Origin of the sequence: Streptomyces sp. NPDC059895, assembly GCF_042731035.1 — a bacterium.
Taxonomy (GTDB): domain Bacteria; phylum Actinomycetota; class Actinomycetes; order Streptomycetales; family Streptomycetaceae; genus Streptomyces.
The window spans coordinates 57,325-114,995 of the sequence record NZ_JBHWKO010000020.1 but is presented as its reverse complement, the minus strand read 5'-3'; the positions used below and the strand labels follow the sequence as shown (position 1 = coordinate 114,995).

Sequence of the window (57,671 nt, the reverse complement as noted above, 5' to 3'; positions counted from 1 at the left end):
CGGCCTGCCCGCCGAGCGCGTCGGCGAGCTCGCCTTCACCCACGGCGTGCGGCTGCACGAGCTCAGTCCGCGCTCGGCCTCCCTGGAGGAGGCGTTCATGGAACACACCGCCGACAGCGTCCCGTACGCCGCGGGAACCGGCACCCCCACCCCGGCACGCCCCGCGGGAGCCGCCCGATGACCACCGCCCCGACCGTGCCGCCGGGCACGCCGTACCGGCCCCCGGCCGCCGCCCCCGCCCGCTTCAGGCAGCTGCTCGCCGCCGAGTGGATCAAGTTCTGGTCGCTGCGCTCCACCGCCCCGGTGGTGGCGGCGGGTGCGCTGACCACCCTCGGGATCTGCGTCAACGCCGCCAAGGCCAACGCCGACCGCCTGGCCCACCAGCCGGACCTGCCGTCGGCGCCGGCCGGGAAACAGGACCTGCCGCAGATGCTCTACGACCCGCTGACCGCCGCCTATGTCTTCCCGGCCTGGACCCTGCTGGTGATCCTCGTGGCGGCGCTCGGCGCGAGCACGGTCTTCGGCGAGTACACCAGCGGTCTGATCCGCACGACCTTCACGGCCGTACCCGACCGCCGCGCGGTCGTCACCGCCAAGGCCGGCGTCGTCACCGCGGTGACGCTCGCCCTCGGCGGCGCCGTCTCGGGCACCTCCTTCGGCGTGACCCAGGCGATCCTGCGCGATCACCACGGCATGTCCCTCGGCGACCCGGGGGCGCTGCGCGCCGTCACGGCCTCCGCCCTGCTGCTGCCGCTGTGCGCACTCGTCGGCATGGCGGTCGGAGCGCTGGTCCGGCACGCGGCGGGCGCGGTCGTGTCGGTCGTCGGCCTGCTCCTGCTGGTGCCGCAGCTCCTCACCGGCGAGCGGTACCGCTGGGTGAAGGAGATCGGCAACACCATGCCGCTGACCGCCTGGGAACGGCTGATCCTCCCACCGGGCCGCGACGACGACCTGGGCGCGTACCCGGTGACGGTCACCGAGGCGTGGACCGTCTACGGCGCGTGGACCGCCGCGGCGGTGGCCGTCGCCGTGCTCGTGGTGCGGCACCGGGACGTCTGAGCAGCCGCCCGCCGCCCCGCCTGAGCAGCGGCCCGCCGCCCCGCCGCCCCCGTGGCCCGGCCCCGGTCTCCGCCCGGCCGGGATCTACGTAGGCTTCCCCCGTGAACGACAACTATCTCTACGGTCCCGCCACGGGCATCGGCTCCCTGCCCGGCGGCGACGCCCGGGAGGCCGCCAAGACCGTCACCGGATCGTTCGAGGACTTCCCGTTCCTCGCCGAGCTGCCCGCCCGCGGCCCCGGCGCCGACATGATCGGCCGGACGGCGGGCCTGCTGGTGGAGCTGTACGCGCGCGTGGAGCCCAGCGGCTGGCGCCTCGGGGACCGGCCGGGCCGGGACACCCGGCGGGCCAGGGCCTGGCTGGGGGAGGACCTGGACGCGCTCGAGGAGTTCACCCAGGGCTACGAAGGACCCCTGAAGGTCCAGGCGGTCGGTCCCTGGACCCTCGCCGCCGGTCTGGAGCTGAGGAACGGCGAGGCCGCCCTCTCCGACCCCGGCGCGTGCCGCGACCTGGCCGCGTCCCTCACCGAGGGCCTGCGCCTGCACCTCGCGGAGGTGCGGCGCCGCGTCCCGGGCGCGCAGGTGGTGCTCCAGCTCGACGAGCCCTCCCTCACCGCCGTCCTGCGCGGGCAGGTGCGGACCGCCAGCGGCTACCGCACCCACCGCGCCCCCGACCGCCAGGTCGTCGAGGCCGGCCTCAGGGACGTGGTGGGGGTGCACGGCGACGGTCCGGTCGTCGTCCACTCGTGCGCCCCGGACGTTCCGTTCGCGCTCCTGCGCAGGGCCGGAGTGGCGGGCATCTCGTTCGACTTCTCCCTGCTCACCGAGCGTGACGACGACGCGATCGGCGAGGCGGTGGAAGGGGGTACCCGGCTGTTCGCCGGTGTCGTGCCGGGCACGGACGGCCCATTGTCGGACCCTGCCGGTAGCGTCATGGGTGTCAGGACACTGTGGCGCAGGCTGGGGCTGCGACCGGGGCTGCTCGCGGACGCGGTCACGATCACACCCTCGTGCGGCCTCGCGGGCGCTTCCCCCGCGTACGCACGACAGGCACTCGCGCACTGCGTCCGGGCGGCGAGATCCCTCGCGGACAACCCAGAGTAACGGGAGGACAACACGGTGGCCGGCGACAAGCAAGCGGACACGACGGTGCCCACCGAGGCACGGGAGCGGCATGCGCAGCTCGCTGAGCAGATCGAGGAGCACCGCTTCCGGTACTACGTGAAGGACGCCCCCGTCATCAGCGACGCGGAGTTCGACCGGCTCCTGCGGTCCCTGGAGGCGCTGGAGGAGGAGTACCCGGAGCTGCGCACGCCCGACTCGCCGACCCAGAAGGTGGCGGGCGCGTACGCGACGGAGTTCACGGCCGTCCAGCACCGCGAGCGCATGCTCTCCCTGGACAACGCCTTCGACGATCTGGAACTGGCCGCCTGGGCCGAGCGCGTCCACAAGGACGTGGGCGCCTCCGCGCACCACTTCCTGTGCGAGCTGAAGGTCGACGGCCTCGCCGTCAACCTCACCTACGAGCACGGGCGCCTCACCCGCGCGGCGACCCGCGGCGACGGCCGCACCGGCGAGGACATCACGCCCAACGTGCGCACCATCGCGGAGATCCCGGACCGGCTGTCCGGCGACGGCGTCCCCACGCTGGTGGAGATCCGCGGCGAGGTCTACTTCCCGATGGAGAAGTTCGAGGAGCTCAACGCCCGCCTGGTCGAGGCCGGCGACAAGCCCTTCGCCAACCCGCGCAACGCGGCGGCCGGTTCGCTGCGCCAGAAGGACCCGCGCGTGACGGCGACCCGCCCCCTGCACATGGTCGTCCACGGCATCGGGGCGCTGGAGGGCTACGAGGGCCTCGCCCGGCTCTCCGAGGCCTACGACCTGCTCAGGACGTGGGGCTTGCCGACCTCCACGCACAACCGGGTCGTCGACGGCCTCGACGGCGTACGGGAGTTCATCGCGTACTACGGCGAGAACCGCCACTCGGTGGAGCACGAGATCGACGGCGTCGTCGTCAAGCTCGACGAGATCCCCCTCCAGGGCAGGCTCGGCTCCACCTCGCGGGCGCCGCGCTGGGCGATCGCGTACAAGTACGCGCCGGAGGAGGTCAACACCAAGCTCGTCAACATCCGGGTGGGCGTGGGCCGTACGGGCCGTGTCACGCCCTACGCCCAGGTCGAGCCGGTGACGGTGGCCGGCTCCGAGGTCGAGTTCGCGACCCTGCACAACCAGGACGTCGTCAAGGCCAAGGGCGTCCTCATCGGCGACACGGTGGTGCTGCGCAAGGCCGGTGACGTCATCCCGGAGATCCTCGGACCGGTCGTCGACCTGCGCGACGGCACCGAGCGGGAGTTCGTGATGCCGGCCGAGTGCCCCGAGTGCGGGACGCCGCTGCGGCCGATGAAGGAGGGCGACGTCGACCTGCGCTGCCCCAACGCCCGCACCTGCCCGGCCCAGTTGCGCGAGCGCCTCTTCTACCTCGCCGGCCGCAAGGCCCTGGACATCGAGCACTTCGGGTACGTCGCCGCCGCGGCCCTCACCAAGCCGCTGGAACCGGCGGATCCGCCGCTTGCCGACGAGGGCGACCTGTTCGACCTGACCATCGAGCGGCTCCTGCCCATCAAGGCCTACGTCCTGGACCAGGACAGCGGCCTGCCCAAGCGCGACCCGAAGACGGGCGAGGAGAAGGTCGTCACGGTCTTCGCCAACCAGCAGGGCGAGCCGAAGAAGAACGCGCTGGCCATGCTGGAGAACATCGCCGCCGCCAAGGAGCGACCGCTGGCGCGCGTCCTCACCGGCCTGTCGATCCGGCACGTGGGGCCGGTCGCCGCCGAGGCGCTCGCGCGCGAGTTCCGCTCCATCGACCGGATCGAGCGGGCGAGCGAGGAGGAACTGGCCGGCACGGAAGGCGTCGGCCCCATCATCGCCGCCTCCCTCAAGGAGTGGTTCGCCGAGGAGTGGCACCAGGAGATCCTCCGCAAGTGGAAGGCCGCCGGGGTCCGTACGGAGGAGGAAGGCTCCGCGGAGGACGAGGGCCCGCGCCCGCTGGAGGGCCTGACGGTCGTCGTGACCGGCACGCTCGAGCACTTCACCCGCGACGGCGCCAAGGACGCCCTGCAGAGCCGCGGAGCGAAGGTGACCGGTTCGGTTTCGAAAAAGACGTCATTCGTCGTCGTGGGGGACAGTCCCGGATCGAAGTACGACAAGGCGATGCAGCTCAAGGTGCCTGTCCTGAACGAGGACGGCTTCACCGTCCTGCTCGAACAGGGGCCGGACGCGGCGGCCGAAGCCGCGCTTCCCGCACCGGAGCAGTGACCCGGTAGCGGGCAACGGCGGTTGAAGGCCACCCGATCGGCGCATATCAGATGCATACGGGTGGCCGGGGCGCATTCGGGCAACCGTCGACGACCGCTGCCCGTGGACGCCTTCTGCGGCCTACTGTTGAGATGTGCGCCTGCCGTGCCCAGCTGCGGTCGGGGCATCCTCGTGCTCTGGGTGAGCAGGGGGAGGGGCCGCCCAACGCGGCGCCGCCCGGAGGCTGTCGGGCAACGGGCCGCGTGGCGTGGGCACCGCCGGCTGTGAGAGGGACGGGAATGGAACCGACCGAGAGCGCCGCCACGGAGTCACGGCTGCGCCGACGCCGGGCCGCCGGCACCTGGTGGGGCAGCCGGTGGGTGGTGTGGTCCGAACGCGCGCAGGAGCACGCGGGCGCACCGCACGCCGCCACCACCACCCGGTGCGCCCCCGACGCGCTCGGCACCGGGGCCGTCGCCGCGGTGATGCCCGACGGCGGCGCCGAGCGGCACCCGTCCTGGCCCCCGCTGCCCGCGGCGGTCGTCGCGGCGGCCGGGTTCGTCCTCGGCGCCGGCTTCTACCGCGCCTTCACCGGCCACCACGCGCTCTTCCCGGCCGGCACCGCCGGCTGGTCGCTGGCCGTCCTCGCCGGCGTCATCGTCGGACACCTGGTCATGCTCGGCCGGGCCCGCTGGTGGGGCGGCACCGGCTCCGGCGCCGCCCTCACCCTCGCCGTCCTGCTGCTGTACGGCTGGGTGCCGGCCGGACTGGTCAGCCTCACCGTCGTCGTCCTGGTCGGCGCGGCCCGGCGCCACCGCTGGCGGCAGGGCGTCCTGCACGGCGCGGCGGACATCCTCGGCATCGGCGCCGGCGCGCTGCTGCTGGCCGCCTGCGGCCGGGTGCCGTCCGTCGAGAGACCGTGGACCCCGGACACCTGGACGCTCTACACCGCCCCCCAGGCGGCCCTTGTCGCCGTCGCCTACCTCGCGGTCACCCGCGTCCTGCTCTGGTACCTGCACGCGCCCCGCGCCGGCGGTCTGCCCACCGTCGCCCGCACCGCCCTGGTCCGGCAGGGACTGGTCGCGGTCGCCCTGCTCGGCATAGCCCCGCTGGTGTGCGTGGTCGCCGTGGCCAAGCCCATCCTGCTGCCGCTGTTCGCCATCCCGCTCATCGCCCTCGACTCCACCCTGTGGATGGCCCGCGCCCGCGCCGAGGAGCAACTGCGCGACCCGCTCACCGGACTGCCCAACCGCCAGTGGCTGGGGGAGCGCATCTGGACCGCCCTGGACGACGCCGAACGCATCGGCGCCCGGGCCGCACTCATGCTGATCGACCTCGACCGTTTCCGGTCCGTCAACGACACCCTCGGTCATCTCGCCGGCGACCGGTTGCTGCTCCAGATAGCCGACCGGCTCCGGGTCGCCCTCCCGCGCGGGGCCGAGGTCGCCCGGCTCGGCGGCGACGAGTTCGCGGTCTTACTGCCCGTCGCCGACTCCACGACCTCCGCCGCCCGCGTCGCCCGCGGACTCGTCTCCGCCCTCGGCTCGCCGCTCGACCTCGACGGGCTCACCCTCGTCCTGGAGGCCAGCGCCGGCGTCGCCGTCTTCCCCGACCACGCCCTCGACGCGGAGGGGCTGCTGCGCCGCGCGGACATCGCGATGTACCAGGCCAAACGGGACCGTACGGCCGTCGAGGTCTACGAGTCCAAGCGCGACTCCAACACCCCCGACCGGCTCGGCCTCCTCGGCGATCTGCGGCGCGCCCTCGACGCGCACGAGGTGCAGCTGCACTACCAGCCCAAGGTCCGCTTCGACGGGCAGGTCGCCGGCCTGGAGGCGCTGGTGCGGTGGGTGCACCCCGAACGGGGGAAGGTCCCGCCGGACGAGTTCATAGCGATCGCCGAGTCGTCCGGGCTGATGCCGCACCTCACGGAGTACGTCCTGGAGACCGCGCTCGGCCAGGTCGCCGAGTGGCGGTCCCAGGGGCTGTACGTACCGGTCGCGGTGAACGTCTCCCCGCGCGACGTCCACACCCCCGGCTTCGCCGGCTCCGTCGCCGCGCGCCTCGCCCGGCACGGGGTCCCCGCGGGAGCGCTCCAGCTGGAGATAACCGAACACGTGCTGCTGGAGGACCCGCAGCGGGCCGCCGACACCCTCAACGGGCTGACCGGGCACGGCGTGAAGATGTCCCTGGACGACTTCGGCACCGGCTACTCCTCGCTCGTCCATCTGCGCCGGCTGCCGGTGAGCGAGCTGAAGATCGACCGGTCCTTCGTGGCCCGGCTGGCGGTGGACACCGAGGACGCGGAGATCGTGCGCTGCACGGTCGACCTCGCGCACTCCCTGGGGCTCCTGGTGGTGGCCGAGGGCGTCGAGGACGACGAGACCTGGGAACGCCTGCGCGACCTGGGCTGCGACGCGGTCCAGGGCTGGCTGGTGGCCGCGGCGATGCCCCCCGACGAGACCACGGCGTGGCTGCGGGCCCGCGGCTCCCGGGGCTGGCAGCGCTCCGCGGCGGCCCTCCCGGCAGCGGCCGCCGACGAATAGCCCACCCCTGCGCGGACCGGCCGGACAGCGGGCGCTTCCGCGCGGGGCCGCCCGCTCCCGGCGGGTGTCGGGCCACGCCGGAAGCCTCCCTTGGCGGGCGTTCGGTCGGGCCGGAAGCACCCCCCTGCCGGGTGTCGGGCGAAGCCGGAAGCCCCCCTGGGCGTTCGGTCACGCCGGAGGCACCCCCCTGCCGGGTGTCGGGCCAAGCCGGAAGCCCCGCTCGGCGGATGTCGGTCATGCCGGAGGAACCCCCTGCCGGGTGTCGGGCGAAGCCGGAAGCACCCCCCTGCCGGGTGTCGGGCGAAGCCGGAAGCCCCCCTGGGCGTTCGGTCACGCCGGAGGCACCCCCCTGCCGGGTGCCGGTCATGCCGGAAGCCTCCCTCGGCGGGTGTCGGTCACGCCGGAAGCCCCCTCGGCGGGTGTCGGTCACGCCGGAAGCACCCCCCTGCCGGGTGCCGGTCATGCCGGAAGCCTCCCTCGGCGGGCGTCGGTCACGCCGGAGGCACCCCCGCCGGACGTCGGGCCAGCCGGCCCCCCGGGCGGGCGTCCGGCCAAGCCGGAAGCCCCCGTCGGACGTCCGGCCGCGCCGGACCACCCCCGCGCCCACCCGTTCAGCCCAACGGCAGGGGGCCGCTCCAGGCCGAGGAATCGGACGCACGCGCGCCACCGGCACCGAGCTGCCGGTCTGCGTCGGCTCAGCTCACCCCCGCCGTGAAATGGGCGGTCAGCAGCTCCAGGCGCCTCTCGTGGGCCCCCTCCGGCAGGCGTCCGCTGCGCATCAGCGTGACGAGACCGTGCAGCCCCGCCCAGTACGTCTCCGTCAGCAGTCCGGCGTCGTCGCCCTCCGCCGCGATCGGCTCGACGGCCGCCGCCAGTTCGGCGAAGGAGTCCCACAGCGCGGCCGGCGCCTCAGCGGTCGCGAACGGCAGGTCCACCGCGTGCGTGAACATCGCGTCGTACAGGGCCGGCCGCCGCCGGGCGAACGCCGTGTACGCCTCACCCACCGCCGCCAGTCCCGCCCGGGGGTCTTCCGCTCCCGGGCCCCGGCCGGCCGCTTCCGCGACGGTCCCGGCCCCCGCCGCGCGCGTCCGCGCCGCCCGCAGCTCCGCCGCCAGCTCCGCGAAGCCCTCGACCGCGACCGCCGCCATGATCGCGTCCTTGCCCTTGAAGTGGCTGTAGAGGACGGGCTGGCTGTACTCGATCTCCGCCGCCAGGCGGCGGGTCGTCACCGCGTCCCAGCCCTCGGTCTCCGCCAGTTCGCGCGCGGCCGTGACGATCAGCTTCTCGCGCTCCGCTCGTTCGCGCTCTCGGCGCGTCTGGATCGACATGCCCCGGATTCTAGCAGCGCTAGCCAACCTGTCGTCGCTCTACTAGCTTCGCTCTCGACACTAGCGCCGCTAGAAAAGAGACACGACGTGACCGTCGCCGCGTACACCCTGGCCGTCCTGCTCGATCTGTTCTGCGTGTTCCTCGGCTACCGGTTCCTGTTCCGGCCGGCCGCGGCCGCCGCCGGTTACGGCGTCCCGGCCCGCCCGGACGGCGATGCCGGCGCCTACCTTTCGATCAAGGGCCTGAGGGACGGCACCTTCGGCCTGATGGGCCTGGCCCTGCTGGCCTTCGCCGGCGCCCGTGCCGAGGCCTGGTTCATGCTCACCGTGGCACTCGTGCCGCTGTGCGACACGCTGATCGTGCTGCGCCACGGAGGGACGAAGGCCGTCGCCTTCGGCATCCACTTCGCCACGGCTGTCGTGGTCCTGATCAGCGCCGGTCTGCTCTTCGCCGTCTGAGCGCGGCACCGCCGGCGGCCTTCCGCGGGTGCGGGGGGCCACGGCGACCACTTCCCGCGCGGCGACGGCCGGTCGCGGTACCGGCCGCGAAGCCCTCCCGGCGGCCGACCGTTTCACGGGTTGTCGGCCCGGCCCCCTAGGATTGGGCCCACACCACACATACTCACCCCAGAGGAACGCTGCATGCCTGGCATCACGCGCGAGGAGGTCGCCCACCTCGCCCGGCTGGCGCGTCTGGAGCTGAAGCCCGAAGAGCTCGACCACTTCGCGGGACAGCTGGACGACATCATCGGCGCGGTCGCCCGCGTCAGTGAAGTCTCCGACCAAGACGTACCGCCGACCTCGCATCCCCTCCCGCTGACGAACGTCATGCGCGTGGACGAGGTCCGTCCGTCGCTCACCCCCGAGCAGGCGCTCTCCAGCGCCCCGGCCCAGGAGCAGCAGCGTTTCAAGGTGCCGCAGATCCTGGGGGAGGACTAACCGTCATGACGGACATCATCAAGCTCACCGCGGCCGAGATCGCCGCGAGGATCGCCTCCGGCGAGCTCACGGCCGTCGAGGTCACCGAGGCCCACCTGGCCCGGATCGAGGCCGTCGACGAGAAGGTGCACGCCTTCCTCCACGTCGACCGCGAGGGTGCCCTGGCCCAGGCCCGCGCCGTGGACGAGAAGCGGGAGCGCGGCGAGAAGCTCGGCCCGCTGGCCGGCGTCCCCCTCGCGCTCAAGGACATCTTCACCACCGAGGGCATCCCGACCACCGTCGGCTCCAAGATCCTCGAAGGCTGGATCCCGCCCTACGACGCGACCCTCACCAGGAAGCTGAAGGCCGCCGACGTCGTCATCCTCGGCAAGACCAACATGGACGAGTTCGCCATGGGGTCGTCGACGGAGAACAGCGCCTACGGCCCGACCGGCAACCCCTGGGACCTCACCCGCATCCCCGGCGGCTCCGGCGGTGGCTCGTCCGCGGCCCTCGCCTCCTTCGAGGCCCCGCTCGCCATCGGCACCGACACCGGCGGCTCCATCCGTCAGCCGGCCGCCGTCACCGGCACGGTGGGCGTGAAGCCGACGTACGGAGCCGTCTCCCGCTACGGCATGGTGGCCTTCTCCTCCTCCCTCGACCAGGGCGGGCCCTGCGCCCGTACGGTCCTGGACGCGGCCCTGCTGCACGAGGTCATCGCCGGCCACGACCCGCTCGACTCGACCTCCATCGACGCCCCGGTCCCGCCGGTCGTCGAGGCCGCCCGCAACGGCAGCGTCGCCGGGATGCGCGTCGGCGTGGTCAAGCAGTTCCGCGGCGAGGGCTACCAGGCCGGTGTGATCCAGCGCTTCGACGAGTCCGTCGCCCTCCTCGAGGAGCTGGGTGCCGAGATCGTCGAACTGGACTGCCCGTCCTTCGACCTGGCGCTGTCGGCGTACTACCTGATCGCGCCGTCCGAGTGTTCGTCCAACCTCGCCCGCTTCGACGGCCTGCGCTACGGCCTGCGCGTCGGCGACGACGGCAACCACTCCGCCGAGGAGGTCACCTCCCTCACCCGTGAGGCGGGCTTCGGCCCCGAGGTCAAGCGCCGCATCATGCTCGGCACGTACGCCCTCAGCTCCGGCTACTACGACGCGTACTACGGCTCCGCCCAGAAGGTCCGCACGCTCATCACGCGCGACTTCGAGAAGGCCTTCGAGCGGGTCGACGTGATCGTCTCCCCGACGACCCCGACCACCGCCTTCCCGATCGGCGAGCGCGCCGACGACCCGATGGCGATGTACCTGGCCGACCTGTGCACCATCCCGACCAACCTGGCGGGCAACGCGGCCATGTCGCTGCCCTGCGGTCTCGCCCCGGAGGACAACCTCCCGGTCGGCCTCCAGATCATCGCCCCCGCGCTGAAGGACGACAGGCTGTACAGGGTCGGCGCCGCCGTCGAGGCCGCCTTCGTGGAAAAGTGGGGCCACCCGCTGCTCGAGGAGGCTCCGTCGCTGTGAGTGCACTGACCAAGGCCAAGGGCTTCAAGAAGTCCAAGTCCGGCACGTACCTGACCATGGCCACCACCGCGTTCGGCGCGTTCGGTGTCGCCAAGCGTCTCAAGAAGGCCCGCGTCGACAAGGACACGCTCGTCCTGATCGACGCCACCTTGTCCGCCGCCGCCATCGTCACCGGCCTCGCCATCCTCTACCGCGAGCTGAAGCGGCTGGGCGACGACGACGTCCTGCTGGGCTGAGAGGGAAGTTTCACCGTGACCACCACGACCGAACTGGTGTCGTACGAGGACGCGCTGGCGTCGTACGACCCCGTCATGGGCCTCGAGGTCCATGTCGAACTCGGCACCAAGACCAAGATGTTCTGCGGCTGTTCGACCGAACTCGGTCAGGGCGCCAACACGCAGACCTGCCCGACGTGCCTCGGCCTGCCCGGCTCGCTCCCGGTCGTCAACGCGACCGGCGTCGAGTCCGCGATCAAGATCGGTCTCGCACTGAACTGCGAGATCGCCGAGTGGTGCCGCTTCGCCCGGAAGAACTACTTCTATCCGGACATGCCGAAGAACTTCCAGACCTCCCAGTACGACGAGCCGATCGCCTTCGACGGCTACCTCGACGTGCAGCTGGAGGACGGCGAGACCTTCCGCGTGGAGATCGAGCGCGCGCACATGGAGGAGGACACCGGCAAGTCGACGCACGTCGGCGGCGCCACCGGCCGTATCCACGGCGCCTCGCACTCGCTGCTCGACTACAACCGCGCCGGCATCCCGCTCATCGAGATCGTCACCAAGCCGATCGTCGGCGCCGGCGAGCGCGCCCCCGAGGTCGCGCGGGCGTACGTCCGCGAGCTGCGCGAGGTCATCCGGGCCCTCGGTGTCTCCGAGGCGCGCATGGAGATGGGCCAGATGCGCTGCGACGTGAACCTGTCGCTGATGCCGAAGGGCGCCGAGAAGTTCGGCACGCGCTCCGAGACGAAGAACGTGAACTCCCTGCGGTCCGTGGAGCGCGCGGCCCGTTTCGAGATCCAGCGGCACGCGGCCGTGCTCAACGGCGGCGGCCTGATCGTCCAGGAGACCCGCCACTTCCACGAGGACACCGGGTCGACGACCTCGGGCCGCGTGAAGGAGGAGGCCGAGGACTACCGGTACTTCCCCGAGCCGGACCTGGTGCCGGTCGCCCCCTCGCGCGAGTGGGTCGAGGAGATCCGCGCCGGTCTGCCCGAGCTTCCGCTGGCCCGCCGCAACCGCCTCCTCGCGGAGTGGGGCATCTCGGCCACCGACATGCAGGCGATCATCAACGCCGGCGCGCTGGACCTGATCGTCGCCACGATCGACGCCGGTGCGGACGCGGCCTCCGCCCGCAAGTGGTGGATGGGCGAACTGGCCCGCAGCGCCAACGAGTCGGGCAAGGCCCTGGACGAGCTGGCGATCACCCCGGAGCAGGTCGCCCGCGTCACCGAGCTCGTCTCGAAGGGTGACCTGAACGACAAGCTGGCCCGCCAGGTCATCGAGGGCGTCCTCGCGGGCGAGGGCACCCCGGACGAGGTCGTCGACCAGCGCGGTCTGAAGGTCGTCTCCGACGAGGGCGCGCTCACCGCCGCCGTCGAGGAGGCCATCGCCGGAAACCCGGGCGTTGCGGACAAGATCCGCGGTGGCAAGGTGGCCGCGGCCGGCGCCCTGGTCGGCGCGGTCATGAAGGCCACCCGCGGGCAGGCGGACGCGGCCCGCGTCAAGGAGCTCATCCTGGAGAAGCTGGGCGTCGGCTGACCCCGCCCGACTCCCGAGGGGGACGCGCCGTCGCCGGTGCGTCCCCCTCGCCGCGTCCGCCCGCGCCCGCGCCCGGGGCTCTCAGGCCGAGGCGCTACGCTCGCCCGCCATGAGTGGACGTACCGACTCCGACACCCAGGACGGCATACGGGCCGACACGACGGACGATCAGGAGACCGCGGGGCAGGAGCCCCGGAGCCCGCGCCGGGGAGCCGACCAGGACCGAAACCGGGACCAGGGCCGGGACCAGGCCCAGGGCCGGGATCAGGCCCAGGACCGGGATCGCGGCCCGGACGGGCATGCGGCCCAGGAGTCGGGGCCGGAGCCGGAGCCGGAGGCGGAGGCGGACGAGGAGTACGGCATCGAGGACGCCCGGCGGGCCCGCTGGACGGCGACCGGCACCGGTGCCCTCCTCACCCTCGCCGGTCTGGCCGCGGCGCTGCTGCGCCTCACCGGCACCGTCCCGGCCCTCGTCCCGGCGGCCTACGCCCTCGGCGCCGCCGTCTGCGCCCTCGCCGCGGTGCTGGCGTCCCGGGGCCGCACCCGGCGCGCGCTGTGGCTGCTCATCGGCGGCGTGATGATCATGGCGGTCGGTGACCAGGCCGACTGAACCCGGTGACGAGGGAGTGACGAAGCCCACGAACAGGGCAAACGATCACATTCGCCTGAAAGAGTGGCCCCATATCGCGCATGCGTCATATCGCGCATGCGTCATATCGCGCATGCGTCATATCGCTCATGCGTTCTTTGCGGGCTGATCAGCTCATTGACGGCTGTTCCCGGTCAAAGATCCACATTTCACCTCCGGGAGCGCGTTTCGTGGCAGCCCTTGCACACTGGTGTGTCCGGCACCGCCTCGCCGTGGTCCTGCTCTGGCTCCTGACCCTCGGCGGGACGGCCACCGCGGCCGTCGTCGCCGGCTCCGCGTACTCCAACGACTACGACGTCCCCGGCACCGAGTCCGCCCGCGCCACCCGGCTGCTCGCGGAGGGCTTCCCCGACCTCGGCGGTGACAGCGACACCGTGGTCTGGCACACCGCCTCGGGCACCGTCCGCGCCGCCGACGTCGAGCAGACGATGACCCGCACCCTGGCGAAGATCGCGGACCTGCCGGGCGTCGCGTCCGTGACCGGCCCCTACGGCGACCAGGGCGCCGCCCGGATCAGCGCGGACGGACGGACCGCCTACGCCACCGTCACCTTCGACGACCCGGCCGAGGAGGTCGAGCGGGGCGAGGCCCAGGCCGTCGTCGACACCGCCGAGGCCGCCGCGGGCGACGGGCTCCAGGTGGAGCTGGGCGGCAGCGCCGTCGCCCTGACCGAGTCCTCCGGCACCCACCTCGTCGAGGCCGTCGGCGTGGCCGTCGCCGCGGTCGTGCTGTTCCTCGCCTTCGGCTCGCTCGCCGCCAGTCTGCTGCCCATCGCCACCGCACTGGTCGGCGTCGGCACCGCGTACGCCGGGACCGTGCTGCTCGGGCACGCCATGACCGTCGCCGACTTCGCGCCCATGCTCGGCATGCTCGTAGGCCTCGGCGTCGGCATCGACTACGCCCTGTTCATCGTCACCCGGCACCGGCGCGGCCTGAAGCGCGGGCTGTCGGTCACCGAGGCCGCCACGGACGCCGTGGCCACCACGGGCCGCGCCGTCGTCTTCGCGGGCGCGACCGTGTGCATCGCCCTGCTGGGCATGCTGATCCTGCGCCTGAACTTCCTCAACGGCGTCGCGACGGCCGCCTCCCTGACCGTCGTGCTGACGGTCGTGGCCTCCGTGACCCTGCTGCCCGCCCTGCTGTCCTGGATCGGCCCGCGCGCCCTCAGCCGCCGCGAACGGCGCCGGCTCGCCGAGCACGGGCCCGAGCCGGAACTGCCGACCGGCCTCGCCGCCCGCTGGTCGGCGTTCGTCGAGCGCCACCCCCGGCTGCTCGGTGTGCTCGCCCTCGCCGTCGTCGCCGTCCTCGCCCTGCCCACCCTCTCCCTCCGCCTGGGCACCTCCGACCAGGGCAACGACCCCCGCTCCAGCACCACCCGCCAGGCCTACGACCTCCTGGCCGACGGTCTCGGCCCCGGGGTGAACGGCCCGCTCACCCTCGTCGCGCGGGTCGGCGGGGCCGAGGACCGGCTCGCCCTCGACAACCTCGACGCCACCCTGCGCGCCACCGAGGGCGTGGCCGCGGCCACACCGGTGACGTACAGCGCCGGCGGCGACACCGCGTTCCTCACCGTCGTACCCGACTCCGCCCCGCAGTCGCAGCGCACCAGCGAACTCGTCGACCGGCTGCGCGACGAGGTGCTGCCCCGCGCCGAACGCGGCACCTCGCTCGACGTGCTGGTCGGCGGGGTGACGGCCGGCTACGACGACTTCGCGACGGTCATCGTCGGCAAGCTGCCCCTCTTCGTCGGCGTGGTCGTCGGCCTCGGCTGCCTGCTGCTCCTGCTCGCCTTCCGGTCCGTCGGGATACCCCTGAAGGCCGCCGCGATGAACGTCGCCGCCGTCGCCGCCGCCTTCGGTGTCGTCGTCGCCGTCTTCCAGTGGGGCTGGGGCAGCGAACCGCTGGGCCTCGGCCGGGCCGGCCCGATCGAGCCCTTCCTGCCCGTGATCATGGTGTCGGTCCTCTTCGGGCTCTCGATGGACTACCAGGTCTTCCTCGTCAGCCGGATGTACGAGGAGTGGCTGGAGACCGGCGACAACCGGCGGGCCGTCCGCGTCGGCCTCGCCGAGACCAGCCGGGTGATCAAGTCCGCCGCGGTCATCATGATCTCGGTCTTCCTCGCCTTCGTCCTCAGCGGCGACCGGGTGATCGCCATGTTCGGCATCGCGCTCGCCGCCGCCGTCGCCATCGACGCCTTCGTCCTGCGCACCCTCCTCGTCCCCGCCCTCATGCACCTCCTCGGCGGCGCCAACTGGTGGCTGCCCCGCTGGCTCGACCGGCGGCTGCCGCGCCTCAGCATCGACCCCCCCGAGTGCCGCGCCGCCGCCCGTGAGAGGCTCACGGACGACACGGCGGAGTGGCAGACCGAGCGGAGGCGACAGGATGTACGCGACATCCCTGGGTGACGACGGGGCCGAACTGCGGCCGCTGGAGGTCTGGCACGCCGGGGAACTCCTCGCCTGCATCGACCGGGGGCGGGACTTCATCGGCCGCCACATCGGACTGCCCGACGCGATCCGCGACCTGGACGGGGCCCGCGCCTTCCTGCGCTCCTACGCCGACAAGCGCGCCGCCGACTCCGGCAACCTGCACGGGGTGTGGCTGGACGGGACGCTCGTCGGGGGGCTGCTGTTCCGCGTCTGGGACACCGCCGCCGGGGTCTGCGAGGCGGGCTGCTGGCTGGTGCCGGACGCGGTGGGGCGCGGACTCGTCACGCGCGGCCTGCGGACGATGCTGGACTGGGCGTTCGACGAGCGCGGGATGCACCGTGTGGAGTGGCGCGTGTCGTCGGCCAACGAGCCCAGCGTCAATGTGGCGCGGCGACTGGGCATGACCCGTGACGGTGTCCTGCGTGAGCACTACCCGCACCGGGGAGTGCGCACGGACACCGAGATCTGGTCGGTGCTCGCCCCGGAATGGCGCGCGGCACGCGCGCGTACCGCTCACAACGATCATTAAGACACCTCTCAGAGAGCGTCCGTACGGTGCGAGGTATGGGAACCAAGACTGTTGACGAGGCCGCAGCGGCCGAGACGGAGACCGACCAGGCCGTGGCGGTCACCGACGAGGCCGTGAGGGCCGAGAAGGGCGGCGAGACCGAGAAGTCCGGCGCCACCGAGTCCGGCGCTTCGGAATCCGTGGCTTCGGAGTCCGACGCGCCGGAGTCCGTGGCTTCGGAGAGCGTCGCTCCGGAGGACGGGACCGAGGGGATCGGGACCGAGGAGATCGGGACCGAGGAGATCGGGACCGAGGAGATCGGGAAGGACGACGAGGCCGCCGTCGCGGACGGGCCCTCGGGTGTCGGCCAGGGCGCCGGAGCCGTCGTCTCCGCCGTGCTCGGCCTGGTGTCGCTCAGCGGCGGCTGGATCGGCACCGTCGCCTCCGCCCGCGCGACCCTTATCGGCCAGTTGGAGACCTCCTCGACCGCCAGCGTCGCCCAGCAGATCCAGGCGGTGTACGGCGACGCCTGGCAGACCACCGCCCTGTGGGCCGGCCTGTTCGCGCTGGCCGGGCTGATCACCGGCGTCGTGGTACTGGCCCGGCCCGCCTTCGGGGCGTCCGGCAGGCCGCAGGCGCCCTGGATCAAGTCGGTCGCCTGGGCGGGCGTCACGATCGGCGTCATCGGGTTGCTGCTGGCCGTCCTGAAGTACACCGACGCGCTGCTCGGACTGCCGTCGGCGAGCTGATCCGCCGCGCGTCCCGAGGGCCACGACGGCCCCGACGGGCGCCGTCGCAGAGGGGTCCCGGTCGGGCCGTAAGCACCTTACGGCCCGACCGGGGCCCCTCACGCACGTCTAAGGCCCCGACCGCCCCCGCAGATGCGGAACTCTGCCGATGCGGCGGACCCCCTGGGAGACGAGGGTTGAGCCATCGCGAACAGCGAGGCCACCCGACCGACTCCACCGAGGGGCACATCGTGTACGACGACCGGTACCAGCAGGTGCGGTTCCGCGCCACCGAGCTCATCCGCCGTGCCGAGCACGAGCGGCTCGCCCGCGAGGCCGTCCGCGGCCGGCGCGCCGCCCGCCGCGAGGCCGCCGAGCGCGCCCGGCAGGCCGCTCCGCGGTCCCGGGAGTCCGCCGTGCGGCCCCGCGACCCTGCCGTGCGGCCCCGCGACCCCGCCGCCCGGACCCCCGACGCAGCCTCCGCTCCGGCTCGCGACGCCGCCGCCCGGACCCCCGACGCCGCCTCCCGGACCCCGGACGTCACGCCGGCCCGCGAAGCCGCCGCCCGGACCACGTGAGCGCGGGGAAGCGGGCGGGCGGCACGCGGACGGTGGGAGACGCGGTGGGGGAGGCGGGGGTGGTGGGTGAGGTGGGGACGGTGGGGACGGTGGGGACGGTGGGGACGGTGGGGACGGTGGGTGACGCGGTGGCGGGCCGTACGGTGGCGCCGGTCGTGGGGGCGCCGGTCGTGGGGGAGCCGGCCGTCCCGCCGGGTCCGGTGGGCGGTGTGTGCCGGCCGGTGTCGCCGTGATCGTCCCGTCGATATCCAGTGGGGGGCCGACGGGCCCCTGTGCGATGCTCGCCCCCGTGGAGACCAGGTCCGTGAGCCCCGTCTTCGTCGGCCGTGCCGACGAGTTGGACACCCTGAGCGACGCGCTCTCCCGCGCCGCCGCGGGAGAGCCGCAGGCCCTGCTGATCGGCGGCGAGGCCGGGGTCGGCAAGACCCGCCTCGTCGAGGAGTTCGCCACCGCCGCCGGCCGCCGTGCCGCCGTCGTCACCCTCGGCGGCTGTGTCGAGATCGGCGCCGACGGGCTGCCGTTCGCCCCCTTCTCCACCGCCCTGCGCGCCCTGCGCCGCGCCGTGCCGGACGCCTGGGACGCCGCGGCCGCAGGCCAGGAGGAGGAACTCGCCCGGCTGCTGCCCGAGATGGGCGAGGCGGGCGCGGAACGCCACGACGAGGAGGGCATGGCCCGCCTCTTCGACCTCACCGCCCGCCTCCTGGAACGCCTCGCCGCCGACCGCACCGTCGTCGTCGCCCTGGAGGACCTGCACTGGTCCGACGCCTCCACCCGCCACCTCCTCGCCTACCTCCTGCGCACCCTGCGCACCGGACGCCTGGTCGTCCTCGCCACCTACCGCTCCGACGACATCCACCGCCGCCACCCGCTGCGCCCCCTGCTCGCCGAACTCGACCGGCTGCGCACCGTCCGCCGCCTCGAACTGGCCCGCTTCACCCGCGAGGAGGTCGGCCGCCAGATCGCCGGCATCCTCGCCCACGAACCCGACCCCGCCCAGGTCGACGCCATCTACGAACGTTCCGACGGCAACGCGTTCTTCGTCGAGGAACTCGCCGTCGCCGGCCGCGCGGGCTGCCGCACCGGCCTCCCCGACACCCTGCGCGACCTGCTGCTAGTACGGGTCGAGGCGCTGCCCGAGAGCGCGCAGCATGTCGCCCGGACCGTCGCCGAGGGCGGCTCCACCGTGGAGTACCGGCTGCTGGCCGCCGTCGCCCGGCTCGCCGAGGACGACCTCATCGAGGCGCTGCGGGCCGCCGTCGGCGCCAACATCCTGCTCGCCGCGCCGGCCGGCGACGGCTACCGCTTCCGGCACTCCCTGGTCCGCGAGGCCGTCGGCGACGACCTGCTGCCCGGCGAACGCTCCCGCATCAACCGCCGCTACGCCGAAGCCCTGGAGGCCGATCCGACGCTCGTCCCCGCCGACGAGCGCGTCATGCGTCTGGCCAGCTACTGGTACCACGCCCACGACGCCGCCAAGGCCCTCCCCGCCGTCCTGGACGCCTCCGTCGCCGCCCGCTCGCGCCACGCCTACACCGAGCAGCTACGGCTGCTGGAGCGGGCGATGGAACTGTGGGAGGCCGCCCCCGAGGACGTACGGGCCGGGCTGGGCCGCCTCGACCGCGCCCAGGTTCCCCCGCGGTCCGCACCGCGCGGGGAGCCCCCCGGCGGCCGCGACCCGGCCGCCTCCGCGCCGCTGCGCTACCTCGACCTGATGGCGGAGGCCGCCGTCGCGGGCCGGCTCTGCGGGGATCGCGAACGCGCCCTGAAGATCACCAAGCGGGCGCTGCGCCTGCTGGACGAGGAGGCGGACCCGTTGCGCGCCGCCTGGTTCTGGGTCCAGCGTTCCCGGCTCGTCCAGGCGCAGGCCCGCGGCGACGGCCGGCAGGAACTGGCCACCGCCCAGGACCTGGTCCGCGGCCTGCCCCCGTCCGCGGTGCACGCCGAGGTGCTGTCCAACGTGGCCAACTGGGCCATGCTCCACGAACCAGGCGCCGACGCCTTCTCGTCGGCCGAGCGGGCCGTGGAGTACGCGCGCATGGTCGGCGCCCGTGAGATCGAACTGAACGCCCGCCTCACCCTCGGCTGTCTCATGGTCGACTCCGGCGAGGTCGAGGCCGGCCTGGCGGAGCTGTACGAGGTCAAGGAGCGGGCCGTCGAGGAAGGCGTGACGGTGGTGGCCGGACGCGCCCATGTGAACCTGCCGTCGCAGCTGGAGGGCGTCGGCCGCTCGCGGGAGGCGGTCCCTATCCTGGAGGAAGGGATCGCCTACACCCGCAGGTACGGCCTGTTGGACGCCGAGGCGTGGGTGTGGGGCAACCTGTCCGACTCGCTGTACTCGCTGGGCCGGTGGGACGAGGCCGCGGAGGCCGCGGCGAACGCCCTGCGGGTCGGGCACAGCGCGAAGCCCCGGGGAGCCGGCGCCCTGCGCCTGGCCAACATCGCCCTCGTGCGGGGCGACGCGACCGCGGCCGCCGTCCACCTGGCCACCGCCCAGGCGCACTACGGCACCCACGACTCCATGCCGCAGCAGGCGCTGCCCCTCTCCCGGATCGTGATCGGGGTGGCCGCGGAGGAGGGCCGGCTGCTGGACGTCCGGGCCGAGGTGGACCGGGTCCTCGACGCGGGCTTCCCGCCCGGCACCCAGCGCTACGGCTGGTCGGTGCTGCTGGCCGCCGCCCTGGCGGAGGCCGACGCCCGCGACCTGCCCGCCGCCGGACCAGGCCGGACCGCCGCCCTCGACCGCCTCCTCACCGGCGTCAAGCGGATCGCCACGGGCGCGCCCGTCTGGCTCGCCGTCGAGCAGTGGGTCCGCGCGGAGCTCCGCCGCGCCGAGGGCCGGGACACTCCCGAACTGTGGTCGGAGGTGGTCAGCGCCTTCGAATCGCTGGAACACCCCTACGATCTCGCCCGCGTCCGGTACCGGCTGGCCGAGGCACTCCTCTGCGCGAGCCCCTCCCGCCCGGGCGCGGCAGGCAGCGCAGGAGACGCCGAGGCGGACCGCGACCGGGCCGCGGAACTCCTGCGCCTCACCCACGCCGTCGCCGGCCACCTGGGCGCCCGCTCCCTCGCCGAGTCCGCCGCCGGCCTCGCCCGGCGCGCCCGCCTCACCCTCACCGCCGTCCCGGCCCCCGTCCCGGACGACCCGGCCCGCGCCCTCGGCCTCACCGGCCGGGAACGCGACGTCCTGCGCCTGGTTGCCGCCGGCCGCACCAACCGCCAGATAGCCGAGCGGCTCTTCATCTCCCCGAAGACGGCCAGCGTCCACGTCTCCCGCATCCTGGCCAAGATGGGGGTATCGGGACGGGGCGAGGCGGCGGCGGTGGCGCACCGGCTGGGACTGTTCCCGGCGGGGGCGGACGACCGCGCGCTCCCGGGACAATGACGGCAGGCGACCAGTGAGGAGCCGGCAACCATGTTCAACGCCTTCGAGGAACTGTTCTCCCCGGGCCGGGGGCACACCCGCGACGAGCAGAACCGGCTGGAGCTGACCCGGGAGGACGTCGGCGACGCCGACCCGGGGCGCGGACCGATAGACCTCGCGTCGGGGAAGGTCGTCGTCCGCCCGCCCACGCCGGCGGCCGTGGAGGACACCGGGCCCGGGGCCGAGGGGGACACCGGGGCCGAGGGGGACACCGGGGCCGAGGGGGACACCGGGGCCGAGGGGGACACCGGGCCCGAGGCGGAGGGGGACACGGGGGAGGGCGGCACCCGGGAGTGAGGCCGGATGCCGGGGCCTCAGCTCACCTCCAGCTCCAGGATCCTGTCGTCCCCTTCCTTCGGCGTGCCCCGCCCGTCCGTGTTGCTGGTGGTCACCCACAACTTGTCGCCGCCGGCCGCGACCACCGTGCGCAGCCGGCCGTAGTCGCCCTCCAGGAACGCCTGCGGGTCCGCCGACGCCTCCGTGCCCTTCAACGGGACGCGCCACAGGCGTTCCCCCTTCAGGCCGGCCATCCATACCGAGCCCTCGGCGTAGGCGATGCCGCTCGGGGAGGCGTCGTCCGTGCCCCACTGGGCCAGCGGGTCGTGGTACGCCGCGTCGTCCGACGTCCCTTCGGCCTCCGGCCAGCCGTAGTCGTCGCCCGGCTCGATCGCGTTCAGCTCGTCCCAGGTGTCCTGGCCGAACTCCGCCGCGAACAGGCGCTGCTTTCCGTCCCAGGCCAGCCCCTGCACGTTGCGGTGGCCGTACGTGTACACCGGGGAGTCCGGGAACGGGTTGCCCGGGGCCGGTTCGCCCTCCGGGGTCAGGCGCAGGATCTTGCCGCCCAGGGACTCCTTGTCCTGGGACAGGCCTCGGTCGCCGCTCTCGCCCGTGCCGACGTAGAGCATCCTGTCCGGGCCGAAGGCGATCCGGCCGCCGTTGTGGATCACGCCCTTCGGGATGCCCTTGAAGACCGTGTCGGGCGCCCCCAGCTGGTCGCCGGCGGGCCGCTGCGGGTCGTACAGCATGCGGACGACGCGGTTGTCCGAGACCGAGGTGAAGTAGGCGTAGACCATGTGGTCCGAGGCGTAGTCGGGGGAGAGGGCGATACCGAGCAGACCGCCCTCGCCGGACGCGGAGACGCCCGGCACCTCGCCGATCTCCGTCTTCGCGCCGCTCTCCTCGTCGACGCGCACGATCGTCCCCTCGTCGCGGGAGGAGACCAGCAGACCGCCGTCGGGCAGCGGGGCCAGGCCCCAGGGGCTGTTCAGGCCCTCGGCGACCGTCCGCACCACCTTGACCGTGCCCTTCGCGGGCGGGGTCTCCTCGGCCGTCGGCGAGGGGGAGCTCCGGGCGGCCGTCGGGCTCGGGGACGGGCTCGCGGCACTGCCGGGGGTTCCTCCGCCGTCGGAGGAGCAGCCGGCCGCCAGCAGGAGCACACTCGCGGCCAGTACGGACGTCACCGCTCGACGTTGCACGATCTCGGTCCCTTCGACATGACGGGTCGCCCCGTGGGTTCCCGGCGACGGGCGCGCCCCGCCGGATCCGCCGGATCCCACCGGCAGCCTCTCCCTGTCATACACCGCCGACGCCCCAGGGGTTCCCGATCACCGCAACCCGATGCGCGAACGGCCACCCCGCCACGGCCCTCCGGCCCCTGGCCCTGCGTCTCGGGTGTCCTGGCCATCGGCCCTGCGCCTCGGGTCTTCCGGTTGTCGGCCTTGCGCCTCGGGTCTTCCGGTTGTCGGCCCCTGCGTCCTGGGCCTTCCGGCCGTCGGCCCCGCGCTGTCGGCCTCGGGCCTTCCGGCCCCGGCCCTGTTCCCGGGCTACCCCCAGCCTTGTTCCCGGGCTACCCCCAGCCTTGTTCCCGGGCTACCCCCAGCCTTGTTCCCGGGCTACCCCCGGCCCTGTTCCCGGGCTACCCCAGGCCCTACTCCCGAACTCCCGCCCCACCCTGCTCCCGACGCCCCCGACCCGTCCCGCCCCGACCCGTCCCGCCCCGTCCCGTCCCGCCCCGACCCGTCCCGCCCCGCCTCACTCCCAAGACCCCTGAGCCGCCGGCAGCCCCGCCACCTCCGCGAGATCCCGGGCCGTCAGCCGCAGGCCGGCCGCCGCCGCGTTCTCGGTGACCCACCGCTGTTGTTTGGCGCCGGGCACCGGCACCACGTGCCGGCCCTGGGCCAGCACCCACGCCAGTGCCACCTGCGCCGGTGTCACGTCCTCGCCGTGCCGGGCGGCCACCCGGCGCAGCCCGGCGACGATCGGCTGGTTCGCGGCCATCATCTCGGCGGTGAAGCGGGGGTGGCGGGCCCGCATGTCGTCCGGCTCGAACCCCTCGCCGGGGGTCAGCGTGCCGGTGAGGAAGCCGTTGCCGAGGGGCATCGCCGCGAGGAATCCGATGCCGCGCGTCTCGCACCACGGCAGCAGGGCGTCCAGCGCCTCCGGCGACCACACCGACAGCTCCGCCTCCACCGCGCTCACCGGGAACACCTGCTGCACGCGGTTCAGTTGCCGGATCGTCGCGTCGTACAGCCGCTTCGTCGCGTCGTAGGGCCGCCCGCCCGCCCGGCGGCCGCCCCGCGCCCCGACCGCGCACAGCCCCAACGCCCGTACCTTGCCCGCCCGTACGAGCTCCGCCATGGCGCCCCAGGTCTCCTCGACGGGCACCTCGGGGTCGGCGCGGTGCAGCTGGTAGAGGTCGATGACGTCCGTCTGGAGGCGGCGGAGGGAGGCGTCGCAGGCCCGTCTCACGTATCCCGGGCGGCCGTTGGCGACGATGTGCTGGTCGCCCACCAGCAGCCCGACCTTCGTCGACACGAACGCGTCCTCGCGCCGCTCCCTCAACGCCCGCCCCACGAGCAGCTCGTTGGTGAACGGGCCGTACATGTCGGCCGTGTCCAGCAGGGAGGCACCGAGGTCCAGCGCCCGGTGCAGGGCCCTCAGCGACTCGTCGCCCCGCTGCCGCGACCCGCTGTACCCCCAGCTCATCGGCATGCACCCGAGTCCGACGGCCCCCACCGCGAGCGCCGCCGCGCCGATCGTCCTGCGCTCCACCTGCTCGTGACCCTCCCTTTCCCGGCCCCCAACCTAACCTCTGCACGCGCGCGTGCCTGACGTAGCCTCCGGATCATGACTGCTGACGACCCGCACCGCGATGTGTGGCTGCCCATTCCGCCCGACGAGATCGAGGGTCTTCCCGAAGGGCCCCGGTACCTGTTCTGGGACGGCGGCGAGGACGGGGACCAGCCGTTCCCCGGGGATCCCGCGGACTGCGCCGTCTACGTGGTGCCGTACATGAAGCCGCAGTCGGTGCGGGTGCGGCCGCTGCGGGAGATGCGTCACCTCCAGCTGGTCCAGACGCTCACCGCGGGCGTCGACGACATCACCGCGCGCCTGTCGGACCTGGTGCCGGGCGTGCGGCTGTGCAACGCGCGCGGGGTGCACGAGGCGAGCACCGCCGAGCTCGCGCTGGCCCTGACCCTCGCCGCCCTGCGCGGCATCCCCGGATTCGTGCGCGCGCAGCGGGAGGGCCACTGGCAGAGCGGGTTCCATCAGGCGCTCGCCGACAAGAACGTCCTCGTCGTCGGCTACGGGGCGATCGGCGCGGCCATCGAGGACCGGCTCGTGCCCTTCGAGGTGGCGCGGGTGGCGCGCGTCGCGCGCTCCCAGCGCACAACGGCGCGCGGCCCGGTGCACCCACTCACCGAACTGCCCGCCCTGCTCCCCGAGGCGGACGTCGTCATCCTGTCGACCCCGCTGAACGAGACCACCCGCGGTCTGGTCGACGCCGGCTTCCTCGCCCGGATGAAGGACGGCGCCCTCCTCGTCAACGTCGCCCGCGGCCCCGTCGTCGACACCGAGGCGCTCCTCGCCGAAGTGCAACGGGGCCGTCTCACCGCCGCCCTGGACGTGACCGATCCGGAACCCCTGCCTCCGGCCCACCCGTTGTGGCGGGCGCCGGGCGTGCTGATCAGCCCGCATGTCGGCGGCCCCACGTCCGCCTTCCTGCCCCGCGCCAAGCGGCTGCTGACGGATCAGTTGGGCCGTTTCGTGAACCGGGAGCCCCTGCGCCACGTGATCCTGACGACGGGCGCCACGAGTGGGCCGTGACGGACAGGGCACACGTGTGGTCCGGTTCGCGCACCCTCCGCAGTCCCCCGGACGCGGTCGGTGCACGCGTCCCCGCTGGTCGTCACGGAGCGTAGAGGAACTATGTCCCTGAGTGACGATACTGGTGTATCGTCCCGACAGGGGCTGCGCCGCGCACCGTTCGGCGCCGGGGACGGACATTTCAGACTGTGAGGGGGGCGACGGGCGATGCACGGCCTATGGACGAACGATCCGACGCGGCGGAGCCGGCGCCGGCGACCCTGCTGCACGGCCGCGCGGGGACGCGGCGGCCCCGGCCACGGCAGTCGGCACCGACAGCACCGCCGTGGGCACGGCGGCCGCCGGAGCCAGACCCAGCAGGCGCAACGGCACCGGCAGGACCGGGGGGCGGCGCGGACCGGGAGGCCCCGGTGAGTTCGCCGTCGACCTCCACGACCCTCCTCGACGGAGCGCCGCGGACGCAGCCTCCGGAGGGAACGCCTCCCGTGACCCGGCGGCCGGTCTCCGGCCGCCCCGGTTCCCCCTGCGTGCTCCACCAACTGCTGCTGGTCCTGCTGTGCGCGGGGTACGCCGCCGGCTCGGCACTCGGCTGGGGTTCGGACGAACTCGCCCTCGTCATGGGCGACTTCGGCCTCTCGGCCGCGGCCGGCGCCGCCGCCGTGTCCTGCTTCCTCTACGCGCGCACCCGCCACGTCCGCTTTCGACCCGCCTGGCTGCTGTTCGGTCTCTCCTCCGCGATGGCCGCCCTGGGCAACCTCGTCTGGGGGTGGTACGAGGTGGTCCTGGACCGGCCCGTGCCCAGCCCCAGCTACGCCGACCTGTTCTTCCTCTGCTTCGCGCCACCCGCGATCGTGGGGCTGCTGGTGCTCGCCGCCCGTCCCATGACTAAGGCGGGCTGGGTCTGCCTGGCGCTGGACGCCTGGTTAATCGCGGGCTCGCTGATCACACTGTCCTGGAGCCTCGCGCTCGCGCAGGCCGCGCGGTTCGACGGCCCGAGCGTGGCCCACGCGGCGCTGACGCTGGCGTACCCGCTCCTCGACATCGCCCTGGTGAGCATGGTGCTGGTGCTGCACTTCCGGCGCTCGTCGGTCAACCGCACGGCGGTCAACACCGCCGTCGGCGCCCTCGCGCTGACCGTGATGTGCGACGCCCTGTTCACCTCGCCGCTGCTGCACCACACCTACCGCTCCGGCCAGCTCCTCGACGCGGGCTGGTTCGCCGGCTCGCTGCTGCTCGCCTACGCCCCCTGGGCCGCCGCGCGGCCGCACGCCCCGGTGGACGACGGGCACACGCGCGTGGTGCACGAGCACGTGCCCGGGCACCTGCCCGGACACCGCCCCGGCGGCCACCCGCACCCGAAGCCGTCCGCCCCGGGCGGTGACCACGGCCGGTATCCGGCCACCCGGCCCATCACCGGCTCCCTCGCCGCCCTCACCCCCTACCTCGCCGCCGCCGTCTGCACCCTGGGGATCCTCTACAACGTCCTCAACGGCCGCAGCGTCGACCGCGTCGTCCTCCTGACCGGCGGCACCGTCGTGCTCGCCCTGGTGATCCGCCAGGGGATCATGCTGCTCGACAACATCGCCCTCACCCAGGAACTGGCCCAGAAGGAGAACCACTTCCGCTCCCTGGTACAGGGCTCCAGCGACGTGATCATGATCGCCGCCCCCAGCGGCGTCCTGCGCTACGTCTCCCCGGCCGCCGCCGGCGTCTACGGACGGCCCGCCGAGGAACTGGTCGGCACCGAGCTGGCCCATCTGATCCACCCGGAGGACCTGGGCTGCGTGGTGCACGAGGTGCGCCGCTTTCTCGCCGCCAGCCCCCAGGAGGAGCCCACCACCCGCATCGAGTGCCGCTTCCGCTCCGGCGAGGGGGGCACCTCCCGCTCGAGCGAGGCCGAGAGCGGGGGAGGCTGGCTGAACGTCGAGTCCACCGTCAGCCGCCACCACGGCGGCCTGATCTTCAACAGCCGGGACGTGACCGAACGGGTCCGCCTCCAGGCGCAGCTCCAGCACAACGCCGAGCACGACCCGCTCACCGACCTGCCCAACCGCGCCCTGTTCACCCGGCGCGTCCAGCAGGCGCTGTCCGGCCGCCGCAGCTCCGACCGGGGCACCGCCCTGCGCAACACGGCCGTCCTCTTCATCGACCTCGACGGCTTCAAGGCCGTCAACGACACCATCGGCCACCAGGCCGGGGACGAACTGCTCGTCCAGGCCGCCCGCCGGCTCCAGGACGCCGTCCGGCAGGGCGACACCGCCTCCCGGCTGGGCGGCGACGAGTTCGCCGCCCTGATCGTGGGCGACACCACCCGCGACCGCGGCGCTCGCGAGCGGCACATCGTGGAACTCGCCGACCGCCTCAGGATCACGCTCTCCCAGCCCTACCTCATCGACGGCAACGAGGTGCGCGTCGCCGCGTCCATCGGCGTCGCCTTCGCCGAGCCCGGACTCGGTGCGGGCGAGCTGCTGCGCAACGCCGACCTCGCCATGTACCGCGCCAAGGCGGGCGGCAAGGACCGGGTCGAGCTGTACAAGCCGCAGATGCAGCAGGACGTCGTACGGAAGGCGGAGCTGGCCACGCGGCTGCGTGCCGCGCTGCACGACGGCGAGTTCGCGCTGCTGCACCAGCCCGTGGTGCGGCTGGAGGACGGCAGGGTCGCGTCGGTCGCCGCCCACGCCCGGTGGCGCTCGGCGCAGGGAGCGCTCTTCACCCCCGCGGAGTTCCTGCGAGTGGCGGAGGACGGCGACCGCACCGCCGAGCTCAGCCGCTGGACGCTGGAGCGGGCCGTCGAGCAGGCCGCCGACCGGTCGGCCGGCGGGCTGAACGTACCGGTGGTGGTCCGGCTGAGCGCCCGGCGGCTGCTGGACCGCTCCATGCCGCCGGGCTCCGTCGAGGCGCTGCTGACGCGGTACGGGCTGCCGTCCGGATCTCTGGTGGTCGAGCTGTCCGACATAGAGCCGAACGTGCCGCTGGACGAACTGGAGCGGCGCCTGAGCGCCCTGCGCCGGCTCGGCGTGCGGATCGCCCTCGACGGCTTCGGCGGCGGCTGCGTGGCCGTCACGGCACTGCGCCGGCTCCCCGTCGACGTCCTGAAGCTGGACCGCGGACTGGTGGAGGGCGTCGTCGAGTCCGCGCGACTGCACAAGATCACCAGTGGGCTGCTGCGGATCGCCGGCGACCTCGGGCTGCCGTCCGTGGCGGAGGGCGTGGACCTGCCCGAGCAGGTCGTCGCCCTGCGCGCGATGGGCTGTACGCACGGCCAGGGCATGGCGTTCTCCGGCCCGCTCGACGAGTACCGGCTGCGCAGGGCGCTCGGCCGGGGCCAGTTCGCGGTGCCGTACGGCCCCGGCCCCGCCCAGCCCGCGTTCGCGGGCGGTGCCACCGGGGTGTACACCGGAGGTGTCCCCGCGGTCCTGGGAGGCGGAACCCTCGGTGGCACACCCCTCGGAGGCGGAGCAACCCTTCGCTCACATAATGAGACCCCCGTCCCACCCACTTGACAGTGGGTGCGTGCCGGGGGGAGGGTCAGTGCCATGCGCACCCGAATTCTCGTACTTGGACAGCGCGTCGGCTGAGCTGGGACCCACCGGAGGACGATCCGGCAACCCCAGCGACCTCACCGGCGCGCTCCCCTCGCTTGCCTTCCGGCACGAGGGGTTTTTTGTTGCACGGGCACCTGCCGTACAGCAGTCGAACACCGCACAAAACTCGCAAAAACCCTCAGCATCGAGAAGAGAATGCCGATGACCGAGCAGGCCACCGGGGCCCATCACCCGCAGCCGCGGCCCCGATCCGGAGGACAGCACTCCGCGCCCGTCGAGCACGTCACGGGTGCGCAGTCCCTCATCCGCTCTCTCGAGGAGGTCGGCGCCGACACGGTATTCGGCATTCCCGGCGGTGCGATCCTTCCCGCCTACGACCCGATGATGGACTCGACGCGGGTGCGCCACGTCCTGGTCCGCCACGAACAGGGCGCCGGCCACGCGGCCACCGGCTACGCCCAGGCCACCGGCAAGGTCGGCGTCTGCATGGCCACGTCCGGCCCCGGCGCCACCAACCTGGTCACGCCGATCGCCGACGCCCACATGGACTCCGTGCCGCTGGTCGCGATCACCGGCCAGGTCGCCTCCTTCGCGATCGGCACGGACGCCTTCCAGGAGGCGGACATCGTCGGCATCAGCATGCCGATCACCAAGCACAACTTCCTGGTCACCAAGGCCGAGGACATCCCCCGGGTGATCGCGCAGGCGTTCCACATCGCCTCCACCGGCCGTCCCGGCCCGGTCCTGGTCGACATCGCCAAGGACGCCCTCCAGGCGAAGACCACCTTCTCCTGGCCGCCCACCATGGACCTGCCCGGCTACCGCCCGGTGACCAAGCCGCACGCCAAGCAGATCCGCGAGGCCGCCAAGCTGATCACCGCCGCCAAGCGGCCGATCCTCTACGTCGGTGGCGGCGTCCTCAAGGCCGGCGCCACCGCCGAGCTGAAGGTCCTCGCCGAACTGACCGGCGCGCCCGTCACCACCACCCTGATGGCGCTGGGCGCGTTCCCCGACAGCCACCCGCAGCACCTGGGAATGCCCGGTATGCACGGCTCGGTGGCCGCCGTCACCGGACTGCAGAAGGCCGACCTGATCGTCGCCCTCGGCGCCCGCTTCGACGACCGCGTCACCGGCAAGCTCGACAGCTTCGCGCCGTACGCCAAGATCGTCCACGCGGACATCGACCCGGCGGAGATCGGCAAGAACCGCGCCGCCGACGTGCCGATCGTCGGGGACGCCCGCGAGGTCATCGCCGACCTGATCCAGGCCGTCCAGAAGGAGCACGGCGAGGGCGGACGCGGCGACTACTCCGCCTGGTGGAAGGACCTCGACCGCTGGCGCGAGACGTACCCGCTGGGCTACGACCAGCCCGAGGACGGCTCGCTCTCCCCGCAGCAGGTCATCCAGCGCATCGGCCAGATGGCCCCCGAGGGCACGGTCTTCGCGGCGGGCGTCGGCCAGCACCAGATGTGGGCCGCCCAGTTCATCCAGTACGAGAAGCCCTCCACCTGGCTGAACTCCGGCGGCGCGGGCACCATGGGCTACGCGGTCCCGGCCGCGATGGGCGCCAAGGCGGGAGCCCCGTCGAAGACGGTCTGGGCGATCGACGGCGACGGCTGCTTCCAGATGACCAACCAGGAGCTCACCACCTGCGCCCTGAACAACATCCCGATCAAGGTCGCCGTCATCAACAACGGCGCCCTCGGGATGGTCCGCCAGTGGCAGAGCCTCTTCTACAACCAGCGCTACTCCAACACGGTGCTGCACTCCGGCCCGAACGACGTGAACCCGGAGGCGAGGGGCACCCGCATCCCCGACTTCGTGAAGCTGTCGGAGGCCATGGGCTGCTACGCCATCCGCTGCGAGGACCCCGCCGACCTCGACAAGGTCATCGAGGAGGCGAACTCGATCAACGACCGTCCGGTCGTCGTCGACTTCATCGTCCACGAGGACGCCATGGTCTGGCCGATGGTCGCCGCCGGCACCTCCAACGACGAGATCATGGCCGCCCGGGACGTCCGCCCCGACTTCGGCGACAACGAAGACGACTGAGCGAGGAAGACCCAAGAGACATGTCCAAGCACACGCTCTCCGTCCTGGTGGAGAACAAGCCGGGCATCCTGGCCCGGATCGCCGCCCTCTTCTCCCGGCGGGGCTTCAACATCGACTCGCTCGCGGTCGGTGTCACCGAGCACCCCGACATCTCCCGCATCACCATCGTCGTGGGCGTGGAGGACCTGCCGCTGGAGCAGGTGACCAAGCAGCTCAACAAGCTCGTCAACGTCCTGAAGATCGTCGAACTGGAGCCGGCCCAGGCGGTTCAGCGCGAACTCGTCCTGGTGAAGGTGCGCGCCGACAACGAGACGCGCTCCCAGATCGTCGAGATCGTCCAGCTGTTCCGCGCCAAGACCGTGGACGTCTCCCCGGAGGCCGTGACCATCGAGGCCACCGGGAGCAGCGAGAAGCTGTCCGCCATGCTCAAGATGCTGGAACCGTACGGCATCAAGGAGCTGGTCCAGTCCGGCACGATCGCGATCGGCCGCGGCGCCCGTTCGATCACGGACCGCTCGCTGCGCGCACTCGACCGGTCGGCCTAGCACGCGTACCGGACTCGTCCGGTACCGGGAACGGGCGGTCGGCGCGCCGTCGACCGCCCGCATACCGAGACCCCCAGACTTCCCCTCAGCCCGCCGTCATACGGTGGGACGCAACACCTGCACACAAGGAGAGAACCCAAAGTGGCCGAGCTGTTCTACGACGCTGACGCCGACCTGTCCATCATCCAGGGCCGCAAGGTCGCGGTCATCGGCTACGGCAGCCAGGGCCACGCCCACGCCCTGTCGCTCCGTGACTCGGGTGTGGACGTGCGGGTCGGTCTGCACGAGGGCTCCAAGTCCAAGGCCAAGGCCGAGGAGCAGGGCCTGCGCGTGGTGACTCCGTCGGAGGCCGCCGCCGAGGCCGACGTCATCATGATCCTGGTGCCGGACCCGATCCAGGCGCAGGTCTACGAGGAGTCCATCAAGGACAACCTCAAGGACGGCGACGCGCTGTTCTTCGGGCACGGCCTGAACATCCGCTTCGACTTCATCAAGCCCCCGGCCGGCGTCGACGTCTGCATGGTCGCCCCGAAGGGCCCGGGCCACCTGGTCCGCCGCCAGTACGAGGAGGGCCGCGGCGTTCCCTGCATCGCCGCCGTCGAGCAGGACGCCTCCGGCAACGCGTTCGCGCTGGCCCTGTCGTACGCCAAGGGCATCGGCGGCACCCGCGCCGGCGTCATCAAGACGACCTTCACCGAGGAGACCGAGACCGACCTCTTCGGCGAGCAGGCCGTCCTCTGCGGTGGTACGGCCGCGCTGGTCAAGGCGGGCTTCGAGACCCTGACCGAGGCCGGCTACCAGCCGGAGATCGCCTACTTCGAGTGCCTCCACGAGCTGAAGCTGATCGTGGACCTCATGTACGAGGGCGGCCTGGAGAAGATGCGCTGGTCGATCTCCGAGACCGCCGAGTGGGGCGACTACGTCACCGGCCCGCGGATCATCACCGACGCCACCAAGGCCGAGATGAAGAAGGTCCTCGCCGAGATCCAGGACGGCACCTTCGCCCGTGAGTGGATGGCGGAGTACCACGGCGGTCTGAAGAAGTACAACGAGTACAAGCAGCAGGACTCCGAGCACCTGCTGGAGACCACCGGCAAGCAGCTGCGCAAGCTGATGAGCTGGGTCGACGAGGAGGCGTAAGCCTCGGGCCGAGGGGCCGGAGCATGCTGCTCCGGCCCCTTCGGCGAACCACGGGTAACGTCGTGTGAAACGGTGTTGTCCATCCCGTCCAGCCACGGACGGGTGATCCTTCCGCAGAGGCGCATGACGCCCTTTGCCACGGCACTAGACTGCTGCACTACATACGCGTCAGGCCCACAGCGTCGTGCGTCTTCCACGCGGCTAGCCCCTCCTCCGCCTGCGGCCGTCGGGACGGCCGTCCGCACGCGCCCCCATAGCCATTGAGGGCATGGGAGGTGCCCCCGAACTGTGAGGACTCACGTGAGCTCGAACCCCGTCGTACTCATCGCTGAAGAGTTGTCGCCCGCGACCGTGGACGCGCTCGGCCCGGACTTCGAGATCCGGCACTGCAACGGAGCGGACCGAGCCGAACTGCTCCCCGCCATCGCCGATGTCGACGCCATCCTGATCCGCTCGGCCACCAAGGTCGACGCCGAGGCCATCGCCGCCGCGGGCAAACTGAAGGTCGTCGCACGAGCCGGCGTCGGCCTGGACAACGTCGACGTCTCCGCCGCCACCAAGGCCGGCGTGATGGTCGTCAACGCCCCCACCTCCAACATCGTGACCGCCGCCGAGCTGGCCTGCGGTCTGATCCTCGCCACCGCCCGCCACATCCCGCAGGCCAACGCCGCGCTGAAGAACGGCGAGTGGAAGCGCAGCAAGTACACGGGTGTGGAGCTGGCCGAGAAGACCCTCGGTGTCGTCGGGCTCGGCCGCATCGGCGCGCTCGTCGCCCAGCGCATGTCGGGCTTCGGCATGAAGGTCGTCGCCTACGACCCCTACGTGCAGCCCGCGCGCGCCGCCCAGATGGGCGTGAAGGTGCTGTCGCTGGACGAGCTGCTGGAGGTCTCCGACTTCATCACCGTCCACCTGCCCAAGACCCCCGAGACGGTCGGCCTCATCGGCGACGAGGCGCTGCGCAAGGTCAAGCCGGGCGTGCGCATCGTCAACGCCGCCCGCGGCGGCATCGTCGACGAGGAGGCGCTGTACTCGGCGCTGAAGGAGGGCCGGGTCGCCGGCGCCGGCCTCGACGTGTACGCCAAGGAGCCCTGTACGGACTCCCCGCTGTTCGAGTTCGACCAGGTCGTCGCCACCCCGCACCTCGGTGCCTCCACCGACGAGGCGCAGGAGAAGGCGGGCATCGCGGTCGCGAAGTCGGTGCGCCTGGCCCTCGCCGGCGAGCTGGTGCCGGACGCGGTGAACGTCCAGGGCGGTGTCATCGCCGAGGACGTCAAGCCGGGCCTGCCGCTCGCCGAGCGCCTCGGCCGCATCTTCACCGCGCTCGCGGGCGAGGTCGCGGTCCGCCTCGACGTGGAGGTCTACGGCGAGATCACCCAGCACGACGTGAAGGTGCTGGAGCTGTCCGCCCTCAAGGGCGTCTTCGAGGACGTCGTCGACGAGACGGTGTCGTACGTCAACGCCCCCCTGTTCGCCCAGGAGCGCGGCGTCGAGGTGCGGCTGACGACCAGCTCGGAGTCGGCCGACCACCGCAACGTCGTCACCGTGCGCGGCACGCTGGGCAGCGGCGAGGAGGTGTCGGTCTCCGGCACGCTGGCCGGCCCCAAGCACCTGCAGAAGATCGTCGCGGTCGGCGACTACGACGTGGACCTCGCGCTCGCCGACCACATGGTGGTGCTGCGCTACGAGGACCGTCCGGGTGTCGTCGGCACCGTGGGCCGCATCTTCGGCGAGGCCGGGATCAACATCGCCGGTATGCAGGTCGCCCGGGCGGCGGCGGGCGGCGAGGCGCTGGCCGTGCTCACGGTGGACGACACCGTGTCCGCCACGGTGCTCGGCGAGGTCGCCGCGGAGATCGGCGCGACGTCGGCCCGCGCGGTGAACCTGGCCTGACGCCGGCCGCCGTCCCGGGAGCTGCCGCTCCCAGGACCCCCGCCCCTGAACGGGGCCTGCTCCTCAGACGCCGGACGGGCTGGAGCACTTCAGCCCGTCCGGCGTCTCGCTGTGCGTGCCGGCCTGCCGCAGCGTGACCGCCGCCAGCACCGCCGCCCCCGCCAGGACCACCGCGCCGGTGATTGCCGCGCCCCGCATCCCGTCGGTGAACGCCTCCCGGGCCACGGCCGCCAGACCCGGGACCCGGTCGGCGACCGCCAGGGCCCCGCCCAGCGTCTCGCGGGCCGCGTGCGGCGCCGACGCCGGCATGCCGTGGCGGTAGACCGCCGTCCCGACGGAGCCGAGGACCGCCATGCCGAGGGCGCCGCCGAACTCGGTGGCGGTCTCCATCAGCGAGGACGCGGTGCCCGCCCGCTCGACCGGGGCCGTGCTCATCGCGAGGTCCATGATCTGGGACATCACGGTGACGCCCCCGACGGCGAGCACGGCGCACGAGACCAGCACCAGCCCCATCGCGTCGGTACCGGCGAGGGCGAGCAGCGCGAAGCCGCCCGCGGAGACCGCGAATCCGGCGGTGACGACGTGCGCCCGGGGCACGCCCCGCTGCACCAGCCCCGTCGCGACCGGTGCGGCCGCGCCGATCGGCACCGACGGCAGCAGCGCCCACAGGGCCGCCTCCAGCGCGCTCTTGCCGAGCACCGACTGCAGGTACTGGGTGGTGAAGTAGGCGGAGCCCATCACACCGAACGCCGAGAGCAGGTTGAGGACGACGGAGGGGGCGAAGCCGCGGCCGCGGAACAGGGCCGGGGGGATCATCGGCGCGTCGGCCGTGCGCTGGCGGTGGACGAAGAGCGCGGCGAAGAGCAGGCCGACGGTGATCGAGACGACGTAGCGGACGTTCCAGCCCTCGGACGGGATCTCTTTGAGGCCGTAGACCACGGGCAGCACGGCGGCCATCGACAGGGGGATGCCGGGCCAGTCGAAGCGGCCGGGGGCGGGATCGCGCGACTCGGGCAGCAGGACCGGGCCGAGCACCAGCAGCAGTGCCATCGCGGGCAGGTTGACCAGGAAGACCGAGCCCCACCAGAAGTGCTCGACCAGCACGCCGCTCATCACCGAGCCGAGCGCGATCCCGGCCGTCATCACGCCCGACCACAGGCCGATCGCCTTCGCCCGCTGCCCGGGGTCGGTGAACATCGTGCGCAGCAGGGCCATCGTCGACGGCATCAGCGTGGCGCCGCCGACGCCGAGGACCGCGCGGGCCGCGATGAGGGTCTCGGCGCTGTCGGCGTACGCCGCGACGAGCGAGGCGGCGCCGAAGGCGGCCGCGCCGGTCAGCAGCAGCCGGCGCCGGCCGACGCGGTCGCCCAGCGAGCCCATCGTCATCAGCAGGCCGGCCAGGACGAACGCGTAGATGTCGAAGATCCACAGTTGCTGGGTGCCGCTCGGCTCCAGGTCCGCGCCGATCGCCGGGACGGCGAAGTAGAGGACCGAGACGTCCATGGAGACCAGGAGCAGCGGAAGCATCAGGACGGCTAAGGCGGTCCATTCGCGGCGCCCGGCACGGGTGCCCGCGGAAGTGTGCGTCGGGTTCGTCATGACCGGGACTGTACGGTCGTCTTATACGGCTGTCTAGTACGAGCGTGTAAGTCGCTCGTATAGGACAGTTGTATGGATCCGGCGGTAGGGTGGTCCGCATGGGACACCGTGAGGATCTGCTCGAAGGCGCCAAGCGCTGCCTGGTGCGGAAGGGGTTCGCGCGGACGACGGCGCGCGACATCGTCAAGGAGTCGGGGACCAACCTCGCCTCGATCGGCTACCACTACGGCTCCAAGGACGCGCTGCTCGCGCAGGCCTACGTGGCGCTGGTCGAGGGGATGGGCGACACCTTCGCGGGCGGCGGCGAGGGCGGGCTCGCCGGGGAGCCGGGCTCGCTGGAGCGGTTCCGGGCGGTGTGGTCGAACATCATCGGCACCATGCGGGAGCCGGGCTCCATCTGGCGGCTCAGCATGGAGATCGTCGTCATGGGCGACCAGCTGCCCGAGGTGCGCGACCACCTCGCGCGCGCCCAGCGCGAGGCCGGACGCGGACTCGTCCCGCTGCTCATGGGCGGGCGGGAGGAGGACGTGTCGGACGAGACCGCGGACACGGTCGGCCTGTTCTACGTGACCCTGATGACGGGCCTCATCGCCCAGTGGACCTTCGACCCGGAGACCGCGCCCGACGCGGACCGGCTCACCGAGGGGCTGCGCCGGATGCTCCGGGCGGCCGCCCGGGAATGACCCGCCCCTCCCGCATCTCCAGCACCCGGTCCGCGAAGTGCCGTACGACGGCCCGGTCGTGGCAGATGAACAGGTAGCCGAGGCCGAGGTCGTCCTGGAGGCCGGCGAGCAGGTTTCCATAGTCGGTCCCCGGTGCTCGTGGGTGCCGGGTGCCCGCCGGCCGGCCGCGGGAGGGACCGTGCCGGCACGCCCGCGTCACGACCACGCGCGGCGCAGGCGCCTGGACCAGCGGTGCATCAGGGCGATTCCGGGGTGCTCGGTCCTCAGGCGTTCCATGTGCGGCACGGCCGCCCTGTCACCGCTCTCCAGGGCCCACCCGTACCACTCCAGGGCCTCCCGGTACTGCCCGCGCTCCTCGTACGCGCGGGCGCCGTCCAGCATGGCCCCGGTGCTGCCCCGCCCGGCGGCCGTGTGCAGCCAGCGCAGGGCTTCCTGGAAGGACTCCTCCGTTCCCGCCCGCAGGTGGGTGCGGGCCACGGCGCGCATCGCCTTGATGCTTCCCGCCCCGGCGGCCTGCAACTGCGACTCCGCCTGGGTCCGCGTTTCGCCGTCCAGCTCGGCCAGGACCAGGATCGACGGCTGGTCACCCTCCTCCGCCAGCTTCCGGTACAGCCGCAGCGCCCTCTTCTTGAGGCGCCTGCGGACGTCGGCGTTGCCGCTGTGGTCGTGCAGCCGCAGGCAGAGCCGGGCGACGTCGCGCCTGGAGGCCACGTCTCCCTGGTCCGCGGCCTGGACGTAGCTGTCCAGGGCCTTCTGTAGCCGGCCCTCCCTCTCGTGCGTGGCGCCCTCCTTGCGCAGCGAGGACACACTCGGCCGACCGCCCCTGGGGGCGGTGCCGGACTTCGGCTTCGGCCGGGCCGGGGTCTTCTTCCGGGGCGGTTCGGCCTTGGGGGCGGGGGTGGGCTCGGGCGCAGGGGCGGGTTGTGGCGAAGGGGCGGGCTGTGGCGAAGGGGTGGCCTTGGGCGAAGGGGCGGGCTGTGGCGAGGGGGTGGCCTTGGGCGAAGGGGTGGCCTTGGGCGGAGGGGCTGCCTCGGGAGGGGGCGGTGAGGTGCGCCGCAGGGCGGCTCGGAGCCGGTCCGCCTCCTTGGCCGCCGCCGCGCTGCCCTGCCCCGCGGCCCGGGTCAACCACTCCAACGCCTGGTCCGGCTGCCCCGTCTGCTCCAGGATGCGTGCCGCCTCGACCATGCAGTTCACGTTTCCCTTGCCGGCGGCGGTGCGGAAGTGCTTCAGCGCGTCCGCCCGTCGGCCCTCCTGCAACAGGAGGTGTCCCACCCGTAGCAGCGCCTCGGGGTTGCCCGCCTCCGCCGCCTTGCGGAGCCACTCGAGCGATTCGCTGTTCCGTCGGGGGTCCCTGGCGAGCAGCTGTGCGGTCAGTTTCATGCTGTGCGCGTGGCCGGCCTCGGCGGCTCTCCAGAACCAGACGAGGGCGTCCTGGTCGCGTTTGTGTCCCATGTACCAGTTCGCGAGAGCCAGCAAAGAGCTGATCCGCCCCTCCAGGGCGGAGGCCCGGTGCTCGCGGAGCAGCGCTTGTTCCTCCGCGGACAGCGGAGCCCGACCGACCCGGGCGCCGGCGCCGGGAGCGGCGGCGGGGGTGGCGGCGGGGGCGGTGCCGGGGGTGGCGGCGGGGGCGGCGCCGGGAGCGGCGGCGGGGGCGGTGCCGGGGGCGGCACCACGCGCCGGCGTCTCGCCGGTCCGCACGACCGCCTTGCCGTCCTGCTGCGGCGCCGCGGCTTTCCCGGTCTGCCCAGTCTGCCCGGTCTGCCCGGTCTGCTTCGGTCCCGCGGTCTTTCCGTTCCGCTGCGGCGCCGGGACCTTCTTCTTTTGCTCCGCCTTCTCCTGCTCCGCTCCCAGCAACTCGGTCAGCCGTGTCCGGGCGAAGACCTCCCCGGCCGCTGCCGCCGCTCGGTACAGCGCCAGGATCTGCGCCCGCAGCTCGGGGAAGTGCTTCTCCAGCAGCTGCCCGGCCTCGCGGGCGCCGGTGGGGTTGCCGGAGTCCGCCGCGCGCCGGTACCACAGCAGGGCCGACTCCACGTCACCGGCGGCCTTGTGACGGGCGGCCAGCCGGCGCATGGCCTCGGCGTTCCCGGCCTCGGCGGCGGCCCGGAGCGTGCCGGGCACGTCGTTCGGGTTCTTCTCCGCGAGCCGCACCTCGTGCCCCGCGGCCGCCGGGGGCAGGGTGGGCGTGTCGGTCCCCGGCCCGGCCGGCGGTGCCGTCGACAGCTCGCGTTCCCGCAGTGGACGGGCGGGCGCGGACCGGAGTTCCACCGGGGTGGGGTCGTACGGGACCTCGGACGGGGCGTCCGCCGGTGCGGGCCGGACATGCGCGTGCCCGTGGGGCCGTGGACGCAGCGGATGCTCCGTGTCGATGGCGAAACGGGACCGCTCGTCGATCTCCGCCCGTACCCCCGGAGGCAGCCAGTCCTTCGCGTTCGACGGCGCGTCCGCGGACAGCAGCGCGGCGACCTCCGCGGGCTCGGGCCGGTTGCGGGGCTCCGGCTCCAGGCACGGCAGGACGATCTTCCGGACCGTGGGAGGCAGGCCGTCCAGCGACGGCCGGCCGGTCAGGATGCCCGCGCCGATCTGCATCGCGGAGCCGGTCCCGAACGGGTGGCGGTTCAGGGCGGTGTAGCCCAGGACCAGCCCCAGGGCGAAGACGTCGCCGGCCGGCCCCACCCGTTCCTCCCGGAGCTGTTCGGGCGAGGCGAAGGTCGTGGTCCGCGGGGTGGCCCCGGTCGCGGTCAGCGAGGCACCGTCCTCGGGGGCCAGGTGCCGGGCGATGCCGAAGTCGATGACGGAGGCGCCGTCGGCGGCCAGGAGGACGTTGGCGAGTTTCAGGTCGCGGTGGACGAGGCCGGCACGGTGGATGCTGCGCAGCGCGTCGGTCAGGCCGGCCGCCAGGACCCGCCAGGTCCGCAGCGGCAGGGGGCCGCCGCAGTGCTCGAGCGCCTCCGCCAGGTTCACGCCGGCGACGTAGCGGGTGGCGAGCCAGGGCTCGGAGGCCCGCGTGTCGAAGTCGACGACCTCGGCGGTGTGCTTCGGGTCGACCGCCTTGGCGGCCTCGACCTCCCGGGCGAAGCGCCTGCGGAACCGCTCCGGGTCCGCCTGGAGACGGTCGGGCCGGATCGTCTTCAGCGCGATCGAGCGGCCCCCGTCGGTGCGGGCGAAGTAGACCTTCCCCCAGCCGCCCTGGCCCAGGAGGGCCAACAGCCGGTGCCCGCCGATCCGTTCGGGATCGTCCTCCCACAGTGGCTCCACTCGACCCCCCACCGGATCCACCCGTTCCCCGCCGTCATGTCATCCGGGCGCCCCGCCAGGCCCCCGCCCCGAACCCCGCGCCCGCTCAGCCCGGACGCGTCAGCTCGTCACCGCCCCTGGGGCGCCTCGGCGGCCTGGCCCGCACACCCTCGGGCCGCTCCTCCGGCCAGCGCTGGCCACTGCGGCGCAGCACCACCCCGGGGACCAGCTCGATCTCGTCGTCGGGCCCGAAGGCGCGCGGGAGCCGCCCGGGCCCGCCCCCGGCCTCCGCGTCGCGGCGCGGCAGGGGCCGCCACGGCGTCGGCTCCCCTCCCGGCCGGATCGTCCGCACCCGGCTGCCCACCAGGCTGGTGTCGAGGACCCGCAGCACGCCCCGGCGGGAGACGAGCAGCAGGTGCTGCCTGCTGATCCTGCCCCGCCGCTCGTCGGACAGATGGCACTCCTCGATCCTCGCGAGGTGGTTGCGGCCGAGCACGAACTCCCTGTCCTGCCCCTCGGGGCCCTCGGTCAGGTTCTCCCAGGCGTGGCAGACCCCGTCGACGAGGATCTTCAGCTGGATCCGGCGGCGGCGCGGGCCGAGGTCCGTCAGCAGGGTCCGGTGGGACCGGCAGACCACCTTGCCCCGCTGGATGGCCGGGCCGGGGTTGCAGCCCGGGCGCGGGCAGCCCCAGGAACGGCCCAGTACGTCCGCGCGGGGCCTGCCCCGGAAGTCCAGCAGGTTCCGGGCCTTGAGCACGTCGCGCTCGCCCTCGCGGGAGACCTCCCGGTCGGCGAACACCCGCATGTCCCGCAGGACCAGCCGCACCGGCCCGCCCTCGCTCCGTTCGGGCTTGAGGAAGTGCTCGCGGTCCCCCTGGATCCAGGGGTGCTCTCCCCGGTGCCCGGTGAAGAAGTCACCGCTGACGACCCTGGTCCCGAACTCCTTGGCGTGGTCGAGCAGGTCGGGATCCGCCTTGGCGATGGCGGCGATCAGGCCCCGGTCCCGCCACGCGCGCAGCAGGGCGCCCTCCGCGGGGTCGGGGAACTCCCCGTCGTACCGCGGATGCAGCAGGCTGTCGTCCGCGATGGCGTGGACGGTGACCTCCCGGTCGCCGGTGGACTCGCACAGCGCGCCGAGGACCAGCCGCAGCCGTCGCAGCGAGCGCGGGGTCCCGCCGCCGAGCGCCCGGTCGCGCACCACGTTGGACAGGTCGACCAGGTAGTTGGCCTCCTGCGCCGTCCCCAGCAGATGACGTTCCATGCGGCGGAACGCCGCCACGTCGCTTCCCAAGCTCCTCGTCCCCCAGCCGTCGGCCGCCCGGTACGGGAGGAGAGGCTAGCGTCCGGGGCCACCGCGTGCCGTCCTGTCCGACATATCCGCCCGTGGCCGACCTCAGGTCAGCCGGACGCCCTTGAGCGCCATGTGCAGCAGCAGCCGGTCCTCCCCGTCGTCCAGGTCCAGGCCCGTCAGCTGCTCCACCCGCGACAGCCGGTAGTAGAGGGTCTGCCGGTGCACGCCCAGTGCGGCGGCGGCGCGGCCGGCCTGGCCCGCGCAGTCGAGGTACGTCTCGGCGGTGCGGGCGAGTTCGCGGTGCGCCGGATCCAGCAGCGACCGGACGGCCGGGTCGTGGGCGCTGTGCGCGGGGAGCGCCGTGAGCAGGCGGTACGGGCCGATCTCCGCCCACTGCGCGACCGGGCCCAGCCGTGGTTCCGCCCGCGCGGCCCGCGCCGCCGCGGACGCCTCCTGCCAGGCCGTGCCCAGCTCGGCGAGGCCGGCCCGGGGGGCGGCGAGGCCGGCGGCGACACCGGCGGCCGGGCGGTGTGCCGCCCCGGCCCGCTCCAGCAGGCGGGCCGCGCCCGAGAGCGCCGGTCCCAGGGCGTCCGTCGACCGCAGCCGTACCAGCAGTGCCAGCGACTGCGAGGCGCTGTGCTCGGTGCCTCGCGGCACCGTGCACAGGGCCTCGGCCCCCGGCAGGGTGCGCAGCGAGGGCGCGTCGTCCGGGTCGGCCGACGGCCAGGGGGTCACGCAGACCACCGTGTGGGGGCCCTCGGCGCGGACGCCGAGCGCGGTGCGCAGCTCCGCCACCGCCATCTCCCGCTGCCAGTCCCGTTCGGCGGTCAGCACCGCCCGCAGTTCCCGGGTGAGGTCGGCGCCGTGCTGGGCCTCGTCGGCGAGCAGGGCGCCGATCCGCCCGGTCACCTCCATCGCGGCCGACAGCTGGGCGTCCGAGGGGCCCGGATCGCCGTCCAGCAGCCAGACGTAGCCGTAGACGACGGCCCGGTGCCGTACGGGGAGGCAGACGCGGCCCCGGTGCACGCCGGCCTCCGGGGTGGGCGGGATACGGACCGGGCCGGTCGCGCGGGTGATGCCGAAGCCCTCGAACCAGGCCCGGACCGCCGCCGTGGAGCGCCGGGTCAGGATCGAGCGGGTGCGCACCGGGTCCAGGGCGGCGGCGTCCAGCTCGTCCTCGCTGTCGTAGGCGCCGAACGCGATCAGCTCGAAGTCGCGGTTCTCCAGGGTCGCGGGGGCGCCGAGGAGCTCCGAGATCTCGTCGACGAGTTCCTGGTAGTCGCCCTTGTAGTCCGATGCCACCTGGGCATTCTCCCGCATGCGGCGCTGGTCGAAGGCGTCCTTCATACATCTGTCTGAGATCTGCGGCACGGATGCGTGACAGCTGTCGATGGCCGACGATCGGAGGGATCCTTAGGTTTCACGGTGGTACTCCGTGCCGGTCCCGGATCGTCGGGTACCGGCCTCATATGGGTTGGTAAGTGGAGGTTCCCCGTGCTGGGTCCCGTGATTCTCGCCGCGTCGCGCAGCGACCGGATGCGACGTCTGATCTCGGCCGCCCCGGTGACCAAGCAGGTCGTCGACCGCTTCATCCCCGGGGAGACCGTCGACGACGTCGCGCCGATCATCGAGGGGCTCACCGCCAAGGGCCTGGAGCTGACGATGGACGTCGTCGGCGAGGACATCACCACCCCCGAGCAGGCCACCGCCGCCCGGGACGCCTACCTGGAGCTGATCGACCGCCTGAGGGAGCTGGACCTCGGTCCCCGGGTCGAGATGTCCGTCAAGCTGTCGATGTTCGGCCAGGCGCTCCCCGGCGGCCACGAGCTCGCGCTGGCCAACGTCCGCCCGGTCGTCGAGGGCGCCGCCGCCATCGGCACCACCGTCACCCTGGACGCCGAGGACCACACCACCCTCGACTCGATGTTCGCCATCCACGACGAACTGCGCAAGGACTTCCCGCAGACCGGCTGCGTCATCCAGGCCTACCTCTTCCGCACCGAGGCCGACGCCCGCCGCCTCGCCGCGAACGGCAGCCGCGTCCGGCTGGTCAAGGGCGCGTACAAGGAGCCCGCCGAGGTCGCGTACCAGGACCGGCACGAGATCGACAAGGCGTACGTCCGGGTCCTGCGCACGCTGATGGAGGGCGAGGGCTACCCGATGATCGGGTCGCACGACCCGCGGCTCATCAGCATCGCCCAGGAGCTTGCCCGCTCCGCCGGGCGCAAGCTCGACGAGTACGAGTTCCAGATGCTGTACGGCATCCGCGGCGAGGAGCACCTGCGGCTCGCCGCCGAGGGCCACCGCATGCGCGTCTACACCGCCTACGGCACCGACTGGTACGGCTACTTCATGCGGCGCCTCGCGGAGAAGCCGGCGAACCTGCGCTTCTTCGTCCGCTCGATGGTCAGCAAGGGCTGAGCCCGAACCACCCGCTCAACTCAAGGAGTCACGGAACCCATGGACGCTGTCACCCAGGTCCCCACGCCCGTCAACGAGCCGGTGCACGGCTACGCCCCCGGCTCTGCGGAGCGCGCCCGTCTGGAGGCCAGGCTCAAGGAGCTGGCCGACAACCCGATCGACCTGCCCTGCACCATCGGCGGCGAGCGGCGGATGGGCGGCGGCGAGCGCTTCGACGTCGTGCAGCCGCACAACCACAAGGCCCGTCTCGGCACCTACGCCAACGCCACCCGCCAGGACGCCCAGGACGCCGTCGACGCGGCCCTCGCCGCCGCCCCGGCCTGGCGCGCCATGTCCTTCGACGACCGCGCGGCGATCATCCTGCGCGCCGCCGAGCTGCTGGCCGGCCCCTGGCGCGAGACGCTGGCCGCCTCCACCATGCTGGGCCAGTCCAAGACCGCCCAGCAGGCCGAGATCGACACCCCCTGCGAACTGGTCGACTTCTGGCGCTTCAACGTGCACTACGCCCGCCAGATCCTCGCCGAGCAGCCCCCGGCCAACTCCCCGGGCGTGTGGAACCGTCTCGACCACCGCCCGCTGGAGGGCTTCGTCTACGCGATCACGCCGTTCAACTTCACGGCCATCGCGGGCAACCTGCCCACCGCCCCCGCCCTGATGGGCAACGTCGTGGTGTGGAAGCCGTCCCCGACGCAGACCCACGCCGCCGTGCTGCTCATGCGGATCCTGGAGGAGGCGGGCCTGCCCAAGGGCGTCATCAACCTCGTCACCGGCGACGGCATCGAGGTCTCCGAGGTCGCCCTGACCCACCGCGACCTCGCCGGCATCCACTTCACCGGCTCGACCAAGACCTTCCAGCACCTGTGGAAGACGGTCGGCGCCAACATCGAGAACTACCGCGCCTACCCGCGCCTGGTCGGCGAGACCGGCGGCAAGGACTTCGTCGTCGCCCACCCGAGCGCCGACCGCGCCGTCCTGAAGACCGCCCTGACCCGCGGTGCCTTCGAGTACCAGGGCCAGAAGTGCTCGGCGACCTCCCGGGCGTACGTCCCGGCGTCGATCTGGCACTCCGGCTTCAAGGAGGAGTTCGCCGCCGAGGTCGACGGCATCGCCATGGGTGACGTCACCGACCTGTCGAACTTCATCGGCGCCGTCATCGACGAGCGCGCCTTCGCCAAGAACAAGGCCGCGATCGACCGCGCCCAGGAGGACCCGTCCTGCACGGTCGTCGCGGGCGGCTCCTACGACGACTCGGTCGGCTGGTTCGTCCGCCCGACCGTCATCGAGTGCGCCGACCCGGAGAACGAGGTCTTCACCACCGAGTACTTCGGCCCGGTCCTCGCCGTCCACGTCTACGAGGACGACAAGTACGACGAGATGCTGGCCCAGATGGAGTCGGTGTCCGACTACGCCCTCACCGGCTCGGTCATCGCGAACGACCGCGCGGCGGCGGCGTACACCATGGACAAGCTCCGGTACGCGGCCGGCAACTTCTACATCAACGACAAGTCGACCGGCGCCGTCGTCGGCCAGCAGCCCTTCGGCGGCGGCCGTGCCTCCGGCACCAACGACAAGGCCGGCGCCCCGCAGAACCTGACGCGCTGGACCCTGACCCGCGCCATCAAGGAGACGCTGGTCCCGCCGACCGACTACGTCTACCCGCACATGGGCTGACGAGCGGGCGGACACGACAGGCGAGGGGCCGGGCGGACAGCCCGGCCCCTCGCGCGTGCCGGAAACGGGTGTGGGGCCCCGCCCCGGCCCCAGCCGGGCATCTCTAGCCGGGCATCTCCGTCCGCTCCCACCACTCGTACACCGGCAGCCTGCCCCGGGGCGTGTCGGCCTGGCGGTCGGTGGGACGGAAGTGTTCGTAGCCGTTCCGGAGCTCGATCTTCACGTCCTCTCCGGGAGTCGTGATCGGGACGATCCGGTCGGGCAGATCGGCCGGCCCGCCCTCGAGAAGTGCCTGGGGCTCGTCGCTCATGACCAAGACCGTTCCCCGGCCGGAACGCGATGTCGCACGCCGTGCGCGAGATCAGTCGTGTGGACGACCGGTACCGCGGCGAGTGGCGCACCGGATCGGGGAAACCGCAGGTGGGAACCGTGTGACGCACGGCACTGTCTCAGATAGTAGGAAGTCCGAGTAATTGTGGAGACAGCCGCGTGCTCCTCGCTTAACTTTGTAGGAGCCGAACGTCTCGCTCGATCCAGCGAATGGCGGTCGTGAGCCCGGCCCCGGCAGGCCACCCCTGCGGCCACGCTCCCCGCCCATCCGGCGTCTCGTACCCCCTTCCGTACTCCCTGCTGTGTCGAAGGAGTCGATCACCCATGGCCGAGACGACCGTCCGCCGCCGAGTCCGCCGTGCCCCCCGTGCGAGCGAGTCCGACCGCAAGAACGCCGCCGCCGCGCTCCAGCGCGCCCTCGACCGCCGCGACAACGGCGGCGAGACCGGCCACCTGTAGGCCGCAGGCCGCCCCGGACCGGGAGCCGCACCCGACCGGGGTGCGGCGCGGGCGCCGAACGGGACTGCGGGCTCCGCGCCGCACTCCGGAACCGCGGTTCCGGCACGGTGCCGACACACCCCGGACTGTCCGTATGACGGACGGTCCATGTCATTCCATGGGACGAGGAGTAGGGTGCCGGGCATGTCTCGCAGCATCAATCTCGCAGTGATCCCGGGTGACGGCATCGGCCAGGAAGTCGTGGCCGAAGGTCTCAAAGTCCTCTCCGCCGTCCTCCCGCAGGATGTGAAGCTGGAGACCAAGGAGTACGACTTCGGCGCCCAGCGGTACCACGCCACCGGTGAGACCCTCACCGACGCCGACCTCGACGCCCTGAAGAAGCACGACGTCATCCTGCTCGGCGCGATCGGCGACCCGAGCGTCCCCTCCGGCGTCCTGGAGCGCGGCTTCCTGCTCAAGCTCCGCTTCGCCTTCGACCACCACGTCAACCTGCGCCCGTCCAAGCTGCTGCCGGGTGTCGCCACCCCGCTGGCCGGCGAGCCGCAGATCGACTTCGTCGTCGTCCGTGAGGGCACCGAGGGCCCGTACACCGGCAACGGCGGCACCATCCGCAAGGGCACCGAGCACGAGGTCGCCACCGAGGTCTCCGTGAACACGGCCTTCGGTGTCGAGCGTGTGGTCCGCGACGCCTTCGCCCGCGCGCAGGCCCGCCCGCGCAAGAAGCTCACGCTGGTCCACAAGAACAACGTGCTGACCTTCGCCGGTCACCTGTGGACGAACATCTTCAACAAGGTGGCCGAGGAGTTCCCCGAGGTCACCACCGAGTACATCCACGTCGACGCGGCGACCATCTTCCTGGTCACCCAGCCCGAGCGCTTCGACGTGATCGTCACCGACAACCTCTTCGGCGACATCATCACCGACCTCGCCGCGGCCGTCTCCGGCGGCATCGGCGTCGCGGCGAGCGGGAACATCAACCCGTCCGGCGCGTTCCCGTCGATGTTCGAGCCGGTCCACGGCTCGGCCCCGGACATCGCCGGCCAGGGCAAGGCCGACCCCACCGCCACGGTCCTGTCCGTCGCCCTGCTCCTGCGCCACCTCGGCTACGACGCCGAGGCGGCCCGCATCGAGGACGCGGTCTCCGCCGACCTCGCCGAGCGCACCGGCAAGCCCGCCCGCTCCACCTCGGAGATCGGCGACGCCCTCGCCGTACGAGTAGCCGGCTGACCCGCCGCGCACTCGATCTCCCAAGATCACTTCAAGCCGCCGGGTCGCTTCCGCACCCGGCGGCTTCTCGTGTGCCGTCGCCGGGTGCCACCATCGATCCTGGGCCGCATTCACCCCGTTTTCTTCCAGCGCAGCCGCCGCGAGATAATCGAACGCGGAGCCGCGGTATGAGGGAATGCTCGGACGTCCTAGCACCGGCCACCGGCCGTGCGGGGGTGAGCGCGGCCCGTCACTACAACCGGTGAAGGACAACCACCCATGACGACGCCCACGATCGAGCTCAAGCCGTCCGCCGGCCCGCTCTCCGACGCCGAGCGCGAGGCCATCCTGGCCAACCCCGGCTTCGGCCGCTACTTCACCGACCACATGGTGACGATCAGGTGGACCGAGGGCCGCGGCTGGCACGACGGCCAGCTCGTTCCGTACGCGCCGATCCCGCTCGACCCGGCGACCAACGTCCTGCACTATGCCCAGGAGATCTTCGAGGGGCTGAAGGCCTACCGGCGTCCCGACGGATCCGTCGCCACCTTCCGTCCGGACCAGAACGCCAAGCGCTTCCAGCGTTCCGCGCGCCGCCTCGCCATGCCCGAGCTGCCGGTCGAGACGTTCATCGAGGCGTGCCACGTCCTGGTCGAGCAGGACAAGGCGTGGGTGCCGGCCCACGGCGGCGAGGAGTCCCTCTACCTGCGCCCCTTCATGATCGCGACCGAGGTCGGCCTGGGCGTGAAGCCCGCGAACGAGTACCTCTTCCTGGTGATCGCCTCGCCGGCCGGCGCCTACTTCGCCGGTGGTGTGAAGCCGGTCTCCATCTGGGTCTCCGAGGACCGCGTCCGCGCCGTCCCCGGCGGCATGGGCGACGCGAAGACCGGCGGCAACTACGCCGCGTCCCTGCTCGCCCAGGCAGAGGCGGCCGCCGAGGGCTGCGACCAGGTCTGCTACCTCGACGCGGTCGAGCACCGGTGGGTCGAGGAGCTCGGCGGCATGAACCTCTACTTCGTGTACGGCAACAAGATCATCACGCCGTCCCTCACCGGTTCCATCCTGGAGGGCGTCACCCGCGACTCCCTCCTCACCGTCGCCCGCGACCTCGGCTACGAGGCCGAGGAGGGGCGCGTCTGCGTCGAGCAGTGGCAGCGCGACTCCGAGAACGGCACCCTCACCGAGGTCTTCGCCTGCGGCACCGCCGCCGTCATCACCCCCGTCGGCACGGTCAAGCGCGCCGGCGCCGCGTGGAAGCAGTCGGACGGCGAGCCCGGCGAGGTCACCCTGAGGCTGCGCCAGGCCCTGCTGGACATCCAGCGCGGCACGGCCGAGGACCGGCACGGATGGATGCGGCAGCTGGGCTGAGCCCCGCCGCCCCCCACCGTCACCCAGGGCCGCCCCGGACGCCACGCGTCCGCGGCGGCCCTGTCGCGTTCCCGCCCGGGGTCGGGGCCCTGCCGCCGCCACCGCCGGGCGTGTTGTTTGAGCAGCGCTCAATGTGAGGAAGTCGACTGAGGCCTGCACCCCCTTTATTTGCCCGCTCAGCACCTTTAGAGTGTTGCTCTAAAGTGTGGGAAGGCAAGGAGGTCCCCGTCGTGAGACTGACCCCCACGGAACGTGACCGGCTACTGCTCTTCGGGGCCGCCGAGCTGGCCCGCGCGCGCCGCGCCCGCGGGCTGCGGCTCAACGTGCCCGAGGCGACCGCGCTGATCGCGGACACCGTCTGCGAGGCCGCCCGCGACGGCGCCCGGCTCGCCGAGGCGATCGAGCGCGCCCGGTCGGTGCTCGGCCCAAACGACGTGCTGCCGGGCGTCGCCGACGTCGTCACCGAGGTGCACGTCGAGGCCGTCTTCGACGACGGTTCACGGCTCGCGGTGGTCTGCGACCCCATCGGCGGCGGACTCGGCCCCGAAGCGCCCGGCGCGCTGCTGCCGGGCCCCGGGCACGCCGAGCCCGAGGCGGTCGTGCGGCTCACCGTCACCAACACCGCCGCCGTACCCGTCTCCGTGACCTCCCACTTCCACTTCTTCGAGGCCAACCCGCGCCTGGACTTCGCCCGCGAGCGGGCCTACGGGATGCGGCTCGCCGTCCCCGCCGGCTCCTCGGTGCGGTTCGGGCCGGGGGAGAGCGGCGAGGTCGGGCTCGTCCCGATCGGCGGCGACCGGATCGCCGTCGGCTTCGCCGGACTGGTCGACGGGCCGCTGGACGCGCCCGGGGCGAAGGAAGAGGCCCTGCGCCGGGCCGCCGCCTGCGGCTATCTCGGCGTACCGGGAACGACGGACGAGGAGGACGGACGATGAGCCGCCCCGGAGGACACCCCGCCGAGAACCGCCGCCTCACCCCGTACGAGTACGCCGCCACGCACGGCCCCCGCGCGGGCGACCGCGTCCGCCTCGGCGACTCGGGGCTGGTGATCCGCGTCGAGTCCGACTCCCAGCGCCCCGGCGACGAGTTCCTGGCCGGCTTCGGCAAGACCGCCCGCGACGGACTGCACCTCAAGGCCGCCGCCGTGCGCGACACCTGCGACGTCGTGATCAGCAACGTCGTCGTGATCGACGCCGCGCAGGGCATCCGCAAGGTGTCCATCGGGATCCGCGAGGGCCGGATCCACGCGATCGGGCGGGCCGGCAACCCCGACACCCTCGACGGCGTCGACGTCGTCGTCGGCACGGGCACCTCGATCGTCTCCGGCGAAGGGCTGATCGCCACCGCCGGTGCCGTCGACACCCACGTCCACCTGCTGTCGCCGCGGATCATGGAGGCCTCGCTGGCCTCCGGCGTGACCACGGTCATCGGGCAGGAGTTCGGGCCGGTGTGGGGGGTCGGAGTCAACTCGCCGTGGGCGCTGCGGCACGCGTTCAACGCCTTCGACGCCTGGCCGGTCAACATCGGCTTCCTGGGCCGGGGTTCGTCCTCCCACGAGGCCCCCCTGGTCGAGGCGCTCGCCGAGGGCGGCGCGTCCGGCTTCAAGGTGCACGAGGACATGGGCGCCCACACCCGGGCGCTGGACACGGCCCTGCGCGTCGCCGAGGAGCACGACGTCCAGGTCGCCCTGCACAGCGACGGGCTGAACGAGTGCCTGTCCGTCGAGGACACCCTGCGCGTGCTGGAGGGCCGCACCATCCACGCCTTCCACATCGAGGGCTGCGGCGGCGGACACGTGCCGAACGTCCTGAAGATGGCCGGCGTCCCGAACGTCATCGGCTCCTCCACCAACCCCACCCTCCCCTTCGGCCGGGACGCGGTCGCCGAGCACTACGGCATGATCGTCTCCGTCCACGACCTCAAGACCGACCTGCCCGGCGACGCCGCCATGGCCCGCGACCGCATCCGCGCCGGGACCATGGGCGCCGAGGACGTCCTGCACGACCTGGGCGCCATCGGCATCACCTCCTCCGACGCGCAGGGCATGGGCCGCGCCGGCGAGACGGTCCGCCGTACGTTCGCGATGGCCGGGAAGATGAAGGCCGAGCTCGGCGCGCCCGAGAGCCACGACAACGAGCGCGTCCTGCGGTACATGGCCAAGCTGACCATCAACCCCGCCATCGCCCACGGCCTCGCGCACGAGGTCGGCTCGATCGAGGTCGGCAAGCTCGCCGACATCGTGCTGTGGTGCCCGGAGTACTTCGGCGCCAAGCCGCAGCTCGTACTGAAGGCCGGCTTCCCGGCGTACGGCGTCGTCGGCGACCCGAACGCGGCGACGGACACCTGTGAACCCCTGGTACTCGGGCCGCAGTTCGGGGCGTACGGCGCCACCCCCGCCGACCTCTCGGTCGCCTTCGTCGCGCGCGCCGCCCTCGACCGGGGCCATGACTCGATGCCGACCCGCCGCCGTAGGGTCGCCGTCCGCGGCACCCGCGGCATCGGCCCGGCCGACCTGCGCCTGAACTCCCGCACCGGAGCCGTCGACGTCGACCAGCGCACCGGCCTGGTCACCCTCGACGGCGAGCCGCTGCGCTCCGAGCCGGCCGAGTCCGTCTCCCTCAACCGCCTCTACTTCCTCTGAGGACCCGTCATGTCTGCTGCCGCCGACGGCTTCCGCATGCCCGCCGAGTGGGCCCCGCACGAGCGCACCTGGATGGCGTGGCCGTCCCCCAACCCCACCTTCGACGACCCCGCGGACCTCGCCGCCGCCCGGAGCGCCTGGGCGTCCGTCGCCCGGGCGGTCCGCCGCTTCGAGCCGGTCACGGTGGTGTGCGGCCCCGGGCAGTCGTCCGAGGCGCGGACCCTGCTGGGACCCGGCGTCGACACCGTCGAGCGGGACCTCGACGACGCCTGGATGCGCGACATCGGCCCCACCTTCCTGACGAACGGCCGGGAACTGGCCGCCGTCGACTGGACGTTCAACGGCTGGGGCGCCCAGCACTGGGCCCGCTGGGACCACGACGCGAAGATCGCCGCGTACGTCGCGGACCTCGCCGGCGCCCGGACGTACGCCTCGCGGCTGGTCAACGAGGGCGGTGCGATCCACGTCGACGGCGAGGGAACCGTCCTGCTGACGGAGACGGTCCAGCTCGGCCCCGAGCGCAACCCGGGCTGGTCCCGTGAGCGGGTCGAGGCCGAGATCCACGCCCACCTCGGCACCCGCAAGGCCATCTGGCTGCCGCGCGGCCTCACCGGCGACTACCCTCCCCACGGCTACGGCACCCTGGGCCACGTCGACATCGTCGCCGCGTTCGCCCGCCCCGGCGTGGTCGTCGCCCACCACCAGCCGGACCCGGCCCACCCCGACCACGAGGTCACGAAGGAGGTCATCGGCCTGCTGCGGTCCCGAACGGACGCCCGGGGCCGCCGCCTGGAGGTCGTCGAGGTACCCGCCCCGACCGCCTTGGAGGCCGACGGCCACTGGGCCGACCACTCCTACATCAACCACTACCTCTGCAACGGCGGGGTCGTGCTGTGCGGCTTCGACGACCCGCGCGACGAGATCGCGGCCGGCATCTTCCGGCGGCTGTTCCCCGAGCGCACGGTGACGCTGGTGGACGCCCGTACGATCTTCTCGGGCGGCGGTGGCATCCACTGCATCACCCAGCAGCAGCCGAAGATCTAGGAGCCGCAGATGGCCGGTGGGCGCAGGCAGGCCCCGCCGCGCGAGGACGTCCTCGCCGCCGCCATGGAGATGATCGCCGAACGCGGCCTGGAGAGACTCACCATGGCGGCGCTCGGCCGCGAGGTCGGCATGAGCAGCGGCCATCTCCTCTACTACTTCCACTCCAAGGACGAACTCCTGCTGCGGACCCTGGAGTGGAGCGAGGGCCGGCTCGGCGCCGAGCGGAGCCGGCTGCTGGCCCGCGGGGGACCGGCCCGTGGACGCCTCGACGCCTACGTCGACCTGTACGTCCCCGACGGCCATCGCGACCCGCACTGGAGCCTGTGGCTGGAGGTCTGGAACCGCTCGCAGAACGCCGACGACGACGCCCGGGACCGGCAGGCCGCCATCGAGGGCGCCTGGCACCGCGATCTGGTGGCGCTGATCGCCGAGGGGGTGTCGCGGGGGGAGTTCCGCCCCGTGGACCCCGACCGCTTCGCCACCCGTCTGCGCGCCCTCCTCGACGGCTTCTCCATCCACGTGGCCATCGGCCTGCGCGGCACGGACCGGGAGCAGGTCCTCGGTCACGTGGGGGAGTTCGTGGACCGCTCACTCCTCGCGGACCCCTGAGCCCGGGCAGCGCCATGACACCGCACCGCCCGCATCCTGAGACGCTCCGCGGTCACGGGGGCGGCTTGTGCGAGACTGCCCCCGTGCTCTCGTTCGCCATGATTATTGGCAGCAGGCGCGCCGGTCCGCAGTGACCGCCACGTACGACCAGGTACGGGCGGCCACCGTCGTCCTCGACCCGCGCGCAGACCTCTCGCACCCGCGAGAGGTTTTTCGTTTTCCTGGCCCACCTTCAGCCGGGAGCGAGAGCGTGAGGGACCATGGGGGGACGGTGGAGCCGGTCATTCCGGTAAGACCGAAGATCCACAACAGGAGCCTTGAGACCATGACCGAGACGGCAACCAGCGAGCTCGACGACTCGTTCCACGTCTTCGACACGACCCTGCGGGACGGCGCCCAGCGGGAGGGCATCAACCTCACCGTCGCCGACAAGCTCGCGATCGCACGGCACCTGGACGACTTCGGCGTCGGCTTCATCGAGGGCGGCTGGCCGGGCGCCAACCCGCGCGACACCGAGTTCTTCGCCCGCGCGCGCCAGGAGATCGACTTCCGGCACGCCCAGCTGGTCGCCTTCGGCGCCACCCGCCGGGCCGGGGCCAAGGCCTCCGAGGACCCGCAGGTCAAGGCGCTGCTGGACTCGGGCGCCGAGGTCATCACACTGGTGGCGAAGTCCCACGACCGGCACGTCGAGCTCGCCCTGCGCACCACGCTCGACGAGAACCTGGAGATGGTCCGCGACACCGTCTCCTTCCTCCGCGCCCAGGGCCGCCGCGTCTTCGTCGACTGCGAGCACTTCTTCGACGGCTACCGCGCCAACCCGGAGTACGCCAAGAAGGTCGTCCGGGCGGCCTCGGAGGCCGGCGCCGACGTGGTCATCCTCTGCGACACCAACGGCGGCATGCTCCCGGCGCAGATCCAGGCCGTCGTCTCGACCGTCCTCGCGGACACCGGCGCCCGCCTCGGCATCCACACCCAGGACGACACCGGCTGCGCGGTGGCGAACACGCTGGCCGCCGTGGACGCGGGCGCGACCCACGTCCAGTGCACCGCGAACGGCTACGGCGAGCGGGTCGGCAACGCCAACCTGTTCCCGGTCGTGGCGGCCCTGGAACTGAAGTACGGCAAGAAGGTCCTTCCCGAGGGCAAGCTGCGCGAGACGACCCGCATCTCGCACGCCATCGCCGAGGTCGTGAACCTCACCCCCTCGACGCACCAGCCCTACGTGGGCGTCTCGGCCTTCGCGCACAAGGCGGGCCTGCACGCCTCCGCGATCAAGGTCGACCCGGACCTGTACCAGCACATCGACCCGGAGCTGGTCGGCAACACCATGCGGATGCTCGTGTCCGACATGGCCGGCCGCGCCTCGGTCGAGCTGAAGGGCAAGGAACTCGGCATCGACCTCGGCGGCGACCGCGAGCTCGTCGGCCGGGTCGTGGAGCGCGTCAAGGAGCGCGAGCTCAAGGGCTACACGTACGAGGCGGCCGACGCCAGCTTCGAGCTGCTGCTGCGCGCCGAGGTCGAGGGCAAGCCCCTGAAGTACTTCGACGTCGAGTCCTGGCGCGCGATCGTCGAGGACCGCCCCGACGGCACCCACGCCAACGAGGCCACCGTCAAGCTCTGGGCCAAGGGCGAGCGCATCGTCGCCACCGCCGAGGGCAACGGCCCGGTCAACGCCCTCGACCGCGCCCTGCGCGTGGCCCTGGAGAAGATCTACCCCCAGCTCGCCCAGCTCGACCTGGTGGACTACAAGGTCCGCATCCTGGAGGGCGTCCACGGCACCCAGTCCACCACCCGCGTCCTCATCTCCACGACGGACGGCGCGGGCGAGTGGTCCACGGTGGGCGTCGCCGAGAACGTGATCGCGGCCTCGTGGCAGGCCCTGGAGGACGCCATCACGTACGGCCTGCTGCGGGCAGGGGTGGACCCGGCGGAGTAATCCGGTCCAACACTTGAGGACGAGGCCGTCCCCCGGCTCGTCCGGCGGCACTTGAACACGAGGCCGTCCCCCCCCCAGCCCGTCCGGCGTTTCAGGACGAGGCCCGCCCAGGGCCGACAGCGGGGGTCCGGGGGCGGCAGCCCCCCGGGGACGGGACGGGAAGGGGCGGCGGGGGCGAAGAACCCACGCCACCGCCGCTGCCCACCGCCGCCGCCCGCCACCCTTCCCATCCCGTTCACCCCCACCAGCCCGCGCCCCCTGACGGCCAGGCGAACACCGCCATGTGACGCCACGTCAGACACGCGTCAGGGAGACGACCGCGCCTTCACAAGCCGAACGGACGGAGCGCCCGATCCGGCCGTCCGGCAGCTGTGCACCAGTCCTGACGTGAACTCTTGACGCCGACGAGAGCCGTCAGTTGACTCACGGCCTGATCCAAGCCATGAGTGATTCAGTGGACTTACGAGTGCCGAGGGAAGGTCCATGCGAAGAACCGCCCTGCTCGCCTCCGCCACCCTGCTCGCAGCCCTGCTCCCCTGGGCGTCCGCCACGGCCGCCGACGACCCCGCTCCCGTCTCCGTCGACCGCTTCGAGGGCGAGGTGCCCTTCGGGGGCCAGCCCGCCGAGGGAATCTTCACCTGGGGCGGTGACGCGGACGACCCGCCTGCCCTCCGGCTGGCCGACCGCGCCGACGCCCCCGAGGGTGACAAGGTCCTCACCGGCACCTACGACATCAGCGGCTACGGGGGTTTCACCCACGACTTCGCCGCGGACCAACCCGCCCACGACTGGTCCGCCCACCGCGGCATCCGCTTCTGGTGGGAGGGCCGCGGCAACGGCGCGAACATCGCCTTCGAGCTCAAGGACGGCGGCGCCCACGGCGAGGCCTCCGAGCTGTGGACGACGTCGTTCACCGACGACTTCAGCGGCTGGAAACAGATCGAGATCCCGTTCACCGACTTCACCTATCGCACGGACTACCAGCCCGTCGGCGGCATCGACCAGGTCCTGGGCCTCACCGGGATGTGGGGGTACGCCGTCACCCTGCCCGTCGGCGCCCCGGGCGACTTCGCCATGGACGCCGTCGAGCTGTACGGGAAGGCCGACCAGTCCCTGCGCGCCTCGGTCACCACCGACGCGGCCGTGTACCCGGTGACGGAGGGCGGCACGGCGAAGGTGAAGGTCACCGTCGCCACCACCGGGGCGGTGCCCGTCGACGAGCCGGTGACGGTGACGTACGAGACCGGCGGCGGCAGCGCCGGCTCCGGCAGCGACTACACGCCGGTCAGCGGCACCCTCACCTTCCCCGCGGGCACGGCCTCCGGAGCTTCCCGCACCGTCGAGGTGCCGACGCTGAAGGACCGGACGGGCGAGACCGCCGAGACGATTCCCCTGCGGCTGACCGTCACCGGGGCCAAGGCGCCGGCCGAGAACCCGAGCGTGGTCGTGGACGCGCACGGCCTGCCGTACCTGGACGAGCGGCTGCCCGTCGCGAAGCGGGTCGCCGACCTGCTCTCCCGGATGACCCCGGCGGAGAAGGCCGGGCAGATGACCCAGGCCGAACGCGGCGCGCTCACCGCCGCCGGTGACATCGCCGCCTACGGCCTCGGCTCCCTGCTGTCCGGCGGCGGCTCCACTCCGACGCCCAACACCCCCGAGGCGTGGGCGAAGACGATCGACGCCTTCCAGCTGCGGGCGCAGGCCACCCGCCTCCAGATCCCGCTGATCTACGGCGTGGACGCGGTGCACGGCCACAACAACCTCGTCGGCGCGACGGTCCTGCCGCACAACATCGGCCTCGGCGCGACCCGCGACCCGGATCTCGTCCGGCGCACCGGTGAGGTGACCGCGGCCGAGACCCGGGCCACCGGTGTCCCGTGGACGTTCGCCCCCTGCCTGTGCGTCGCCCGTGACGAACGCTGGGGCCGCACCTACGAGTCCTTCGGTGAGGACCCGGCGCTCGTGGAGTCGCTGGAGACGGTGATCCAGGGCCTCCAGGGCCGCGCCGACGGACGCGACCTGGACCGCTCCGACACGGTCCTGGCCACGGCCAAGCACTTCGTCGGCGACGGCGGCACCACCTACGGCTCCTCCACCACCGGCACCTACACCCTCGACCAGGGCGTCACCGAGGTCACCCGGCAGGAGCTGGAGGCCGTCCACCTGGCGCCCTACCAGGACGCCGTGGACCGGGGCGTCGGCACGGTCATGCCGTCGTACTCCTCGCTCGACATCGTCGGCGACGACCAGGGGCCGGTGAAGATGCACGCCCGCGCCGACATGATCAACGGTGTGCTCAAGGACCGGATGGGCTTCGACGGCTTCGTCGTCAGCGACTGGCAGGCCATCGACCAGATCCCCGGCGACTACGCCTCCGACGTGCGGACGTCCGTCAACGCCGGCCTCGACATGATCATGGTGCCGTACGCCTACAAGACCTTCCACACCACGCTCGTCGACGAGGTCGAGGCCGGCCGGATCAGCGAGCGGCGGATCGACGACGCCGTCTCCCGCATCCTCACCCAGAAGTTCCGGCTCGGCCTGTTCGAGCAGCCGTACGCCGACACCAGCGGCATCGCGGAGATCGGTTCCGCCGCGCACCGGGCCGTGGCCCGCGAGGCGGTCGCCGAGTCCCAGGTGCTGCTGAAGAACGCGGGCGGCGCGCTGCCCCTGAAGAAGTCCCAGAAGGTGTACGTCGCCGGCTCCAACGCCGACGACATCGGCAACCAGACCGGCGGCTGGACCATCACCTGGCAGGGCTCCTCCGGTGACATCACCCCCGGCACGACCGTCCTGGAGGCGATGCGGGCGGCGGACCCCGACCTCACGTACAGCGAGGACGCCTCCGCGCCGACCGCCGGCCACGACATCGGCGTGGTCGTCGTCGGCGAGACCCCGTACGCCGAGGGCGCCGGCGACGTCGGCAACGGCCACGACCTGGAGCTGTCCGCCGCCGACCGGGCCGCCGTCGACACCGTCTGTGCCGCGATGAGGTGCGTGGTGCTGATCGTCTCCGGACGGCCCCAGCTCGTCGGCGACCGGCTGGACGCCGTCGACGCCCTGGTCGCGTCCTGGCTGCCGGGCACGGAGGGCGACGGCGTGGCCGACGTGCTCTACGGCAGGCGGCCCTTCACCGGGCAGCTCCCCGTCACCTGGCCGCGCT

At 72.9% G+C, this 57,671-nt stretch carries 43 protein-coding genes (2 of these 43 only partly in view); 35 read left to right on the top strand and 8 right to left on the bottom strand.

Going from position 1 to position 57,671, the window contains the following annotated elements; genetic code table 11:
- The 5 genes from ACFV9M_RS23200 to ACFV9M_RS23180 all read left to right on the top strand — a co-directional run.
- On the top strand, positions 1-181 hold the 3' portion of the coding sequence (locus ACFV9M_RS23200) for an ABC transporter ATP-binding protein (RefSeq protein WP_385068595.1). Its footprint begins 764 nt before the window's first position; 181 of the gene's 945 nt are visible here — the last part of the coding sequence; its start codon lies off the left edge, out of view; it ends in the stop codon at positions 179-181.
- Positions 178-1,059, top strand: coding sequence for an ABC transporter permease (locus tag ACFV9M_RS23195; protein ID WP_385068593.1), 882 nt, complete (start codon positions 178-180; stop codon positions 1,057-1,059). The genes ACFV9M_RS23200 and ACFV9M_RS23195 overlap by 4 nt, the downstream gene beginning before the upstream one ends.
- 101 nt (positions 1,060-1,160) lie before the next feature.
- Positions 1,161-2,162 (top strand): methionine synthase, encoded by a 1,002-nt coding sequence (locus tag ACFV9M_RS23190; protein ID WP_385068591.1) that lies wholly within the window; start codon positions 1,161-1,163, stop codon positions 2,160-2,162.
- Between the two features lie 15 nt (positions 2,163-2,177).
- A complete protein-coding gene (ligA, locus tag ACFV9M_RS23185; protein ID WP_385068590.1) occupies positions 2,178-4,373 on the top strand; it encodes an NAD-dependent DNA ligase LigA in 2,196 nt (731 codons plus the stop codon).
- A gap of 278 nt (positions 4,374-4,651) precedes the next feature.
- Positions 4,652-6,898, top strand: a complete 2,247-nt coding sequence (locus ACFV9M_RS23180; protein ID WP_385068589.1) for a putative bifunctional diguanylate cyclase/phosphodiesterase — start codon at positions 4,652-4,654, stop codon at positions 6,896-6,898.
- A gap of 695 nt (positions 6,899-7,593) precedes the next feature.
- On the opposite strand, the gene ACFV9M_RS23175 is transcribed toward ACFV9M_RS23180, so the two are convergent.
- Positions 7,594-8,226, bottom strand: a complete 633-nt coding sequence (locus tag ACFV9M_RS23175) for a TetR/AcrR family transcriptional regulator (protein WP_385068587.1) — start codon at positions 8,224-8,226, stop codon at positions 7,594-7,596.
- An 87-nt stretch (positions 8,227-8,313) separates the two neighbouring features.
- On the opposite strand from ACFV9M_RS23175, the gene ACFV9M_RS23170 reads away from it, so the two are divergent.
- The 12 genes from ACFV9M_RS23170 to ACFV9M_RS23115 all read left to right on the top strand — a co-directional run bounded on the left by ACFV9M_RS23170 (position 8,314) and on the right by ACFV9M_RS23115 (position 21,034).
- Positions 8,314-8,685, top strand: a complete 372-nt coding sequence (locus tag ACFV9M_RS23170; RefSeq protein WP_385068585.1) for a DUF4267 domain-containing protein — start codon at positions 8,314-8,316, stop codon at positions 8,683-8,685.
- A gap of 183 nt (positions 8,686-8,868) precedes the next feature.
- Positions 8,869-9,165, top strand: coding sequence for an Asp-tRNA(Asn)/Glu-tRNA(Gln) amidotransferase subunit GatC (gatC, locus tag ACFV9M_RS23165; RefSeq protein ID WP_385068583.1), 297 nt, complete (start codon positions 8,869-8,871; stop codon positions 9,163-9,165).
- 5 nt (positions 9,166-9,170) lie between these two features.
- Complete coding sequence (gene gatA, locus ACFV9M_RS23160) at positions 9,171-10,664, top strand: Asp-tRNA(Asn)/Glu-tRNA(Gln) amidotransferase subunit GatA (RefSeq protein ID WP_385068582.1); 1,494 nt, start codon at positions 9,171-9,173, stop codon at positions 10,662-10,664.
- Positions 10,661-10,900 carry a hypothetical protein gene (locus ACFV9M_RS23155; RefSeq protein WP_385068580.1) on the top strand — a complete coding sequence of 80 codons (240 nt, stop codon included), beginning with the start codon at positions 10,661-10,663 and terminating at the stop codon, positions 10,898-10,900. Before gatA ends, ACFV9M_RS23155 begins: the two co-directional genes overlap by 4 nt.
- 15 nt (positions 10,901-10,915) lie before the next feature.
- A complete protein-coding gene (gatB, locus tag ACFV9M_RS23150; protein WP_385068578.1) occupies positions 10,916-12,424 on the top strand; it encodes an Asp-tRNA(Asn)/Glu-tRNA(Gln) amidotransferase subunit GatB in 1,509 nt (502 codons plus the stop codon).
- 361 nt (positions 12,425-12,785) lie between these two features.
- Positions 12,786-13,034: a hypothetical protein gene (locus ACFV9M_RS23145; protein WP_385068724.1), complete on the top strand. Its 249-nt coding sequence runs from the start codon at positions 12,786-12,788 to the stop codon at positions 13,032-13,034.
- A gap of 209 nt (positions 13,035-13,243) precedes the next feature.
- The gene (locus tag ACFV9M_RS23140) at positions 13,244-15,478 is read left to right on the top strand and encodes an MMPL family transporter (protein WP_385068577.1); all 2,235 of its coding nucleotides are present in this window, start codon (positions 13,244-13,246) and stop codon (positions 15,476-15,478) included.
- A complete protein-coding gene (locus ACFV9M_RS23135) occupies positions 15,456-16,031 on the top strand; it encodes a GNAT family N-acetyltransferase (RefSeq protein ID WP_385068576.1) in 576 nt (191 codons plus the stop codon). The genes ACFV9M_RS23140 and ACFV9M_RS23135 overlap by 23 nt, the downstream gene beginning before the upstream one ends.
- Positions 16,032-16,066: 35 nt before the next feature.
- Positions 16,067-16,759: a hypothetical protein gene (locus tag ACFV9M_RS23130; RefSeq protein ID WP_385068574.1), complete on the top strand. Its 693-nt coding sequence runs from the start codon at positions 16,067-16,069 to the stop codon at positions 16,757-16,759.
- 176 nt (positions 16,760-16,935) lie between these two features.
- Complete coding sequence (locus ACFV9M_RS23125) at positions 16,936-17,316, top strand: hypothetical protein (RefSeq protein ID WP_385068565.1); 381 nt, start codon at positions 16,936-16,938, stop codon at positions 17,314-17,316.
- Between the two features lie 277 nt (positions 17,317-17,593).
- The gene (locus ACFV9M_RS23120) at positions 17,594-20,698 is read left to right on the top strand and encodes an AAA family ATPase (RefSeq protein ID WP_385068563.1); all 3,105 of its coding nucleotides are present in this window, start codon (positions 17,594-17,596) and stop codon (positions 20,696-20,698) included.
- Between the two features lie 30 nt (positions 20,699-20,728).
- Positions 20,729-21,034 carry a DUF6191 domain-containing protein gene (locus ACFV9M_RS23115; protein ID WP_385068562.1) on the top strand — a complete coding sequence of 102 codons (306 nt, stop codon included), beginning with the start codon at positions 20,729-20,731 and terminating at the stop codon, positions 21,032-21,034.
- A gap of 17 nt (positions 21,035-21,051) precedes the next feature.
- Here ACFV9M_RS23115 and ACFV9M_RS23110 read toward each other — a convergent pair whose 3' ends face one another.
- Together ACFV9M_RS23110 and ACFV9M_RS23105 are read right to left on the bottom strand one after the other, a co-directional pair.
- Positions 21,052-22,212 carry a PQQ-dependent sugar dehydrogenase gene (locus ACFV9M_RS23110; protein ID WP_385068560.1) on the bottom strand — a complete coding sequence of 387 codons (1,161 nt, stop codon included), beginning with the start codon at positions 22,210-22,212 and terminating at the stop codon, positions 21,052-21,054.
- A gap of 556 nt (positions 22,213-22,768) precedes the next feature.
- Complete coding sequence (locus ACFV9M_RS23105) at positions 22,769-23,788, bottom strand: aldo/keto reductase (RefSeq protein WP_385068558.1); 1,020 nt, start codon at positions 23,786-23,788, stop codon at positions 22,769-22,771.
- Between the two features lie 75 nt (positions 23,789-23,863).
- On the opposite strand from ACFV9M_RS23105, the gene ACFV9M_RS23100 reads away from it, so the two are divergent.
- The 6 genes from ACFV9M_RS23100 (at position 23,864) to serA (ending at position 34,016) form a co-directional block, all read left to right on the top strand.
- Entirely contained in the window at positions 23,864-24,844 is a 981-nt protein-coding gene (locus tag ACFV9M_RS23100; protein WP_385068556.1) for a 2-hydroxyacid dehydrogenase, read from the top strand.
- Between the two features lie 410 nt (positions 24,845-25,254).
- The gene (locus tag ACFV9M_RS23095) at positions 25,255-28,347 is read left to right on the top strand and encodes a putative bifunctional diguanylate cyclase/phosphodiesterase (protein WP_385068555.1); all 3,093 of its coding nucleotides are present in this window, start codon (positions 25,255-25,257) and stop codon (positions 28,345-28,347) included.
- A gap of 243 nt (positions 28,348-28,590) precedes the next feature.
- Positions 28,591-30,441: an acetolactate synthase large subunit gene (locus ACFV9M_RS23090; RefSeq protein ID WP_385068553.1), complete on the top strand. Its 1,851-nt coding sequence runs from the start codon at positions 28,591-28,593 to the stop codon at positions 30,439-30,441.
- A 20-nt stretch (positions 30,442-30,461) separates the two neighbouring features.
- Positions 30,462-30,986: an acetolactate synthase small subunit gene (gene ilvN / locus ACFV9M_RS23085; protein WP_385068552.1), complete on the top strand. Its 525-nt coding sequence runs from the start codon at positions 30,462-30,464 to the stop codon at positions 30,984-30,986.
- 141 nt (positions 30,987-31,127) lie between these two features.
- Positions 31,128-32,126 carry a ketol-acid reductoisomerase gene (ilvC, locus tag ACFV9M_RS23080; protein WP_385068550.1) on the top strand — a complete coding sequence of 333 codons (999 nt, stop codon included), beginning with the start codon at positions 31,128-31,130 and terminating at the stop codon, positions 32,124-32,126.
- A gap of 300 nt (positions 32,127-32,426) precedes the next feature.
- Complete coding sequence (serA, locus tag ACFV9M_RS23075; RefSeq protein WP_385068548.1) at positions 32,427-34,016, top strand: phosphoglycerate dehydrogenase; 1,590 nt, start codon at positions 32,427-32,429, stop codon at positions 34,014-34,016.
- 63 nt (positions 34,017-34,079) lie between these two features.
- Here serA and ACFV9M_RS23070 read toward each other — a convergent pair whose 3' ends face one another.
- Positions 34,080-35,615 carry an MFS transporter gene (locus ACFV9M_RS23070; protein WP_385068547.1) on the bottom strand — a complete coding sequence of 512 codons (1,536 nt, stop codon included), beginning with the start codon at positions 35,613-35,615 and terminating at the stop codon, positions 34,080-34,082.
- A 98-nt stretch (positions 35,616-35,713) separates the two neighbouring features.
- Between ACFV9M_RS23070 and ACFV9M_RS23065 the strand changes: the two genes are divergently transcribed.
- On the top strand, positions 35,714-36,298 hold the full coding sequence (locus ACFV9M_RS23065) for a TetR/AcrR family transcriptional regulator (protein WP_385068545.1): 585 nt from the start codon (positions 35,714-35,716) through the stop codon (positions 36,296-36,298).
- A gap of 195 nt (positions 36,299-36,493) precedes the next feature.
- Here the strand turns inward: ACFV9M_RS23065 and ACFV9M_RS23060 are convergent, their stop codons facing one another.
- The 3 genes from ACFV9M_RS23060 to ACFV9M_RS23050 all read right to left on the bottom strand — a co-directional run bounded on the left by ACFV9M_RS23060 (position 36,494) and on the right by ACFV9M_RS23050 (position 42,143).
- A complete protein-coding gene (locus ACFV9M_RS23060) occupies positions 36,494-39,553 on the bottom strand; it encodes a protein kinase (RefSeq protein ID WP_385068543.1) in 3,060 nt (1,019 codons plus the stop codon).
- Positions 39,554-39,638: 85 nt separating this feature from the next.
- Entirely contained in the window at positions 39,639-40,823 is a 1,185-nt protein-coding gene (locus ACFV9M_RS23055; RefSeq protein ID WP_385068541.1) for an FHA domain-containing protein, read from the bottom strand.
- A 102-nt stretch (positions 40,824-40,925) separates the two neighbouring features.
- A complete protein-coding gene (locus tag ACFV9M_RS23050) occupies positions 40,926-42,143 on the bottom strand; it encodes a PucR family transcriptional regulator (protein ID WP_385068570.1) in 1,218 nt (405 codons plus the stop codon).
- A 174-nt stretch (positions 42,144-42,317) separates the two neighbouring features.
- Between ACFV9M_RS23050 and ACFV9M_RS23045 the strand changes: the two genes are divergently transcribed.
- A complete protein-coding gene (locus ACFV9M_RS23045; protein ID WP_385068539.1) occupies positions 42,318-43,244 on the top strand; it encodes a proline dehydrogenase family protein in 927 nt (308 codons plus the stop codon).
- A gap of 39 nt (positions 43,245-43,283) precedes the next feature.
- A complete protein-coding gene (gene pruA / locus ACFV9M_RS23040) occupies positions 43,284-44,915 on the top strand; it encodes an L-glutamate gamma-semialdehyde dehydrogenase (protein ID WP_385068538.1) in 1,632 nt (543 codons plus the stop codon).
- Positions 44,916-45,018: 103 nt separating this feature from the next.
- Here pruA and ACFV9M_RS23035 read toward each other — a convergent pair whose 3' ends face one another.
- Positions 45,019-45,225 (bottom strand): DUF5988 family protein, encoded by a 207-nt coding sequence (locus ACFV9M_RS23035; protein ID WP_385068536.1) that lies wholly within the window; start codon positions 45,223-45,225, stop codon positions 45,019-45,021.
- Positions 45,226-45,569: 344 nt separating this feature from the next.
- Here ACFV9M_RS23035 and ACFV9M_RS23030 point away from each other — a divergent pair, with 344 nt between their 5' ends.
- From ACFV9M_RS23030 to ACFV9M_RS22990, 9 genes are all read left to right on the top strand, one after another.
- Positions 45,570-45,704, top strand: a complete 135-nt coding sequence (locus ACFV9M_RS23030) for a hypothetical protein (protein ID WP_385068535.1) — start codon at positions 45,570-45,572, stop codon at positions 45,702-45,704.
- Positions 45,705-45,887: 183 nt separating this feature from the next.
- The gene (locus ACFV9M_RS23025) at positions 45,888-46,931 is read left to right on the top strand and encodes a 3-isopropylmalate dehydrogenase (RefSeq protein WP_385068533.1); all 1,044 of its coding nucleotides are present in this window, start codon (positions 45,888-45,890) and stop codon (positions 46,929-46,931) included.
- Positions 46,932-47,189: 258 nt separating this feature from the next.
- Positions 47,190-48,278 (top strand): branched-chain amino acid aminotransferase, encoded by a 1,089-nt coding sequence (locus ACFV9M_RS23020; RefSeq protein ID WP_385068531.1) that lies wholly within the window; start codon positions 47,190-47,192, stop codon positions 48,276-48,278.
- Positions 48,279-48,508: 230 nt separating this feature from the next.
- Positions 48,509-49,213 (top strand): urease subunit gamma, encoded by a 705-nt coding sequence (gene ureA, locus ACFV9M_RS23015; protein ID WP_385068529.1) that lies wholly within the window; start codon positions 48,509-48,511, stop codon positions 49,211-49,213.
- Positions 49,210-50,919: an urease subunit alpha gene (locus ACFV9M_RS23010; RefSeq protein WP_385068527.1), complete on the top strand. Its 1,710-nt coding sequence runs from the start codon at positions 49,210-49,212 to the stop codon at positions 50,917-50,919. Before ureA ends, ACFV9M_RS23010 begins: the two co-directional genes overlap by 4 nt.
- Positions 50,920-50,928: 9 nt before the next feature.
- Complete coding sequence (locus ACFV9M_RS23005) at positions 50,929-51,963, top strand: agmatine/peptidylarginine deiminase (protein WP_385068525.1); 1,035 nt, start codon at positions 50,929-50,931, stop codon at positions 51,961-51,963.
- Positions 51,964-51,972: 9 nt separating this feature from the next.
- A complete protein-coding gene (locus ACFV9M_RS23000) occupies positions 51,973-52,572 on the top strand; it encodes a TetR/AcrR family transcriptional regulator (RefSeq protein WP_385068523.1) in 600 nt (199 codons plus the stop codon).
- 325 nt (positions 52,573-52,897) lie between these two features.
- On the top strand, positions 52,898-54,508 hold the full coding sequence (cimA, locus tag ACFV9M_RS22995) for a citramalate synthase (RefSeq protein WP_385068521.1): 1,611 nt from the start codon (positions 52,898-52,900) through the stop codon (positions 54,506-54,508).
- A 483-nt stretch (positions 54,509-54,991) separates the two neighbouring features.
- Positions 54,992-57,671, top strand: the 5' portion of a protein-coding gene (locus ACFV9M_RS22990; RefSeq protein WP_385068519.1) for a glycoside hydrolase family 3 N-terminal domain-containing protein. The gene runs 332 nt beyond the window's last position; only the first 2,680 of its 3,012 coding nucleotides appear in the window; it begins with the start codon at positions 54,992-54,994; its stop codon lies off the right edge, out of view.

Excerpts from the sequence above, each read along its gene's own strand:
- ACFV9M_RS23065 (WP_385068545.1), top strand. The coding sequence starts at position 35,714 with ATGGGACACCGTGAGGATCTGCTCGAAGGCGCCAAGCGCTGCCTGGTG.
- ilvN (WP_385068552.1), top strand. The coding sequence starts at position 30,462 with ATGTCCAAGCACACGCTCTCCGTCCTGGTGGAGAACAAGCCGGGCATC.
- ACFV9M_RS23010 (WP_385068527.1), top strand. The coding sequence starts at position 49,210 with ATGAGCCGCCCCGGAGGACACCCCGCCGAGAACCGCCGCCTCACCCCG.
- ACFV9M_RS23005 (WP_385068525.1), top strand. The coding sequence starts at position 50,929 with ATGTCTGCTGCCGCCGACGGCTTCCGCATGCCCGCCGAGTGGGCCCCG.
- ACFV9M_RS23035 (WP_385068536.1), bottom strand. The coding sequence starts at position 45,225 with ATGAGCGACGAGCCCCAGGCACTTCTCGAGGGCGGGCCGGCCGATCTG.
- ACFV9M_RS23120 (WP_385068563.1), top strand. The coding sequence starts at position 17,594 with ATGCTCGCCCCCGTGGAGACCAGGTCCGTGAGCCCCGTCTTCGTCGGC.
- ACFV9M_RS23030 (WP_385068535.1), top strand. The coding sequence starts at position 45,570 with ATGGCCGAGACGACCGTCCGCCGCCGAGTCCGCCGTGCCCCCCGTGCG.
- ACFV9M_RS23070 (WP_385068547.1), bottom strand. The coding sequence starts at position 35,615 with ATGACGAACCCGACGCACACTTCCGCGGGCACCCGTGCCGGGCGCCGC.
- ACFV9M_RS23115 (WP_385068562.1), top strand. The coding sequence starts at position 20,729 with ATGTTCAACGCCTTCGAGGAACTGTTCTCCCCGGGCCGGGGGCACACC.
- pruA (WP_385068538.1), top strand. The coding sequence starts at position 43,284 with ATGGACGCTGTCACCCAGGTCCCCACGCCCGTCAACGAGCCGGTGCAC.
- ACFV9M_RS23130 (WP_385068574.1), top strand. The coding sequence starts at position 16,067 with ATGGGAACCAAGACTGTTGACGAGGCCGCAGCGGCCGAGACGGAGACC.
- gatA (WP_385068582.1), top strand. The coding sequence starts at position 9,171 with ATGACGGACATCATCAAGCTCACCGCGGCCGAGATCGCCGCGAGGATC.
- ACFV9M_RS23100 (WP_385068556.1), top strand. The coding sequence starts at position 23,864 with ATGACTGCTGACGACCCGCACCGCGATGTGTGGCTGCCCATTCCGCCC.
- ACFV9M_RS23175 (WP_385068587.1), bottom strand. The coding sequence starts at position 8,226 with ATGTCGATCCAGACGCGCCGAGAGCGCGAACGAGCGGAGCGCGAGAAG.
- ACFV9M_RS23090 (WP_385068553.1), top strand. The coding sequence starts at position 28,591 with ATGACCGAGCAGGCCACCGGGGCCCATCACCCGCAGCCGCGGCCCCGA.
- ACFV9M_RS23195 (WP_385068593.1), top strand. The coding sequence starts at position 178 with ATGACCACCGCCCCGACCGTGCCGCCGGGCACGCCGTACCGGCCCCCG.
- cimA (WP_385068521.1), top strand. The coding sequence starts at position 52,898 with ATGACCGAGACGGCAACCAGCGAGCTCGACGACTCGTTCCACGTCTTC.
- ACFV9M_RS23025 (WP_385068533.1), top strand. The coding sequence starts at position 45,888 with ATGTCTCGCAGCATCAATCTCGCAGTGATCCCGGGTGACGGCATCGGC.
- ACFV9M_RS23020 (WP_385068531.1), top strand. The coding sequence starts at position 47,190 with ATGACGACGCCCACGATCGAGCTCAAGCCGTCCGCCGGCCCGCTCTCC.
- ACFV9M_RS23000 (WP_385068523.1), top strand. The coding sequence starts at position 51,973 with ATGGCCGGTGGGCGCAGGCAGGCCCCGCCGCGCGAGGACGTCCTCGCC.
- ACFV9M_RS23135 (WP_385068576.1), top strand. The coding sequence starts at position 15,456 with ATGTACGCGACATCCCTGGGTGACGACGGGGCCGAACTGCGGCCGCTG.
- ACFV9M_RS23050 (WP_385068570.1), bottom strand. The coding sequence starts at position 42,143 with ATGCGGGAGAATGCCCAGGTGGCATCGGACTACAAGGGCGACTACCAG.
- gatC (WP_385068583.1), top strand. The coding sequence starts at position 8,869 with ATGCCTGGCATCACGCGCGAGGAGGTCGCCCACCTCGCCCGGCTGGCG.
- ACFV9M_RS23180 (WP_385068589.1), top strand. The coding sequence starts at position 4,652 with ATGGAACCGACCGAGAGCGCCGCCACGGAGTCACGGCTGCGCCGACGC.